This is a genomic window from Streptomyces sp. NPDC127119 (assembly GCF_042677425.1).
Classification (GTDB): Bacteria; Actinomycetota; Actinomycetes; order Streptomycetales; family Streptomycetaceae; genus Streptomyces.
Genome location: NZ_JBHXTO010000075.1, coordinates 1 through 45,392 on the forward strand (window position 1 = coordinate 1; position 45,392 = coordinate 45,392).

Genomic DNA, 45,392 nt, shown 5'->3' on the forward strand with positions numbered 1-45,392 from the left:
GGCTATCTGTCAGCCCGTCCGGCGTTTGAGGACGAGCGCGCAGCGCGATCAGGGGGCGAGGGGCGCAGCCCCATGCAGTGACGGGAAGGGTAAGGGCGGCGGGGGCGAAATCTGCGGGTCGGATCAGTCGTCGAGCCGCACGACCCGTACGGCCCCCGCCGGCACCGCGAGCCGCCCGGCAGCCCGCTCCCCGGTCAGCAACTCAGTCCCGTGCGCATCGAGCGGCACCTTCACCTCGCCCCCGGTGTGGTTGACCACGAAGAGGAACACCCCCGACTCCCCCACCCGCCGCACCACTTCGACGTCACGCGGCAGATCGGCCCGCGGAGCGATCCGCGCATCATCCGCGGCCCACCCGATCAGCGCGTCCAGCCCGGCGGCGCCGAGCCGCGTGGACACGTACCACGCGGACCCCGCGCCGAGCCGGTGCCGGGTGACCGCGGGATGCCCGGCGGCGAGCCCGTCGGCGTACGTCCACACGGTCTCGGCACCGCGCGGCACGACGAACTCGCTCCATACGTCTCCGGCGAGTTCGGAGCCGTCGGGACCGGTGAGGCGCACCCGGTCGCCCGCGAGGAGCGGCGAGAACTCCTCGACGGTCAGGCCGAGTACGTCCCGCAGCGGGCCGGGGTACGCGCCGTCGTGCACGGCGTCGTGCTCGTCGACGATGCCGGAGAAGTACGAGACGACGAGGGTGCCGCCGTTCTCGACGTACTCCTTGAGGTTGAGTCCGGCGGCCTCGGTCATCAGGTAGAGCGCCGGGACCACGACCAGCGGATAGGCCGAGAGGTCGGCCTCCGGGTGGGCGAAGTCGACGGTGAGGTGCCGGTCGTAGAGGGCTTCGTAGAAGGAGTCGGCGCGCTCGCGCGGGTCGTGGTCCTCGCTCGGCCGCCAGGCGAGGTTCTGCGCCCACCAGGAGTGCCAGTCCCACAGCACGGCCGCGTCGGCGACCGTGCGGCTGCCGCGTACGGTGCTCAACGAGTGGACGGCCGCGCCGAGTTCGACGACCTCGCGCCAGACGCGCGAGTCGGTGCCCGCGTGCGGCAGCATCGAGGAGTGGAACTTCTCCGCACCCCGTCGTGACTGCCGCCACTGGAAGAACATCGCGCCCTCAGAGCCCCGGGCGACATGGGCGAGCGAGTTGCGGGCCATCTGGCCGGGCGCCTTCGCGGGGTTGCGGGTCTGCCAGTTGACGCCCGACGTGGAGTGTTCGAGGAGCAGCCAGGGGGCGCCGCCCGCCACGGAACGGGTCAGGTCGGCGGCCATCGCGAGGTTCACGTGCGTACGGCGGCCGTCGGTGATCAGGTAGTGGTCGTTGCTGACGAGGTCGACCTCGCGGCCCCAGGCCCAGTAGTCGACGGAGTCGCACTGGCTGAGGGCGGTCATGAAGTTCGTGGTGACCGGGATGCCGGGCGCCAGGCGGTGCAGGATGTCCCGCTCGGCCACGAAGTTCTCGCGCATGGTGGCGTCGGCGAACCGCTTGTAGTCGAGCGCCTGGCCCGGGTTGCCCACGGTGGGGGCCAGCCGGGGCGGGTTGATCTGGTCGAGGTCGGCGTACCGCTGGCCCCAGAAGGCCGTGCCCCAGGCCTCGTTGACCGCGTCGATCGCGTTCACGGTGCCGCCGGAGCCGTACGCCTCGGTGAGCCAGCGGCGGAAGTGTGCCGCGCAGTTCTCGCAGTAACAGGCCGAGACCGGGACCCCGTACTCGTTGTGGACGTGCCACAGGGCGAGTGCGGGATGGGTGGCGTACCGCTCCGCCAGCCGCTCGGTGATGTTCGCGGCGGCGGCGCGGTAGTGCGGGTTGCTGTGGCAGATGGCGCCGCGCGAGCCGAACTCGTAACGGGTCCCGTCGGCGGCCACCGGCAGCGCCTCGGGGTGCTCCCGGTAGAACCAGGCGGGCGGCGCGACGGTCGGCGTACCGAGGTCGACGCGTATCCCGTTCTCGTGCAGCAGGTCCAGTACCCGGTCGAGCCAGCCGAAGTCGTAGGTGCCCGGCGAGGGTTCGAGCAGCGCCCAGGAGAAGATCCCGACGCTGACCATCGTGACGCCGGCCTCGCGCATCAGCCGGACGTCCTCCGGCCAGACGGACTCCGGCCACTGCTCGGGGTTGTAGTCCCCACCGAAGGCGAGCCGGTCAAGGCCCTTGGGGGTGGTCTCCGGCATGGAATGTCTCCCGGTCAATCGATCATTTGGGAACGTGCACACACTGTTCCAGCGGCGCGAGCCCAACATAACCGCACAGCAACAACCATTGACAAGTGTCCGGGATGTTTCTCTACTGTGAACGCTCACAGAAGCATGGCAGGCCTCCGCAGCAGGCGGAGACCACGGTCAGGGAGATACATCCATGCCACACACGAAGCTGCGCCGCCTCGTGACCATCTCGGTCGCCGTCTCTCTCGGCGCCACCGCACTCGCCGCCTGCGGGTCCTCGGACGACAACGACGGCGAGGCCGATTCGGGGCCCGTCTCGCTGACGTACTGGTCCTGGACGCCGGGCATGGACAAGGTCGCCGACCTGTGGAACGAGGGCCAGGGCAAGAAGGACCAGATCAAGGTCACGGTCAAGAAGCAGGCGTCCGGCGACACGCTGGTCACCAAGATCCTCACCGCGCACAAGGCCAAGAAGGCCCCGGACCTGGTCCAGGCCGAGTACCAGGCGCTGCCGACGCTGGTCAGCAACGACGCGCTCGCCGACATAGCCGGTGACGTGGACGGGGTGAAGGACAAGTTCGCCGAGGGCGTCTGGCAGCAGACCACCCTGGGCTCGGACGCGGTGTACGCGATCCCGCAGGACTCCGGGCCGATGATGTTCTACTACCGCGAGGACCTGTTCAAGAAGTACGGCCTCCAGGTCCCCAAGACCTGGGAGGAGTTCGCCGAGACCGCCCGCGCGCTGAAGAAGAAGGCGCCGGAGACGGACCTGACCACGTTCTCCGCCAACGACTCCGGGCTGTTCGCCGGTCTCGCGCAGCAGGCCGGCGCCAAGTGGTGGACCACCGAGGGCGACAAGTGGAAGGTCGGCATCGACGACGCGGCCTCGCAGAAGGTCGCCGACTTCTGGGGCGGTCTCGTCAAGGAGGGCGCGATCGACAACCAGCCGATGTACACGCCCGCCTGGAACAAGGCGCTGAACACCGGCAAGCAGATCGCCTGGGTCAGCGCGGTCTGGGCGCCGGGCACCCTCACCACCGCCGCGCCCGACACCAAGGGCAAGTGGGCGATGGCACCGCTGCCGCAGTGGTCCGCCGCCGAGAACGTCACGGGCAGCTGGGGCGGTTCGTCCACGGCCGTCACCACGGACTCCGCGCACAAGTCGGCCGCCGCGAAGTTCGCCACCTGGCTGAACACCGATCCCGAGGCGCTGACCGCGCTCGCGAAGGAGGGCGGCATCTACCCGGCCGCCACCACCGCGCAGACCAGCGGCGCCTTCACCGAGCCGCCGGCGTACTTCTCGAACCAGCCCGACTTCTACACCCAGGCCTCCGCCATCGCGAAGACCACCGCGCCCTCCGCCTGGGGCCCGAACGTGAACGTCGCGTACACCACGTTCAAGGACGCCTTCGGCGCGGCCGCCAAGAACAAGTCGGACTTCGGCGCGGCCCTGACGAAGATGCAGGACGACACCGTCGCCGACCTCGACAAGCAGGGCTTCGAGGTCGCGGAGTGACCAGCGCACGCCGGAAGTCGTACGGGGTCAAGGGGGCCCCGTACGCCCTCCCGTCTCCCACCACCACCCTCAAACGAGCGCGAAGCGCCCCCTATCTTTTCCTCCTCCCCGCGACGATCCTGTTCGCCCTGTTCTTCGCGCTGCCCATCGGGTACGCGGTCTGGCTCAGTCTGCACAAGGTCCAGGTCAAGGGCCTGGGTCTCGGTTCGGGGGCCCGGAAGGAAGTCTGGGCGGGCCTGGAGAACTACACCGACTCCCTCACCGACTCCGAACTGCTCGCCGGAGCGCTGCGCGTCCTCGGGTACGGCGCCATCGTCGTCCCGGTCATGCTCGGGCTCGCGCTGCTCTTCGCGCTGATGCTCGACGCCGACCGGGTCCGTCTCGCCCCGGTCACCCGCCTCGCGATCTTCCTGCCGTACGCCATTCCCGGCGTCGTCGCCGCGATGCTCTGGGGCTTCCTCTACCTGCCGGACGTCAGCCCCTTCTACTTCGTCCTCGACCGGCTGGGCCTGCCGCAGCCGGATCTGCTGGACGGCGGGCCGCTGTACATCGCGCTGTCCAACATCGCGGTGTGGGGCGGCACCGGCTTCAACATGATCGTCATCTACACCGCGCTCCAGGCCATCCCCACCGAGGTGTACGAGGCGGCCAAGCTGGACGGCGCCACCCCGCTGCAGACCGCGCTCCGGATCAAGATCCCGATGGTGGTGCCCTCGCTGGTGCTCACCTTCTTCTTCTCGATCATCGCGACGCTCCAGGTGTTCAGCGAGCCGACCACGCTCAAACCGCTCACCAACTCCGTGTCCACGACCTGGAGTCCGCTGATGAAGGTGTACCAGGACGCCTTCGGCAAGGGCGACATCTACTCCGCCGCGGCGACCGCGGTGATCATCGCGTTCGTCACGCTGGTCCTGTCCTTCGGCTTCCTGCGGGCCGCGAACTCCCGTAACAAGCAGGAGGCAGCACGATGAGTTCTCTTGCCGTCCGCAAGGCGGCCCCGGCCGCCGGGACGACGCCCGGTACCGCCCAGGGGCCGCCGCTGCGCCGCCGCATCGCCTTCGTCCCGACGGTGACCCTGCTGATCGGCGCGCTCTACTGCCTGCTGCCGGTGGCCTGGGTGGTGATCGCGGCGACCAAGTCGGGCAGCGAGCTGTTCTCGACGTTCACGTTCCTGCCGGGCACGGGCTTCACCCAGAACATCTCCGACCTCAACGCCTACCGCGACGGCGTGTACTGGAAGTGGATGGGCAACTCCGCCCTCTACGCGGGCCTCGGCGCCCTCCTGTCGACGGCCGTGTCGGCGTTCAGCGGCTACGCGCTGGCCATCTACCGCTTCCGCGGGCGCGAGACCGTCTTCAACATCCTGCTCGCCGGCGTGCTGATGCCACCGGTGATCCTCGCCATCCCGCAGTACCTCCTCATGGCCGAGGCCGACCTCACGGATTCCTACGCGTCCGTGCTGCTGCCGCTGATCCTGTCCCCGTACGGCGTCTATCTCGCGCGGATCTACTCCGCCGCGGCCGTGCCCGCCGACGTCGTCGAGGCGGGACGGATGGACGGGGCGAGCGAGCTGCGGATCTTCACCCGGATCGCGCTGCCGATGATGGTGCCCGGCCTGGTGACGGTCTTCCTGTTCCAGTTCGTGGCGGTGTGGAACAACTTCCTGCTGCCGTACATCATGCTCAGCGACGACGAGAAGTTCCCGATCACCCTCGGTCTGTTCACGCTCCTCGAACAGGGCTCCAACACCCCGGCCCTCTACACGCTGGTCATCACCGGCGCGCTGCTCGCGGTGATCCCGCTCGTCGCGCTCTTCCTGGTCATCCAGCGGTTCTGGAGTCTCGATCTGCTGTCGGGAGCCGTAAAGTCGTGACCATGAGCCAATCGGGGGGCCGGCGCCGACCGCCGACGATTCACGACGTCGCGCGCGAGGCCGGAGTGTCCCGGGGGACGGTGTCACGCGTCCTGAACGGCGGGCACTATGTCAGCCCCGCCGCGCAGGAAGCGGTCAACGCCGCCATCCGCAGGACGGGTTACGTCGTGAACCGGCACGCCCGCTCGCTGATCACCGGACGCTCGGACTCGATCGGCTTCCTGCTCACCGAACCGCAGGAGAGGTTCTTCGAGGACCCCAACTTCAATGTCCTGCTGCGCGGTTGTACGCAGGCACTGGCGGCGCACGACATCCCGTTGCTGCTGATGCTGGCGGGCACCGAGGACGAGCGGCGCCGCATCACGCGGTACATCACCGCGGGCCATGTCGACGGGGTGCTGCTGGTCTCCAGCCACTCCGGCGACCCGGTGGCCGAGCAGCTGCGCGACGCCGGTGTACCGCTCGTGATGTGCGGCAAACCCATCGGCGTCGGCTCCAAGATCAGTTACGTGGCCGCGGACGACCGGGACGGCGCCCGCGACATGGTGCGCCATCTGGTGTCGCTCGGCCGGCGCCGGGTGGGCATGGTGACCGGACCGCTGGACACCCCCGGCGGTGTCGAGCGCCTGGCGGGCTACCGCGAGGTGCTCACCGAGTCGGGCATCGACCTGGACGAACGCCTCGTCACGTCCGGCGACTACAGCCGGGCCAGCGGCGAGGCGGGCGCCGAACTCCTCCTGGAGCGGTCGCCGGACATGGACGCGGTCTTCGTGGCCTCGGACCTGATGGCGCAGGGTGTGCTGACCGCGCTGCACCGGGCGGGCCGGAGCGTCCCCGGCGATGTGGCGGTGGGCGGGTTCGACGACTCCTCCGCGGCCGTCGCGGCGAGCCCCGAACTCACCACGATCCGCCAGCCCTACGACCGGATCAGTTCCGAGATGGTCCGGGTGCTGCTCGCCCAGATCGGCGGAGAGGATCCGGCGGCGGTGATCCTGCCGACGGAACTGGTGAAACGCCGGTCGACCTGAGGCAGGGGCTCACCGCTGGTCGGCGGACAGCAGTGTCCGTACCGCCTCGGCCGTCAGCATCACGCTCTCCGGTGACCCTGCGTCGATGGTCAGGGAAGGGTTCCCCTCGGGCCAGTACGCCGGGAGCGCGCCGAGCGGGACGAGGCAGTAGTGGCGGACGCCCGGCAGGGAGCGGATCATGCGTGCTTCCGAGGTGAAGACCAGCACGGTCCGCTCCGTGACCGGCAGGAGCAGCCGTATCGGGTCCCCGCCGTCGTCGTCGCAGCTGTAGGACGGGATCAGTACGTCGCTGCCGGCGAGCGTCGCCCGCGCGCGCCGGTCCCCTCCGTCGTGGGCCAGCACGCTCAAGGCCCGGAGGATCACCTCGGCGGTGTCTTCATCGGTCGCGTCGATCATGGTCATGGTGCCGCGTTCCGTCCTCCCCGCGCGGCCCCGGCGACCTGATTGCCCGGAGATGATCCATCCGCACGGAATGCACCCCATATACCCACTCGCCCCGCCCTCATGCGACACGCAAACAGATGCCCTGTACACTGAGTGACTGCGAAGGGGAGTAGTCCTGCGAACCGGTCGTCGACACACTGGAACCCTCGGGTTCCCGGTGGCCGGGCCCATGTGACACACGGGCGGACGAGACCTTCGGCCAGGCATTGCCGTGCCCGCGATCCCGTGGGCACCCGACATGCCGGGCCGATCGGTTCTCCCGTCGCCCCGATCGAGGGCGCTTCGCGAAGATCCGGGGGCCCGGTCCCTACAGAAAGCCACCGGAATGCATCTCGACCCTCTGGCGATCCTCACCGCCTTCGGGCTGATCTTCCTCGCCGAGCTGCCGGACAAGACGATGTTCGCGTCGCTGGCCATGGGCACCCGTATGCGGCCCCTCTACGTGTGGTTCGGCACGTCCACCGCGTTCATCGTGCACGTCGCCATCGCGGTCGGCGCCGGAAGCCTCATCGGCCTGCTGCCCGACTGGACCGTCAAGTCCGTCTCGGCCGCCCTCTTCGCGTTCGGCGCCTTCATGCTGCTGCGCGGCGGCGACGACGAGGACGAGGAGGACGCCGGCGGCCGTACCGTCACCGGCTTCTGGCCCGTCTACACGACCGCCTTCATGGCCGTCTTCATCAGCGAGTGGGGCGATCTGACGCAGATCACGACCGCCAACCTCGCCGCCACGAACGGGGTCGCGTCCGTGGCCGTCGGTTCGGCGGCGGCCCTCATGTCGGTCTCCGCGCTGGCGCTGCTGGCCGGCCGCTTCATCGCCAAGCGGGTGCCGCTGAAGACCGTGCAGCGGGTCGGCGGGATCTGCATGCTCGGCCTCGCCGTCTGGTCGGTGGTGGAGATCTTCGCGGGCTGACGGGCCGGGGCCGCTCCACCCACGACCGGTCAGGATCGGAGAAGCGGCCCGGCACCACCCGGTCGTAGCGTGATGGCACCGGCGAGAAACCGCCGGGAGACCGGCGGACGAACGACCGCCGGTGCGATCACGACCACGGAGGAGCCCGTCATGTCCGAAGGCCTCAAGACCATCAACTACCCCGTCAAGGACCTCGCCCGGGCCAAGGCCCTGTTCGGCGCGCTCCTCGGAGTGGAGCCGTACGTGGACGAGGCGTACTACGTGGGCTTCCGGGTACCGGGGCAGCCCGAGGTCGGGCTCGACCCGCACGGGCACGCCAAGGGTCTGACCGGACCCGTCCCCTACTGGTACGTCGACGACATCAAGGCGGGCCTCGCCGGTCTCGTCGGCGCCGGTGCCGAGGTGGTCCAGGACGTCCAGGACGTCGGCGGCGGCATGCTGATCGCCTCCGTGAAGGACGCGGACGGCAACGCCGTCGGTCTGGTCCAGGAGGCGTCCTGATCCTGCGGCCGGACAGCCTGATCCCGAAGCCGGACAACTGCATGCAACTGCACTAGTTGCATGCTCAACAAGCGGCCTCTTCTCTGTTACCGTGCGGACATGGCAGCAGAGAAGGCCGCTTCCCGGCTGGAGGACCAGTGGCGGGACATCCTGTCGGTGCACGCGCGCACCATGTGCGAGATCGACCGCGAACTCCATCCGCACGGACTGGGCGCCAGTGACTTCGAGGTGCTCGACATCCTCGTGTCCGGCACCTCGACCCCCGACGCGCAGGCGAAGGCAGGCCGGGCCCCCGCCGAGCAGTGCCGTGTGCAGAACATCGCCGACCGGATCCATCTGAGCCAGAGCGCCCTCTCCCGGCTGATCGGACGCCTGGAGAAGGAGGGCCTGGTGGAACGGAGCATCTGCCAGGAGGACCGGCGCGGTGTCTGGGTGGCCCTCACCCAGAAGGGCCGTGACCTGCACGCCCAGGTCCTCCCCCTCCAACGCGCCGCCCTGGCGCGCATGTTGACCGACGCCTGAAGATCCATACACCGGGCGCGACGCATCCCGTACCGTCACATATGTCGCCGTGCGCAGAACGGCGCGGGCTGTGTCGGGGGGGATCACCGTGGTCGAGGACGAAGAACGGCAGGCCGGGGTCAGCAGCTACGAGACGCGCTGTGTGGAGGAGTCGCACGACGTCATCGCGGAGCACTACTACGACCTCCGCCTCGAAGTACCGGGCCGGGCCGAGGACTTCCTCACCCGGCTCAGCGTGGCCGAACTCGGCGCGCTGACCGTCGGCGACGTCAGCTTCGGCACGGAGGTGACGATCGACTTCGCACAGCCGCGGGTCTACCACGTGACCGTGCCACTCACCGGCCGCTTCCGCTGCAGACAGGGGTACGGGGCGCCGGCGTACACCGCTCCCGAGCGCGCGGTGTTCCTCCAGCCGGAACGCGGGATCCGGGTGGACGACTGGTCGCCGGACTGCCGTGCCCTCACCGTGAAGATCGACATGGCCGCCCTGCACGAGCGGCTGGAGGCCCTGCTCGGCGGGCCCCTACGGCGTCCGCCGGACTTCGAGACGTACATCGACGTCGACCGGGGGGCCGGGCGCAGCTGGGCGGACCTCGCGCTGTGGTGCCTGCTGGAGAAGAACACCTCGAACGGGCTGCTGGGCCGGCCCCTGATCCGGTCCCGGATCGAACAGACCCTGCTGGAGGGGCTGTTGCTCGCGTGCGGCCACTCCTACCGCGGCGTGCTGGACGCGCCCGTGCCGGCGGCGCGGCCCGCGACGGTCCGGCGGGTCATGGAGGCGATCGACGAGCGGCCGGACGAGCACTACGACGCGGCGCGGCTGGCCTCCCTGTCCCAGATCGGGGTGCGCGCCCTCCAGGAGGCCTTTCGCAAACATGTGGGGATGTCCCCCACCGCCTACGTCACCGAGGTCCGGCTGCGGCGGGCGCACGAGCAGCTGCTCGCGGCCGATCCCGCGACGATCACGGTCACGGAGGTGGCGTACAGGTGGGGGTTCGCGCATCTCGGGCGCTTCGCCCAGCGCTACCGGACCCGGTTCGGGACCTCGCCCGCGCAGACACTGCGCTCGGGCTGAGGGGCGCCACCGCGCATACCGGACAAGCGCCGCGCTATGCGGAGCGATTCCGGCACGGGTGTCGGCCTACCGTTGATCACGGCGCCCGTGCGTCAGGGATGAACGGTGTCGGCGCCGTTCATCCCTCACGGTTTCGGACCAGGGGCGCGGGAGCGGGAGCACGCCCGCGCCCCAGGGCCCGGCCGCTCCCCTCCGACATGTGGCCGGGCCCGATCCCCCGTCCCGCACCGCCCTGCTCAGGCGCGGGGCGCCAGCAGGGTGCGTACGCCCTGGGAGTCGAGGGTCAGGCCGTGCGGCGTGCTGGCGTCGATGCTCAGCGAGAGGTCGTTGGAGGGCCACTGCGCGGCGAGCGTCCCCAGGGGGACGAGGCGGTAGCGCGACACGGACGGCAGCAGCTCGGCCATCGTCACCTCCGAGGTGAACACCGGGACCAGCGGGTCGGAACCCGGCTGTTCCAGGACGGGCAGGGCCACGACCGTGGGGTCGGCCACCGTCTCGTCCTGGGCGTCGTCGGGCACCGGGACCAGCACGTCACTACCGGCCAGTGTGTCCAGCGCCGCGCCGTCCCCGGCGTTCTCGGCCAGGACGCTCAGCGCGCGCTGGGCCTCAACCGTGGCGCTGTCGTTCGAGGAAATCTCCATGGCACATCCAGACGTAGTGGCGAAAACAGGCCGCCCGTGTCGTTGCCGACTCGGGCGCGGCTGATCGCGTACCCGTCCTGCGGGGTGCCATGCCCACTCCACACACCCGTCACGCAACGGTCACGGGATGAGCGGAATGTCGTGCGAGGGCAGTCCCAGCCGGTCGCAGCCGACGCGCCGGGCCAGTGGCTCGGCCATGCTCGCCCCGATGTGCGACCAGTACGTGGCGGCGTCGCGGAAGTAGCGCTGCATCCGCGTCCCGTCCCGCGCGTGGCGGGAGCCGGCCGTGCGGAAGAGGATGTTCTGCAGGGCGTCCCAGGCCGTGCGGCCGGCGTCGAGGAAGACGAACGCGAGCCGGTTGTCGTCGGCGACGGTGAAGGGTGCCTCGCCCGAGACGTTGCGGCGGCAGGCCTCCATGTAGTCCTCGGCGTTGTGCTGGAGGGCGGCCTGCGCGGTGTGGATCATGCCGAGCGCCTCGCCGAGGTGGCGCTGGTAGTCGTGGAGTTCCGCGCGGGTACGGTCCGGTTCCAGGGTCAGCGGCCTCTCGGCGAGGATCCGGGCGTACTCGTCGGCGGCGGCGTATCCGATACCGGTCATGATGGCCGCCAGCTCCCCGTGGTAGACGCTGGGCGCGCGTCCCGCGTACAGGGCGTTGCCGTGCAGCTTCGAGCCGGGGGTGCCGCCCGCCACGGGCAGGTCGAGCAGGCTCACCTCGCGGGTGAGGTGTTCGGGGATGGTGGCCCGGTCCATGCGGACGCTGTTGGAGCCGCTGCCGCGCAGGCCGAGGACGCCGTGCCAGTCGTCGACGAGGGTCCAGACCGGGCGCGGGGCGACGAACAGGACCATCGGTCCGGGCGGGTCGCCGGGCTTCTCGGGGGCGCGCAGGGTCTGGCCGAGGTAGTGGGTGGAGTACGGGGAGCCCGAGGAGTAGGGCCAGGTGCCGTCCAGGACGATCCCGCCGTCGCCGTCCGGCCGGGCGACGCCGACGGGGGCGACGGTGGACGCGGCACGGAACTCGCCGTCGGTGCCGAAGACCTCGTCCTGGGCCCGCTCGTCGAACTGCGCGGCGAACTGCAGGACATGGGCGGCGGTCAGGGACAGCGCCCAGCCGGTGGAGGGGCAGCCGCGGGTGATCTCGGTGACCACGCGGAGGAAGGTCGGCAGCCCGAACTCGTAGCCTCCGTAGCGGCGCGGCTGGAGGGTCCGGTAGAAGCCGGCCCGCAGGAAGTCCTCGTGCGTCTCCTGCGGGTAGCGCGTCAACTCCTCCGTCCGCGCCTGCCGTTCGAGCAGTACGGGCCGCAGCGCGGTGGCCCGGTCGATGAGTTCGCGTTCGGTCAGTCCGGGTTCGGGAGGGGCGATCACGGTGCCTCCTGACAGGTGGGGCGGTCCGTACGTCACGCGTCACCCGTGATTGAACACGCGACCGGTGCCTGCTGTACCCATCGGATACCGCCAAGTGGACCGCCCCACCGACTCGTTCGTCCGTGCGCCTACTTCAGGTACGGGCCGTCGGCGCCGATCTTCCCGGGGCCGTTCAGCACGTACACGCGGAGGTTGCCCTTGCCGGGTGCGCCGACGCTCAGCGTGCCGTTGGAGACGGTCTTCACGTCCCCGGTGACGGCGTCCTTGTAGGTGCCGTTCGGGATGCCCGTGTAGGTGGCGCCGCCCGTGACTGTGACCAGGGCGAAGCTGTCCGTCGAGCCGCTGGTGTACCGGCGCTTGAAGGCCATCGAGCCGCTGATGCCCTCGGTGGAGTACTGCCCCGTCTGGAGGGCGGGGACGGCCCGGCGGATCTGGTTGAGCCGCTGGAGGTGCTTGACCAGGGGCTGCGCGAGGGTGTTCGCGACCTCCCCGCTCGCGGAGCCGACCGTGCCGAAGTCGGAGGCCGTGACGCTGCCCGCGAGATGGTCGCCGTAGTACGCGCGACCGGTCGTCGCCAGCGGGCAGCTCGGACCGCAGTCGATCTTCTTGCCCTTCTGGAACTCGATCTCCGAGCCGTAGTACAGGGTCGGGATGCCGCGGAAGGTCCACATCAGGGCCATGTTCTCGGCCCACGCGTCGGTGCCGCCGGCGTAGCGCTCACTGCTCTTGTTGGGCCCGTAGTCGTGGCTGTCGACATAGACGACGTTGTACGTGGCGTCGTTGACGCTGTCGTCGGAGTCCTTGCCGTTGCCGTAGGCGTTCTGCGCGTCACCGAAGTTCATGTGCATCCGCATGTCGATGATGTTCATGCCGGAGAACCGACTGCGGTCGGGGGTGTGGTAACTGTTCCCGTTCAGGAAGGCGTTGGTGGAGGTCGGCTGGTTCGCCGTGCCCTGGTCGTTCTCGTAGGTGAACTGTTCCAGGGCCGCCGCCTCGTCGTCCGCGCTGTACTCCTTGCGCTCCTTCCAGGTGTAGAACTGCGCGGAGTGGTTGACCGAGCCGCGGTTCCACTTGTCGTTGACGAAGGCCGCGACCTCGCCGAAGACGAAGAAGTTCTTCGCGGCCTCGGCGCCGAACTTCTGGGTGACGCGCTCCTGGACGGCGGGCAGGAAACGACGGTTCCAGGTCACGCGCGGGATGTGTACGGCCGTGTCCACGCGGAACCCGTCGACGCCCATGTCGATGTACTTGTCGTACGCGCCGATCAGGTAGTTCTGGACCTGCGTGTTCTCGGTGTCGAAGTCGGCCAGGTCCTCGTGCAGCCAGCAGGAGCGGGCGTCCTCGCCCTCCCAGTTGCCGATCCAGCACTGGTGGTAGAGCGTCTTGGGGAACATGCCCGACGTGGGGCTGGGCCACTGGCAGTTGTAGAGGGTGTAGCCCTCGGCGCTCTTGCCTCCGGTGGGCTTGCCCCAGTTGAGGCAGGTGTTGCCGGACGGCTCGGCGGTCGACCACAGGTCGCCGTTGTAGTACGCCTTGCCGGACTTGGGCTCGACGGTGAGGCCGTCGTACTCGAAGCCCTCGTTCTTCTCGTCGTAGTACCAGCTCCACTGGGAGTCGCGGACGCCGTACACGGTCGGGGTGAACAGGCCCTTGGCGCCCCAGCGGGAGCTGTGGTTGTAGACGACGTCCTGGTAGATCTTCATGCCCTTGGCGTGCGCCGCGTTGATCAGGTCCTGGTAGGAGGCGCCGGCCGACTCCAGACGCGGGTCCACCTTGTAGAAGTCGTAGCCGTGATAGCCGTGGTAGTCGTAGTCCGAGCGGTTGAGGACCACCGGGGTGACCCAGACGGCCGAGAAGCCGAGCGCCTTGATGTAGTCGAGCTTTTCGACCAGTCCCTTGAAGTCGCCCCGGAACATGGGGTCGTTGTTGGCCGCGTTGCCCGACTTGGTGTGCTGGCTGCCGCCGCGGTTGTTGGAGCTGTCGCCGTCGTGGAAGCGGGCGGTGAGGACGAAGTAGATGGGGTCCTTGCGGGGGTCGGTGCCCAGTGGGGTACCGGAGGCCGGGTCGGGGGCCTTCTCGCCGGTCGTCGCGGTGGCCGCGGCGGAGGCGGGCGAGGTGTTCCCGGCCGCGTCGACCGCCCTCACGGTGTAGGTGTAGCTCGTCCTCGCCTCAAGTCCCGTGTCGGAGAAGACCGTTGAGCCGACGTCGGTGACGACCGTGCCCTTGGTGCCGCCGGTGCGGGTCACCTGGTACTTGGTCACTCCGATGTTGTCGGTCGCCGCGTCCCAGCTCAGGACGACGGAGGTGTTCGTGGCGCTGGCGGCGACCTCGGTGGGCGCGGTCGGCGCCTGGGTGTCCGGCTCGACGGCGGCGCACGGATCCGCCGCGTCCTTGGTGACCGTGCGGTCCTTGACGGTCGAGGTGCCGGTGGTGAGGGCGTAGTCGGCGCTGTAGTTGTTGTCCCAGACGCCGTTGCCGTTGTTGAAGGCCGCCTTCAGCGAGGTCGCCGTGCCGATGTCGAGGGTCTTCTTCCACCAGCCCGTGCAGGCGGCCTCCATGCCGACGCCGGGCGAGGTCGTCCAGGTGCCGCCGGTCGGCGCGTAGTGGATGTTGGCCGTCGTCCAGCCGGTGGTGGCGGTCGAGTAGTAGACCGTGGCCTTGTTGCCCTCGGCCGGTTCGGTACCGGCACACGGGTCGCTGTGGGCGATCACCCCGTCCTTGACGGTGATGTTCCCGGTGCCGAGCGCGTAGTTGGCGCCGCCGTTGTTGTCCCAGGTTCCGGCTCCGTTGTTGAAGGTGGCCGCGAGCCCGGCCGCCGAGCCGAGGTCGACGGTCTTCTTCACCCAGTCCGTGCAGGCCGCCTCCATCTTCGTGCCCGGCGCGGTGGTCCAGGTGCCGCCGTCCGGCGCGTAGTGCAGATAGGTGGACGACCAGTTCTTGGTCTTCGTGTAGGAGAAGACGGTCGCCGTGTTCGCGTCGGCTGCGACGGTCTCCATCGGGGCGGGGCCCGTCTCCGGTGGCCCCGCGAGCGCGCCGAGCAGTCCGGTCGCCACCAGCGCCGCGAGGAGCGGGCGCCGCGACCGGCCGAGGGGTGTACGTCCCATGAGCGTCTCCAATGCGGGCCGTGGGGCGCCGAGTTGCTCTGCAAGAAGAACCGGCAAGTTCCAGAAAGTCCTTGCAGCGCGGAAGCTACAGGTACATGACAGCCACGTAAAGGGATCGCGCAGCGCGTGGGCCGCGAGGTGAAAACGGACCAGTAGTGGTGACCGGCGCCCACGCGCAGGCGACGGCGCGCGCCTAGCGTGGACGCATGCCGATGCAACCCTGGTTTCCCGCTGCCAAGCTGGGCATCTTCATCCACTACGGCGTCTACGCCGTCGGTGGCGCCGCCGAGTCCTGGTCCTTCTACACGGGCGAGATGACGCACGAGCAGTACATGAAACAGCTCGACGGCTTCAGCGCGTCGCACTACGACCCCGACGCCTGGGCCGAGTTGTTCGCCCGCGTCGGCGCCCGGTACGCGGTCCTCACCACCCGGCACCACGACGGCGTCGCCCTCTGGGACACCGGCCACCGCAATCTCGACGTGGTCCGGGACACCCCGGCGGGCCGCGACCTCGTCGCCGGGTTCGTCGAGGCACTGCGCGCCCGGGATCTCAAGGTCGGCCTCTACTACTCGCACTCCGACTGGAACCACCCGGACTACGCGACCGAGCGGCACCCGGGCCCGTACGTCGTGCCGCTCAACGCGTACTCGCAGGCCGAACCCGGTCAGGAGGACCCGGCGGCCTGGGCCCGCTATCTCGCGTACCGCGACGGACAGGTCCGCGAACTCGTCGAACGCTTCCGGCCCGACATCCTCTGGTTCGACGGCGAATGGGAGCGCACCGAGGAGCAGTGGCGGATGGACGAACTCGCCGACCAGATCCTCGCGGGCAACCCGGACACCGTCCTCAACGGCCGGATGCTCGGCCACGGCGACTACGCCACCCCTGAACAGGGCGCGCCCCTCCAGGCCCCGGACGGCCCGTGGGAGTTGTGTCTCACCATCAACGGCTCATGGAGCCACCGGCCGCAGGACCGCGACTTCAAGTCGGTGCGCCAGCTGGTGCGGTACTTCACCGAGACCATCGGCATGGGCGGCAACCTGCTGCTGGCCGCGGCACCGCGCGAGGACGGCACGATCCCCGAGGAACAGATCGAACGCATGGAGGGCCTCGGCGCGTGGATCGGGCGGCACACGGACGCCGTGTACGGCACGGTCGCGGGGCTGCCCGCCGGGCACCACTACGGCCCCAGCACCCTGTCCGCGGACCGGCGCACGCTCTATCTGGTGTGCTTCGACGCCCCGCGCGACTCCGTGTCGGTCCGGGGGCTGCGGAACCGGGTCCGGCGTGTCACGGTCCTCGGCACGGGCACCGAACTGGGCCATCACGTCACCGGCGGACTCGACACCGTACCGGGGGTGACGTGGATCGACGCGCCCGCGGCGGCCGATCTGGACGAGGAGGCGACCGTGCTGGCCGTGGAGCTGGAGGGGGAACTGGACCTGTACACGGGGGTGGGCCGGCTCTGACCGGCCTGCGGCTGTGGCGTGGGCCCGTGCCGATGCCGGGGGCTCAGTGCCCGGTGGTGAGTACCTCGGCCACGGTGACGACCCGGATCAGCGGCCGGTACAGGTCCATGATCTGCAGGGCCTTGGCGTGCGAGGCGTCGTCCGCGCCCGCGCAGGCGTCGGCCACCACCCGCACCTCGACGCCCGCGTCGGCCGCCGCGAGCGCGGTGGACAGCACGCAGCAGTCCGTGCTGACTCCGGCGAGCACGAGCCGGCGCTCCGGGCCCACCCGCTCGGCCAGCTCCGGGGTCCACTTGCCGAAGGTGTGGGCGTCCACGAAGTGCCGTGCGTGCGGGGCGAGTTCGTCGACCAGCTCCCACAGCCGGTCGTGCGGGGGCCGCAGCGCGAAGGGCCACTGCTCGTAGTACGCGCGCCAGGCACCGGCCGGTTCGGCGGGTGCGAGGAAGCGTGTGAAGGTGGCCCGCTCGGCGAAGGCGGGCAGCAGACGGCGTACCCCCTCGGCGGCCTCGCCGAAGCGGGGCGTGGCCCACGGACTGTCCGGCTCGGCGAAGACGCGCTGCATGTCGACGACGGCGAGGTGGGCGGCCCCGTCACCCCTCGCACTCCCACTTCGGCGCCCGTTCCCGCTCATGCGTTCAGCGTCTTCCCGTCCACCGGTCCGCTCGGGGCCTGTGCCTCCTGCGTACGCACCCTTCCCCGGCCGAGTGCGAGGGTGCCGAGGAAGCCGAGGGCGAGCGCGGCGAGTACGCCCAGGTTCGCGTACGCCCAGGTGCCGTCCTTGCCGCCGAGGCCGAGGGGGCCCAGCAGATAGCCCTGCCACTCCAGCCAGTCGGCGGCCGAGTTGGTGACCAGACCCCAGCCGAGCGCGGTGGCGGCGAGGGTGAGCAGCAGCGGGAGCGGTTCGACGTCTCCGTAGCGGCCCTTCACACGGAACAGGTCGGCCTCGTCGTAGTCGCGGCGGCGCAGCGCCAGGTCGGCGAGCATCACTCCGCACCAGGCCGCGACCGGCACACCGAGTGTGGTGAGGAAGCCGATGAACTGGCCCAGGAAGTCGTCGGCGACGAAGACGATGTAGACGGAGCCCGCGATCATCAGGACGCCGTCCAGCAGGGCCGCCAGATAGCGCGGTACGCGCAGGCCCGCGGCGAGCAGGGCCAGGCCGGACGAGTAGATGTCGAGGACCGCGCCGCCGACCAGGCCCAGTACGGCCACCACGGCGAAGGGGATCAGGAACCAGGTGGGCAGGATCGTGGTGAGCGCGCCGATCGGGTCGCCCGCGATGGCCGTGCTGAGTGTCGTGGACGATCCGGCCAGCAGCAGGCCGAAGACCAGCAGGAGCAGCGGTGCCACCGAAGCGCCGAAGGTCGTCCAGCCGGCCACGCCCCGGCCGGAGGAGTTTCGCGGCAGATAGCGCGAGTAGTCGGCGGCGGCGTTGACCCAGCCGAGGCCGAAGCCGGTCATCATGAAGACCAGGGCGCCGATGAACTCCTGGGCGGAACCGGCCGGTACGGCGCTGACGGCCGACCAGTGGATGTGGTCGGCGACGAGCCCGATGTAGACGACCGTCAGGACCCCGGTGACGACGGTGATGACCGTCTGGAGCCGCATGATCAGGTCGAAGCCCATCACTCCGCCGACCACGACGAGCGCGCCGACGACGATCAGGGCGACCACCTCGGTCCCGGTGCCGCCGCCCCGGCCGAGGCGGTCGAGCACGGTCGAGGTGGCCATCGTCGCCAGTGCCGTGAGGACGGTCTCCCAGCCGACGGTGAGCATCCAGGACACCACGGCGGGGAGCCGGTTGCCGCGCACGCCGTAGGCGGCCCGGCTGAGCACCATCGTCGGCGCCGAACCGCGCTTGCCCGCGACCGCGACGAGTCCGCAGAGCAGGAAGGAGAAGACGATCCCGATCACTCCGGCGGCCAGGGCCTGCCAGAACGAGATCCCGAACCCGAGCACGAAGGATCCGTAGCTCAGCCCGAGAATGGAGACATTCGCCCCGAACCAGGGCCAGAAGAGCGTACGGGGCGTGCCTTTCCGCTCGCCGTCCCCGATCACATCGAGCCCGTGTGCTTCGACCTGCAACGCCATCACCGACCTGCCCATCAGGAGTCCGGATACAGCAAACCCCACGCCCCCGAAAGGGGCGCGGGGAACTGCGCGACCAGCCACGACGCACCCGCAGGTGACGAACGAGCCACCCGCGGGGACGCTACGGCTGAGGCTCAGGCCAGCGTCGCCAGCACAGCGTTCAGCGTCGCGGACGGCCGCATGACGGCCTCGGCCTTGACCGGGTCGGGCTGGTAGTACCCACCGATCTCGGCAGGCGAACCCTGCACCGCGTTCAGCTCGGAGACGATCGTCTCCTCCTGCGCGGTGAGCGTCTCGGCGAGCGGAGCGATCACCTTGGCGAGCTCGGCGTCGTCGGTCTGCCCGGCCAGCTCCTGCGCCCAGTACAGCGCGAGGAAGAAGTGACTGCCGCGGTTGTCGATGCCACCGAGGCGACGGCTCGGCGACTTGTCGTTCTCCAGGAACGTGGCCGTCGCGCGGTCGAGCGTGTCGGCGAGGACCTGGGCGCGCGCGTTGTCCGTGGTCTGCGCGAGGTGCTCGAAGCTGGAGGCCAGCGCGAGGAACTCGCCCAGGCTGTCCCAGCGCAGGTAGTCCTCCTTGACCAGCTGCTGCACGTGCTTGGGCGCGGAGCCGCCGGCGCCCGTCTCGAAGAGGCCGCCGCCGTTCATCAGCGGGACGATCGAGAGCATCTTGGCGCTGGTGCCCAGCTCCAGGATCGGGAACAGGTCGGTCAGGTAGTCGCGCAGGACGTTGCCGGTGACCGAGATGGTGTTCTCGCCGCGGCGGATGCGCTCCACGGAGAGCTTGGTCGCCTCGACGGGCGACAGGACACGGATGTCCAGGCCCTCGGTGTCGTGCTCCGGCAGGTAGGCGTTGACCTTCTCGATGAGCTTCGCGTCGTGCGCGCGGCTCTCGTCCAGCCAGAACACGGTCGGGTCGCCGGTGGCGCGGGCGCGGGTGACGGCGAGCTTGACCCAGTCCCGGATCGGGGCGTCCTTGGTCTGGCAGGCGCGGAAGATGTCGCCGGCGGAGACAGTCTGCTGCAGGACGACGTTTCCGGCCTGGTCGACGAGGCGGACCGTGCCGGTGGTCGCGATCTCGAAGGTCTTGTCGTGGCTGCCGTACTCCTCGGCCTTCTGCGCCATCAGACCGACGTTCGGGACGGTGCCCATGGTCGACGGGTCGAAGGCGCCGTTGGCGCGGCAGTCGTCGAGGACGACCTGGTAGACACCGGCGTAGCTGGAGTCCGGGAGGACCGCCAGGGTGTCGGCCTCGCCGCCGTCCGGGCCCCACATGTGGCCGGAGGTGCGGATCATCGCCGGCATGGAGGCGTCGACGATGACGTCGGAGGGCACGTGCAGGTTGCTGATGCCCTTGTCGGAGTCGACCATGGCCAGCTCGGGGCCCTCGGCGAGCTCGGCGTCGAAGGACGCCTTGATCTCGGCGCCCTCGGGCAGGGACTCAAGGCCCTTGTAGATGCCGCCGAGACCGTCGTTGGGGGTCAGACCCGCGGTGGCGAGCGCCTTGCCGTACTGCGCGAACGTCTTCGGGAAGAAGGCGCGCACCACGTGGCCGAAGATGATCGGGTCGGAGACCTTCATCATGGTGGCCTTGAGGTGCACGGAGAACAGCACGCCGTCGGCCTTGGCCTTGGCGATCTGCGCGGTGAGGAACTCGCGCAGCGCGGCGACGTGCAGGACGGAGGCGTCGACGACCTCGCCCGCGAGGACGGGTACGGACTCACGCAGGACGGTGGTGGAGCCGTCGTCGCCGGTCAGCTCGATGCGCAGGGAGCCGGCCTCGGAGATCACCACGGACTTCTCGGTGGACCGGAAGTCGTCGACGCCCATGGTCGCGACGTTGGTCTTCGAGTCGGCGGTCCAGGCGCCCATGCGGTGCGGGTGGGCCTTGGCGTAGTTCTTGACCGACGCGGGGGCGCGGCGGTCGGAGTTGCCCTCGCGCAGCACCGGGTTCACGGCGCTGCCCTTGACCTTGTCGTAGCGGGCGCGGATGTCGCGCTCCTCGTCGGTCTTCGGGTCGTCCGGGTAGTTCGGCAGCGCGTAGCCCTGCGACTGCAGCTCGGCGACCGCGGCCTTCAGCTGCGGGATCGAGGCCGAGATGTTCGGCAGCTTGATGATGTTGGCACCGGGCGTCTTGGCCAGCTCGCCCAGCTCGGCGAGGGCGTCGGCGATGCGCTGCCCCTCCTCCAGGAACTCGGGGAAGAGGGCGATGATCCGCCCGGCCAGCGAGATGTCACGGGTTTCCACAGTGACACCGGCCTGCGACGCGTACGCCTGGACCACCGGCAAGAACGAATACGTCGCCAGGGCCGGGGCCTCGTCAGTGTGCGTATAGATGATGGTCGAGTCAGTCACCGGGTGCTCCGCTCCACGTCTGCAAAGTCTGCAACATTGCTCGACATCAAGATATCTCGTGATGGCGCCGGACCGGACAGGAGGCTGCACAAGTCCGCCACGGCCCGGCCGGGAGCGGCTTCGCCCCGGTCGGAGGTGGGCAGTCCGCGCCTTCGATGCCCTTCGATGCCCGGCATGGTGGGAGCACGCACTTCATCGGCCAGAACTATGTTGTCCCACCACATGTGCGCCTGACCTGCGCCTTCCTACGGTGTGCCGATACGTACCCGTCCCCACCGAACACCCGGAAGTGGTGCACATGGCCTCCGCAGCAACCGCTCCCCCACCACCAGCCTCGACACCACCCAGCAGCCTCAAGCGCATCGTCGCCGCGAGCCTGATCGGCACCACCATCGAGTGGTACGACTTCTTCCTCTACGGATCGGCCGCCGCGCTCGTCTTCAACAAGCTGTTCTTCCCGGGCTCCGACCCGCTCGTCGGGACCCTGCTGTCGTTCCTGACGTACGCGGTGGGGTTCGCCGCCCGGCCGCTCGGGGCGCTGGTCTTCGGGCACTACGGCGACCGGCTCGGCCGTAAGAAACTCCTGGTCCTGAGTCTGCTGCTGATGGGCGGAGCGACCTTCGCGATCGGGCTGCTGCCCACGCACGCGACCATCGGTACGGCGGCCCCGGTGCTGCTGACCGTGCTGCGCCTGGTGCAGGGCTTCGCGCTGGGCGGGGAGTGGGGCGGCGCCGTACTGCTGGTGTCGGAGCACGGGGACGCGCGGCGGCGCGGTTTCTGGGCCTCGTGGCCGCAGACCGGGGCGCCCGCCGGGCAGTTGCTGGCGACGGGGGTGCTGTCGTTGCTGACCGCCGTACTCTCGGACGCCCAGTTCACGGCCTGGGGCTGGCGCATCCCCTTCCTGCTGTCGGGCGTACTCGTCATGGTCGGTCTGTGGATACGTCTGTCCGTCGACGAATCGCCCGTCTTCAAGGCGGCTCTGGCTCAAGCCGAGGCCCGCAAGTCCGTTCAGGACGGGGCCGCGGAGAAGCTGCCGCTGGTCTCCGTGCTGCGGTACCACTGGCGGGACGTCCTCATCGCGATGGGCGCGCGCATGGCGGAGAACATCAGCTACTACGTGATCACCGCGTTCATCCTCGTGTACGCCACCACGTCGACCGGGCTGTCCAAGCAGACCGCGCTGAACGCGGTGCTCATCGCGTCCGCCGTGCACTTCGCGGCGATCCCGGCGTGGGGCGCCCTGTCCGACCGGGTCGGCCGCCGGCCGGTGTATCTGCTGGGCGCGGCCGGTATCGGGCTGTGGATGTTCCCGTTCTTCGCGCTCATCGACACGGGGAGCTTCGGGAACCTGATCCTCGCCGTGACCGTGGGTCTGGTCCTGCACGGCGCCATGTACGCCCCGCAGGCCGCGTTCTTCTCGGAGATGTTCGCGACCCGCATGCGGTACTCCGGGGCCTCGATCGGCGCGCAGTTCTCGTCGGTCGCCGCGGGCGCGCCCGCACCGCTCATCGCGACCGCGCTGCTGGCGGACCACGACAGCTCGACCCCGATCGCCCTGTACGTGATCGGGGCCGCCGTGCTGACCCTGATCGCCGTGGGTGTGGCGAAGGAGACCCGCCACCGCGACCTCGCGGACGTCGACGGGGATGCGACGGCGGTGGCCGCGGGAGGAACCGGTCCGTCCGGGACCGTCGAGCCGGGCGCGGAGGGCGCGGAAGCCGCGAAGGAGTCCCACCCCGCGGACGCCCGTACCGTCTGAGCGGCGGTTGAGCAGCGGTCTAGCACCAGCCTGGCAGCGGCCGGCATCGTCCGGGCCGTCGTGCGGCGGCCGGCCCCCGCGCGTCCGTGCGTGCGGGGGTCAGTGCTGTCCGGGAGGCGCCGAGGACGACAGCCGGTGCAGCCGCAGGGCGAGCTGGATCTCCAGCGCGCGGGCCGGACTCTGCCACTCGGCTCCGAGCAGCCGGCCCACCCGCTCCAGGCGCTGCGCGACCGTGTTGACGTGGACGTGCAGCTCGTCCTTCGTACGTGCCGGGCTCATCCCGCAGGCGAAGTACGCGTCGAGGGTGCGCAGAAGATCCGTGCCACGCTTCTCGTCGTACGTGACGACCTGGCCGATGGTGCGCTCGACGAAGCCGGGAATGTCCCTGCTCCCGGCCAGCAGCAGCCCCAGGAACCCGAAGTCCTCGGCGGCGGCGCCGTCCCCCGGGCGGCCGAGGAGCCGCAGCGCGTCGAGGCACCGCTGTCCCTCGGCGTAGGCCTCGGCCACGGTCTCCGGGCGCACGGCGAGATCCCGGACGGGCGCGGAGGCCCCGACGGTGACCGCCTCGTGAACGGCCGTGCCCAGGTCTCTCGCCGTGCGGCGGGCCAGCTCGGTCGCCGTGTCGCCGGGGCCGAGGGGCAGCAGCAGGACGGTGCCTCCGTCGCGGGCCGCGGCGAGTCCGAGCCGGGTGGCGGCGAGGTGGGACGCCGCGGACCACAGTCTGCGCCGGGCCGCCGCCTCCTGGTCGGCGTCCGCCACCGGGCTGTCCAGCCGGGCGGCGAGCACCACGTGGACGGAGTCGAGGTCGGCGTCGAACCGGGCCGCGCGCTCGCGCAGCAGCCGGGGGTCGCGGTCGCGGGCGTCGAGCAGGTCGTCCAGCAGCTCGCCGCGGACGCGCTGTTCGGCCTCGGCGGCCGAGCGCCGGGCGAGCAGCAGGAGCGAGGTGACCATGGCGGCGCGCTCCAGGGTGCGCTGGTCGACGGGGTCGAGTCCCGGCTGGCCGTCCAGCACGAGTGCGCCGAGCAGTTCTCCGCCTGCGGCGACGGCCGCGACCCAGTCGTCCCCGTGGCGGACGGCGTGGCCTTCGGCCCGTGACACCTCGACCGCGTCGCCGGGTGCCGCTCCCGCGTCGGCGAAGCGCACGGTGCCGTCGAGGACCTGGGAGACCGCGGCGGACACGTCGTGGACCCCGCCGCCCCGCAGAACGAGCTCGGCGAGCCGGTCGTGGACGTCCGAGGCCCGCTCGATGACCCCGCTGCGGTCCCCGATGATCTCGTTGGCCCGCTCCAGGTCCGCCAGCGTCTGACGGGTCTCGGTGAGCAGGTTCGCGGCGTCGATGGCTGCCGCCGCCAGGGCCGCGAAGGAGCCGAGCAGCGCGATCTCCTGCCGCTCGAAGACCCGCGCGCGGCGGTCGGCGGCGAAGAGCACACCGATGACGTGCGGGCCGAGCGCGAGGGGCACGCCGAGGATCGCCACCAGCCCCTCGTCCCGTACTCCCGCGTCGATCGTCAGGGTGTGCCGGAAGCGGTCGTCCCGGAAGTAGTCGTCCGTGACATAGGGCCGGGCCGTCTGGGCGACGAGCCCGCCCAGCCCCTCCCCCATGCCCAGACGCAGCTGCTGGAAGCGCGCCGCGACCGAGCCCTCGGTGACCCGCATGTACGTGTCGCCCCGCGCCGGGTCGTTCAGGCTGAGGTACGCGACGTCCGTGCTCAGCAGGGAGCGGGCGCGCTGCACGATCGCCTGGAGCACGGCGTCGAGGTCGCGCAGTCCCGCCAGGTCGTGGGCCGTCTCGAAGAGCGCGGACAGCTCGGCCTCGCGTCTGCGGCGCCCCTCCATCTCCGCGCGCACGCGCAGGGCGAGCACCTTGGCGTCCTCAAGGGCGGCGATCCGGTCGGCGGCCATGCCGTCCGCACGGGCGAGCAGCACCGGCTGCTCGTACGCGTCGGCGGACGCGCCCCTGGCCAGGAGTTTCAGGTACGGCGTCTCCGCGCTCGCCTCGGAGCGCCCGGCCGACTTCGATTGATCACGGAACATGTCCACCAGGATTACCCGTCGCACCGACAGCCTGACCAGCCCTGTGGATAACTCGCGCTCAGTGCGCGGTCCAGCCGCCGTCGAGCACCAGCGAGGTGCCGGTGACGAAGGACGCGGCCGGGCCGCACAGGTACGCCACGGCCTCGGCGACCTCCTCGGGTTCGATGAGGCGTTTGACGGCGCTGTCCTTCAGCAGGATCTCCGTCAGCACCCGCTCCCGCGGTATCCCGTGGACGGCCGCCTGATCGGTGAGCTGTTTCTCGACCAGGGGTGTGCGCACATAGGCGGGGTTCACACAGTTCGAGGTGACTCCGTGGGGGGCGCCTTCGAGCGCCGCCGTCTTGGAGAGGCCCTCCAACCCATGTTTTGCCGCCACATAGGCCGACTTGAAGGCGGAGGCGCGGAGCCCATGGACGGAGGACACATTGACGATGCGGCCCCACCCCTGCCCGTACATGTGCGGCAGCGCCCCGCGGATGAGCCGGAACGGTGCCTCCAGCATCACGGTCAGCACGGTGTGGAAGGTGTCGGGCGGGAAGTCCTCGATGGGGCGCACCAGTTGAAGTCCGGCGTTGTTGACGAGGATGTCGGTGCCCGCCGCGGCGGCTTCCGCCGCGTCCAGGTCGGTGAGGTCGAGGAGGTGCGGCTCGACGGTTCCCGCGAGGCCCCGGGCCTGTTCGGCGAGTGTCTCCAGGCCCTCGGACTGCCGGTCGACCGCCCGCACCTTCGCACCGGCCGCGGCGAGCCGCAGCGCGCACGCCCGGCCGATCCCGCCTGCGGCGCCGGTGACGAGGGCGGTACGGCCGCCCAGGTCGGAGGAGGGGGCCTGGGGGCCTGCGAGGACGCTGCGCGCGGTCGTCATGCTCCGACCCTAGGGAGCCCCTCCGGCTCGCCCCATGTGGTCACAACCCACACTTCAGCCTCAGGTCGTGGGGTCGAACCACGTGGGCTCGTCGGACAGCGCCTGCTTGATCCGGACCAGCCCGTGCTCGTTCAGCTCCGGCAGCGCGTCCACGGCGAACCAGGCGACCTCCAGCGACTCGTCGTCGTTGACACGGGCCTCGCCTCCGACGGCCCGGCACCGGATGGTGATGTCCATGAACTGGCAGATGTCGCCGTTCGGGTACGTGATCGGCTTCAGCGCCTGGACGAGAACGACGCGCTCGGCCACGCACCGGACGCCCGTCTCCTCGTGGACCTCGCGGACGGCACAGGCGGCGGGCTGCTCCCCCGGCTCCGACATTCCGGCGATGACGGCCCACTTGCCGGTGTCGACCCGGCGCCCGAGCAGGACTCTGTCCTCGTCGTCGAAGACGACGGCGGTGACTCCGGGAAGCCACAGCAACTGCTGTCCGGCACTGGCCCGGATCGTACGGATGAAGTCAGGAGTAGCCATGGACCGACCCTAACGGGCCGGTCGCGTCACCCTGCCGCGTTCCGTCGTCCACGCGCGGCCGACGTGACCGCCCAGCCGAGTCCGCCCGCGGCGATCAGGACCAGCAGCATCTCGGGTGCGATGCCGAAGCGGGTGGCGGGGGTCTCGGAGGACCGCAGCGGCACCTTCTGCACGAGGGAGTCGGCCACGAACATGCCGGTGCGCTGGGTGATCCTCCCGTCCGGCATGATCATGGCGCTGACGCCGCTGGTCACCGGGACGGTGACGGTCCGGCTGTGCTCGACGGCCCGGACGCGGGACATGGCGAGCTGCTGGTACGTCATCTCGCTGCGGTCGAACGTGGCGTTGTTGCTCGGTACGGAGATGATCTGGGCGCCGTGGGTGACGGTGTCGCGCACGGCCCAGTCGAAGGCGGCCTCGTAACAGGTCGCGAGGCCGACCTGGGTGCCCGCCATGGTGAACACGCCCGGCTTGTCGCCCCGGCTGAAGTCCTGGCGGACCATCGACGTCCAGTTCTCGTTGATGGCGCCGAGGAGCGAGCGCATCGGGAGGTACTCGCCGAACGGCTGGACCTGTCGCTTGTCGTAGGTGGCGCCGGGGCCCTTCACCGGGTCCCACAGGATCTGCTCGTTGTAGAGCTTGCCGCTCTTCTCCACGACACCGCCGACCGAGATGGGCGCGCCGATGGCCCTGGCCGCCTTGTCGATCACGGCGTAGGCGTCGGGGTTGCGGAAGGGGTCGATGTCGGAGGAGTTCTCCGGCCACAGCACGAAGTCGGGCTGGGCCACCTTGCCCGCCTTGACCCGCGCGGCCAGCCGCTCGGTCTCGCGTGCGTGGTGGTCGAGGACGGCGCGGCGCTGGGAGTTGAAGTCGAGTCCCGCGCGCGGGACGTTGCCCTGGATGACGGCGACGGTCGCGGTGCCGTCCTCGGCGCTGTCACTGACCAGGGAGCGTGCGGCGAAGGCGCCCGCCACGGGAACGACGAGAGCGAGCAGGGCCACCGCGGCGGCCCCCCGGCGTACGACACGCGTGCGCCGCGCTTCGAGGCCCAGGCGGACGGTCTCGTACAGGCCGAAGCCGCACAGGACGACCGCGAACCCGAGCACGGGGGTGCCGCCCACGGCCGCGAGCGGCAGGAAGACGCCGTCGGCCTGACCGAAGGCGATCTTGCCCCAGGGGAAGCCGCCGAACGGCACACGCGCGCGTGCCGCCTCACCGGCGATCCACAGGGCAGCCGCCCACAAGGGCCGGCCGGGCAGCTTCGACACGGCCGCGATGCCGGCGCCGACGAGCGCGACGTACACCGCCTCGATGACGACGAGCGCCAGCCACGGTCCGGGGCCGACCTCGACGCCGGTCCAGACGAGCAGCGGCAGCAGGAAGCCGAGGCCGAAGAGGTAGCCGAGGCCGAGGGCCGCCTTCCAGGTGCGGCCGTGCAGGCACCAGGCGAGGATCGCGAAGGCCGGCAGGGCCAGCCACCACAGGGTGCGCGGCGGGAAACTGACGTACAGCAGCACTCCGGAGAGTGCCGCGGCGGCGGCCGGAAGCAGCCGTCGCGCCAGGCGAGCCATGCGCGAAACGGGCCGGTCCTGCGGGTCGAGCTGTTCCGGCTCGTCTACGGGGGTCGCTGTGGCGGTCACGCGGGGAGTCTACGGCGCGTGACCACGGCGCCGACAGCGCGGCCCCCGGCTCCCGGCCGGGCGCCCGCCGGGTACGCACGGGGTACGCACGAGGCACTGACCGGGCGTTTACCCCTCACTTGCCGCATCGTTTCTGCGCAACTCGTCCACAAACCGGCGCATCACCCGTTACGGTGTGCCGGAGCCTTCGACGTACGGGCCGTTTCCGGCCGGGCGCTCGGGGCCCGTCACAGGTCGGGGGGCGTCGGGGTGGGGTCCACGGGGATGACTTCGGCGACCGGTCCGGCGTCGGCGCACGACAGACGCAGCGCTTCGGACGCGACGGGTGTCGTCGTGCTCGGAGCGTGCGCCGCCTGGTCCCTGATCACCGCCGCGGTGCACGGCGGGCGGCCCGAGGGGGTCCTGCTCGCGGTGCTCGCCGTGGCCGCCGGCTACGCGGTGGGGCGGATCTGCGGCGAGCTGCTGCCGGTCGCCGTGCCCGGCGCGGGCGCGTTCGCCGGACTCGGGCTCGCCGTGGCCGCCCCGCACATCAATCCGGGCAGCCAGGCGACCTCACCGCTCGGCCAGACCGGCGCGACCGCCGCGCTGCTCACCCTCTCCGCGGGGGCCGCGTGCTGTGCGGCCTGGGCGGCCCGCCCGCCGGGGCTGCGGCTCGCCCTGCGGCTGCTGGCCGCCGGTATCGCGGTCACCGCGGCCGTCCTGGGGTCGACGTCGGGCTTCGTCACCTGTCTGGGAGTGCTGCTCTGCTCGCTCGCCGCCGACCGTATGCGCCGCCGTGCCGTGGGGCTCGGGGGTCTCGCGCTCGCCGTGGCCCTGGTGACCGGCGCGACCTGGGCGGCGGCCGAAGACGTACTGCCGGACGGTCTGACCTCGTCCCTGGAGGGGCAGCTCACCCAGCACCGCGTCCTGCTGTGGCACGACGCGCTCGACCTGGCGGCCGGGGAACCCGGACTGGGCATCGGTCCCGGACGCTTCGCGGAGCTGAGTCCGACCGTCACGGAGTCGCTGCCGCCCGACGGCAAACCCCACTCGGCGCCGTTCCAGCAGGCCGCCGAACAGGGGGTTCTGGGCGTGGTGCTGCTCGCCGCGGTGTTCGGCTGGGTCCTGTACGCCCTGTGGAGGTCACCGCGCGCCACCCCGGTCGTCCTCACCGCGGGCGCCGCCCTGGCGGCGCTGGCCGTGATCGCCGCGGTGGGCAACGCCCTGAGCTTCACGACGGTCACGGCGGGCGCGGGCCTGCTCGCGGGCCTGGCCACGGCGCGCCCCGCGCCGACCGTCCCTGCGGAGTAGCCGGCGCAGCCGCGCGAAAGAGCGCTTCCGGAGGGGACCGTTACGACGGCGTCAGTGGTACGGCGGTGTCAGTGGGTGCGGCCCATGGCGGCGATCCGCAGTCGGTCGCGGATGACCCGTACGGCCGCCTCCGCGTTGTCCACCGTGATGGTGAACGTGTGCCCGTCGCCCAGGAGGAGCACCAGCCCCTCACCCCGTCGGACGACCACGGCGGTGCCCTGGTCGGGCCGCCAGCGGTAGCCCCAGCCGCCCCACTGGCGCGGGGTGACCCGGGGCGCGAAGTCGGCGCCGGTGATGTGCGACAGCGGGATGCGGCGGCGCGGGACACCCATGTGGCCGCAGCGCACTTCGAGGCACTCCTTGTCGACCTTCACCGCCACATGCACGAACGCCAGCGTCCCGAAGAGGACGAGAAGCCCTGCCGCGATACAGCCGACCACGGACATGGCGAGGGCGGCGATGCCCGACGTCCATGTCGAATCGACGGCCAGCTGGATGCCCAGTGCCAGGCAGGCGGCGCCGATGCTCGCGAGCAGCCACTGCATTCGGTTGGACGCGCGACCGTGCCAGACCTCGGTATGCGGGGCGTCGGCAGCGCCCTGTTCGCCGTGGGGGTGGTCCGTCATGCCAATGAGCGTACTCACGTTCCGCAGAGAGGGCACCTGATCGCGGACGGTGACTGTCGCGCGTGGAGGCGAAGCCTCCGCCGGGCGGGCGCCGCCGCGCGCCCGGGCCGCCGCGCGGGTCGATGGCGGGCCCGGTGGCGGGTCAGCGCGCGGGGCTGACCGCCTGGAGCAGCCGGCCCTCGTCGTACGTCAGCGCGGTGGCGGGCAGTACGCCCTCCCGGCCGCCGAGCAGCACCGTGAGCGTGCCCTGGTCGGGTGCCTGCGGGGCCGCCGCCTCGCCGGTGCGGCGCAGTGCCTGGGCGGCCACGGCGCCGGCCGAGCCGTGCAGGACGAGCGGTGCCGTGCCGGGCCGCTGCACGGCCGCGCGGATCCGCTCGGCGACCAGTTCGTAATGGGTGCAGCCCAGGACGACGGTCGTCACATCGTCGGGCGTACGCGCCGCGGCCGCCGCGATCGCGGCGTCGATGGCCGGCTGGTCGGCGCGCTCGACGGCGTCCGCGAGGCCGGGGCAGGGCACCTCGGTGACGCTCGCCCCGTCGGCGAACTCGCGGATGAGACCGCGCTGGTAGGGGCTGCCGGTGGTGGCGGGCGTGGCCCAGATGGCGAAGGGTCCGCCGCCCGCGGCGGCCGGCTTGATCGCGGGGACCGTGCCGATGACGGGAATCCCCGGCTCCAGGCGGGCCCGCAGGGCGGGCAGGGCGTGCACGGACGCGGTGTTGCAGGCGACGATCAGGGCGTCGGGCCGGTGCGCGGCGGCGGCCTCCGCGACGGCGAGGGCGCGCGCGGTCACGTCCTCGGGCGTCCGGGGCCCCCATGGCATGCTGCCGGGGTCCGAGGAGAGAACGAGCTCCGCGTCGGGGCGCAGTCGACGTACCGCGGCGGCCGCCGCGAGCAGTCCGATTCCGGAGTCCATGAGCGCGATCTTCACCCGGTCACCATAGTCGATACGGCTCAACGGGCCTCAGTGGTGGGGCAGACTGCGGCGGGTGAGCGCCCTCATGTGGACCGCTGTCGGATCGCTGGCCGCCTGGCTGTGGCTGCTGCTCGGCCAGGGCTTCTTCTGGCGTACGGACCTGCGGCTGCCGCCGCGCGGGGAGCCGGACGACTGGCCGTCCGTGTGTGTCGTCGTACCGGCGCGCGACGAGGCCGCCGTCCTGTCCGAGAGTCTGCCCTCGCTCCTCGCGCAGGAGTATCCGGGGCGGGCCGAGATCTTCCTCGTCGACGACGGCAGTTCGGACGGCACCGGGGACCTTGCCCGTGAGCTGGGGCGGCGGCACGGCGGGCTGCCGCTGACCGTCGGCTCGCCCGGGGAGCCGCCCGCCGGCTGGACCGGCAAGCTCTGGGCCGTACGGCACGGCATGGGCCTGGCACGCGCGCGTGGGCCCGAATATCTGCTGCTCACGGACGCGGACATCGCCCATGCGCCGGCCAGTCTGCGGGAGTTGGTGGCCTCGGCCGTGACCGGGGACTTCGATCTCGTCTCCCAGATGGCCCGGCTGCGCGTGGAGAGCGTCTGGGAGCGGCTCGTGGTGCCCGCGTTCGTGTACTTCTTCGCGCAGCTGTATCCGTTCCGGTGGATCGCGCAAAAGGGCTCGCGGACCGCTGCCGCCGCGGGCGGCTGTGTCCTGCTGCGGGCCGGCGCCGCCGAGCGGGCCCGCATCCCGGACGCCGTCCGGCAGGCCGTCATCGACGACGTGGCGATGGCGAGGGCCGTGAAGGGCTCCGGAGGGCACATCTGGCTCGGGCTCGCGGAGCGCGTGGACAGCGTGCGTCCCTATCCGCGGCTGCACGATCTGTGGCGGATGGTCTCACGCAGCGCGTACGCCCAGCTGCGGCACAGCCCGCTGCTGCTCGCCGGCACCGTGGCGGGTCTCGCCGTGGTGTATCTGGTGCCGCCGGTGGCGCTCGTCGTGGGTCTCGTGACCGGCGCCCACCCCGTGGCGGCGGCGGGCGGGCTGGCGTGGCTGCTGATGACGGCGACGTATCTGCCGATGCTGCGGTACTACCGGCAGCCTCTCGCGCTCGCCCCTCTGCTGCCGTTCACGGCCCTGATGTACCTCTTCATGACGGTGGATTCCGCGGTGCAGCACTACAGGGGGCGCGGCGCGGCCTGGAAGGGCCGCACCTACGCCCGTCCCGACGCGGCACCAGACGCGGCACCCGAGCAGCAGTGAAAGCCTTTGCGGGACAGGGGCGCGGCCGGTCGGTTCACTTCCTGCCCGGGGTCCAGTTCATGCCCCAGCCGTAGGCGTAGTCCACGGTGCGCTGCGGGCTGACGCCCCGGTCGGGGACGAGGAAGCGCGCCTCGCGCTGGACCACGAGGTCGGTGCCGGTGTTCGTGATGAGGGCGAGCGCGCACACCGTGGAGGGCACGGTGCACTCGCCGAGCGAGAAGTCGACGGGTGCGCCGTGCAGCGGCTGGAGGGTCACCGAGGCGTCCAGGTCGGCGAAGGAACGCGCCCCTTCGTAGATGGTCACGAAGATGAGGATGCGGCGGAAGTCCCGGATGTGGTCGAGGTTGACGCTGATGTTCTCGCCGCTCGACGACGCGCCGGTCCGGTCGTCGCCGTCGAGGTGGATGAACGGGGGCTGGTGCAGCGCTCCGAACGCGTTGCCCAGCGCCTGGACGACGCCCTTGCTCCCGTCGGAGAGTTCGTAGAGGGCGCACAGGTCGAGGTCGAGGTCCGCGTGCATGGCGATCGCCCGGCCCAGCTTGGCCTGCCATCCCGAGAACTGCTTGCGCACCGTCCAGTTGAGGTTCACGCGCATCACACCCGAGGTGCCGCCCTGCTTGGTCAGCGAGACGGACGGGGCGTCCTTGGTGAGCGTGACCTTGGTCAGGCGGACGGGGGCCGCGGGCGGGGCGGGGGGTGCCAGAGGGGCGGGCGGCGGGGTCGTCGGCCGGGGGGCCGTGACGGGCGGGGCGACGGGGGCCTGGGGCGGAGTGGCCCTGACCGGCGGGGCGACGGGAGCGGGCGGCGCCGGCTGCTGCGGCTCGTCGACGGTGATCCCGAAGTCGGTGGCCAGCCCCATGAGTCCGCTGTCGTAGCCCTGTCCGACGGCACGGAACTTCCAGGCGCCCTGTCTGCGGTAGAACTCGCCGAGCACGAAGGCGGTCTCGACACTCGCGCCCTCGCTGTCGAAGCGCGCGACCTCGGTGCCCTGCTGCGCGTCGAGGACCCGGATGTAGAGCCCGGGGACCTGGCCGAACGTGCCGCCGTCGGAGGAGGCGGCGAGGACCACCGCCTCGATTCCGGGCTCCACGCGCGTGAGGTCGACGAACAGCGTGTCGTTCACCTGGCCGCCGGCGTTGCGCTTGCCCTCGTGGCGCACCGCGCCGGAGGAGTGCGCCGGCTGGTTGTAGAACACGAAGTCCTGGTCGGAGCGGACCTTCCCGGACGCCAGCAGGAGGGCCGAGGCGTCCGCGTCGGGCACTCCGGGACCCGTCCGCCAGCCCAGCTCGACGCGCAGCCCCGTCGTCGGCACCGGAACGTTCGATCCTTTAGGCATTGACATGTCCGCCCCCATCGGGTGTCTCCGCGACGACCGCGACTCGGTACGTTCGCCCGTTCTGCGCCAACCTAATCCCCCGAGCCGCGAACGCCCATGACCGGGCCCGGAAGATCGGCGGCCGACCCGTCGGTAACCCCTCCGGAACTCGGCCTTTACACGATCCTGGCAGTCTCCGCTGCCCTTTTTCGCCAAGTTCGCTCACATTGGGGGTCCCGCGTCACTGCCGACACGGAAAACAACCCTCTTATCGGTCTCCCCAACCGGCAGATCGTGGGCTTAACTTATGTCCCATGACCTCCCCCCGCTCCACCTATGGCGGCGGTTACTACTCCGCCTCCTTCCCGGACACCCCGATCTACGACTCCCTCGTGGCCGAGCGGGGTACCCCGCAGATCGCCCCGATCCGGGTTCCCGCGGCGTACGACACGGGCAACAACCTGCCCGCGCTCCCGTCGGCGCTGCCCGCTCTGCCCGCCGCGCCTTCCCCACAGGCGCCCCAGTACGGCTACCCCCAGGCCCAGCAACCGGCTCCGCTGCAGCAGGCCGCGGCTCCCTACATCCCGCAGCAGGGCGGCGCGCCGCGCGGCTACCCGGGCCCCCAGGCGCCGCAGCAGCCGCAGCGCCCGATGAACGGCGGCGGCACGGGCTACGAGGCGATGCGTCCGGCAGCGCCGCGTCCCGCTCCCGCGGCCCCGCGCCCCGCCCCGGCGCCGTACCAGGACCCGTACAACAACCAGCAGTACCGCGGCTACTGAGGGTGATGCGGCGGAGGTTGTCCGAGCCCTCCGGCAGGATGACCTCATGTCGAAGCCGGTACTGCACTCGATCCACGTCCACCCGCTGAAGGCGGCTGCGGGGTACGCCCCGCACGAGGTCGTCGTGGAGCCATGGGGTCCGGCGGGGGACCGGCGCTGGGTGCTGACCGACGACAGGAACAGGGTCATCACCCAACGCGCGTGGCCGCGGATGGCGTTGGTCCGTGTCGAAGCGCTGGCCGGCGGCGCGATCCTGGTGTCCGCGCCCGGCCATGAGCCACTGACCGTCCCCGTGCCCGGACCGGGCGGCACCACGACGGTGGAGATCTGGAACGACAAGGTGGAGGGGGTCCCCGCCGGGGTCGCGGCGGACGCCTGGTTCAGCGGCTTCCTCGGTATCGGTGTGCGGCTCGTGCATCTCGACGACCCGGCCACCCGCAGACCCGTCGACCCGCGGTTCGCGCGGCCGGGCGAGACGGTCAGTTTCGCGGACGGCTACCCCCTGCTCGTCACCACGCTGGCCTCGCTCGACGCCCTGAACACCCTGATCGCGCAGGGCGACCGGCCCGAAGAGGGTCCGCTCCCCATGAACCGCTTCCGGCCGAACATCGTGGTCGGGGGCACCGCTGCCTGGGCCGAGGACGGCTGGTCCCGGATCGCCGTCGGCGAGGTCGTCCTCCGCGTCGCCAAGATGTGCGGACGCTGTGTCGTGACCACCACCGACCAGACGACGGCCGAGCGCGGCAGGGAGCCGCTGCGCACCCTCGCCAGGCACCGCCGTTTCGGCGACAAGCTGGTCTTCGGGCAGAATCTCGTACCGGAGTCGCCCGGTTCGGTCCGGGTGGGCGATCCGGTGCGGATCCTCGAATAGGCCTTCGTCCGGGGAACACCCGCGCCGGGCACAGCCGTTGAGTCCGTGTGAGAAGTTCATGAGAGGCCGGCAGGAGAGGTGGTGTGCCTCTCTCTTGTCCGGCCGCGCGCGTGAACGGCTCCGAGGGGGGTTATCACGGACGCGGAGGGGGGTGCGGAGCGGTGCGGGCAATCCGGGGAATCTGGCGCTGGCGGCACAACCCGCTTCGGCGTACGACAGATCTGTTCGAGGCGTGGCTGGCGTTGGGGGCACTTGTGCTGATCCTCGTCGCCGCGCCCCTGGTCGGTGTGCTGGTCGGCGGGATCGCCGGGGACGCCCTCCAGCGAGCCGTGCGGGAGCAGCGGGAGAACCACCATCCGGTGGTCGCGACCGTGATCAGGAGCTCAGACCGCACTCCGCTGGATCCCGACCCCGAGACGGCCTCGGGACGTGACTCCCACAGCCGGGTGCTGGCCCGCTGGACCGCGCCGGACGGCACCGCGCGCCGGGGCACGGCCATGGCGGACCTCAAGACCCCCGAGCGCGGCGACCACTTCACGGTGTGGACGGACGGACAGGGCCGAATAGTGGGCCGGCCACTGGACACCGCGACCGCCGCGACTCACGCCGTCCTCGCCGGTTTCGGCACGGCCGCCGCCAGCGCGGGCCTCGTCGAGGGCACCCGGCGTCTGCTGGTCTGGCGCATGGTGCGGCGCAGGTACGACCGCTGGGACCAGGCGTGGTCCCAGGCGGGGCCGGACTGGGGCAGGACGGGCACGGGCAGCTGACCACCTCCGCACTTCCGGTCAACCGCGCGGCCCCGCGCACGCTACGGTGGACCGGCCGAGGTGTTCGGCACCGTCATGAGAGGCTGTTTCCCGTTCCCCGTGAGCCGAGTTGACGGCCAGGCGCTGGGAACACGGCTTCTCAGGACCCGCGTACGACAAGGTGGGGGCACAGCAGCGCCATGGCACAGGGCACGGTCCAGGTGACGCACACCGGCACGTCGCGGTGGCGGCGCCGCACAGGTGAGTACGCATCGCTCGCCGCCGCCCTGGAGGCCGCGGCCGACGGTGACGTGCTCACCGTCGCCGCCGGGACCTACCGGGAGAACCTCGTCATAGAGCGGGCGGTGACGCTGCGCGGCCCCGAGGGCTCGGCCGGTTCCGTGCGCATCGCGCCCGTCGACGGCGTGCCTCTGACCGTGCGTGCCTCCGCCGTGGTCCAGGACCTGCTCGTGGAGGGCCAGGACTCGGCCGCGCCCGCGCTGCTCGTCGAGGAGGGCACGCCGGAGCTCATGGACATCCGGATCGTCACCCGGTCCGCGGCCGGTATCGAGGTGCGCGGCGGCGCGCGCCCGACGGTGCGGCGCTGCACGGTGGACAATCCGGCGGGCGTCGGCATCTCCGTGCTCGACGGCGGGGGCGGGGTCTTCGAGGAGTGCGAGGTCGTGGCCGCCGGCCAGTCGGGCGTCTCGGTGCGCGGCGGGGCCCATCCGCGGCTGGAGCGCTGCCGGGTGCACCACACGGCGGGCGCGGGCCTGTCGGTGACCGGCGAGCAGTCCGCCCTCGAAGCGGTGGGCTGCGAGGTCTACGAGGTCAGGGGCAGCGGCGTACAGATCTCCGCGCGGGCCACGGCGCATCTCACGGACTGCGATGTGCACCGCACGACCTCGGACGGTGTCACGCTCGACACGGACGCCGTGCTGACGCTCGCCGACTGCCGTATCCACGACATCCCGGAGAACGCGGTCGACCTGCGCTCCCGCTCGGTCCTGACCATGACGCGGTCCACCGTGCGCCAGTTCGGGCGCAACGGCCTGTCGGTCTGGGATCCGGGCACGCGCGTGGACGCCAACCAGTGCGAGATCCACGACAGTACGGGCGACTACCCCGCGGTGTGGGTCAGCGACGGCGCGACCGTCGTCCTCGAATCGTGCCGGGTGCACGACGTGCCGGACGCCCTGTTCGTGCTCGACCGCGGCTCGCGCGCGGACGTCGTCGACAGTGACATCACCCAGGTCCGCAACACGGCCGTGTCGGTGAGCGACGGCGCCACCGCGCAGCTCGACGACTGCCGCATCCGGGACGCGGCGACGGGTGCCTGGTTCCGTGACCACGGCAGCGGCGGGACGCTCTCCGCCTGCACGATCGACGGCACGCAGACGGGCGTGATCGTCACCAAGGGCGCCGATCCCACGATCGAGCGGTGCACGGTCACCTCGCCCGCGGAGGCGGGTTTCTACGTGTCGGCCGGCGGTCGCGGCAGCTTCCACGGCTGCCGGGTGACGGGCAGCGGCGGGTACGGCTTCCACGTGATAGACGGCTGCCGCGCCACCCTCAAGAAGTGCCGTACGGAGCGCTGCGCGCGCGGTGGTTACGAGTTCGCGGACGCCGGGGGCGACCAGGCGGCCGGCACCGGGCCGCTGGTCGAGGACTGCACGAGCGATGAGAGCGCCCACGCGCGGACCCCGGCCCCGGAACCCGCCGTACAGACCGCGGGGCAGTCCTCGGGCCTGCTGGGGGTCATCCCGGGCCAGCGTGTCACCGAGCAGGAGCCGCTGATCGCCGCCACGGAGCCCGAGCAGCCCGCGCGCACCTCGGAGGCCGTGCTCGGCGAACTGGACCTGCTGGTGGGCCTCGACAGCGTCAAGCGCGAGGTGCGAGCGCTCACCGACATGATCGAAGTGGGCCGCCGGCGCCAGCAGGCGGGCCTCAAGGCCGCCTCAGCCCGGCGCCACCTCGTCTTCACCGGCTCCCCCGGCACCGGCAAGACGACGGTCGCCCGCCTGTACGGCGAGATCCTGGCCTCCCTCGGTGTCCTGGAGAAGGGGCATCTCGTCGAGGTGTCCCGCGTCGACCTGGTCGGCGAGCACATCGGTTCCACGGCGATCCGTACGCAGGAGGCGTTCGACAAGGCGCGCGGCGGTGTCCTGTTCATCGACGAGGCGTACGCGCTGTCGCCGGAGGACTCGGGACGCGACTTCGGCCGCGAGGCGATCGACACCCTGGTGAAGCTCATGGAGGACCACCGGGAGGCCGTGGTGGTGATCGTCGCGGGCTACACGGCCGAGATGGAGCGCTTCCTTTCGGTCAACCCCGGTGTGGCGTCCCGTTTCTCACGGACCATCACCTTCAACGACTACGGCTCCGAGGAACTGCTGCGGATCGTGGAGCAGCAGGCGGACGAGCACGAGTACCGGCTGGCGCCGGGCGCCGACCAGGCGCTGCTCACGTACTTCTCGGCGATCCCGAAGGGGCCCGCGTTCGGCAACGGCCGTACCGCGCGGCAGACCTTCGAGGCGATGGTGGAGCGGCACGCGGGGCGGGTCGCCCAGCTCGCCGAGACGAGCACGGACGACCTCACCCTGCTGTACGCGGAGGACCTGCCGGAACTCCCCTGAGCCCCGGCCGGGAGTCCCCCTGGCCCCGACCGCCGGCCCTTAGACCGGCGTCGGTTCCGCCCGGGGGCCGCCCTGCGGTTCCTCGGGCTCCGTGCCCGGTCGCGGGGCCGGGACGTCCGGCCTGAGGCGGGCCAGGAGTTTCTCCCGCTCCTCGGCGAAGACGGGGTCCGCCTGGTAGTCCGAGTGTCCGAGGATCGGCGCGGGCAGCGGGTGCTTCTCCGACCGGCAGTACGCGAGCGGGTCCTCCAGTGCTTCACGGTCGACCTCGGGACCGCAGTCGCCGGGCAGCCGCATGGGGCCGCCGATGGGGTCGGTGACCCGGTACAGATTGCGCCAGCAGTCGACGTCCCGGTGCAGTCCGCTGAGCGCCTCGGGCCCGAAGTGCGCCGGGAACCAGCGCCCGTAGAGCCGCTCCAGCGGTGAGCCGTAGGTCAGCAGCGCGACCCGATTGCGCACCGACGGTTCGAGCTGCCAGGCCGCGGCGGCCGCGAGGACACTGCCCTGGGAGTGGCCGGAGAGGACGAGACGGCCGCCGGTGGCGCGGGTCCAGCCGGCGATGCGCCAGGTCAGGTCGGGGACGGCACGCTCGGCGTAGCAAGGGGGCGCGAAGGGGTGTGCCGCGCGCGGCCAGAACGTGCCGACGTCCCACAGGATGCCGATGGTCCGGCGGGCGGTCTGGTCCTTGTAGGCGCGGCGGCCCCAGGTGACGAACAGTATGAAGCCGACACCGATCAGCCAGGAGCCCAGTGCCTGCGCGGTCTCGGCCGCGCCCTGCACGACGGGGTAGGTGCCGCTCGCCGCCTCGCCCGGGGCGTCTTCGGTGATCAGGGCGCCCGCGACGGCCAGGCCGCCCAGGACCAGCGTCACGACGGAGGTGATGCCGATGATGCGGGGGGCCCGGTCGGTGAGGGAGGCCATCGCCCGGATGCTCGCGATGCGGCGGGTGGTGGCCTCGTCCTTGGGCTCGTCCTCGTAGGCGAGTTCGACCGCGGCCGTCTCGGTGCGGCGCAGCACCACCGTGCGCCGCGCCAGCCAGCCGACTAGGACCAGCAGGACCAGCAGCAGGGGCGGGATGACGGACGCCTGCCAGGTCAGCAGCACGGGCGGTCCCGCGATCGTGTGGCCGGTGCCGTCCAGCCAGTCGGCGACGCGCTGGGAGACTCCGCCGGACATCACCCCGCCCAGTGCGCAGGCCAGCATCGCGACGGCGGGCCCCGCCAGGCCCCGCATCGCGGTGCGGGGATCGGGCCGGCCCCGGTGGAGGACGTGGGCCACGACCCCGAGGACGATCACGAGCAGACACTCGACCAGCGCGATGGTGCCGAAGGCGGCGCCGCCCCCGGACAGCCGGTGGTCCGAACTCCACCCGGGGCGCGACCAGCCCGCGTAGACGAACGTGAGGACGAGCAGGGCGAGCGAGCCGAGGGGCAGCCGGCGCACCAGGGCCGCGTCGAGCCGCCGGTCGAGCCGGTGCTCGCTGCGGCCCCGGCTGCAGACGACCCACAGCACGAAGACCGCCCCCAGCACGAACGCCCCGTTCAGCAGCCACCCCAGTACGTCCAGGGCGGCAGGACCGCCGGCCTCGCGGTCGTGGCGGGCCGCGGCGACGCCGACCGCCGCGGCGATCGTCAGCAGCCCCGCGGCGGTGTGCGCGACCCGCAGCCGGGCGACCAGCCGGCGTCCGTACCAGAAGCCGGGGCGGCCGAGCCCTGCCCTGCTGCCCTCCTCCTCCGGCTCGCTCTCGCGCGGCCTCGGCTGCTGGGACTCGTACGCGCTCCAGGTGCGGTGCGAGAGGTACCAGAGGAGACCCGTGAGAGCGGCGGGCACCAGGGAGGCGAGGACGAGACGGCGGCCGGGCTGGCTCCACCAGCCGCCGTCGGAGACCGCCGGGGACAGGAAGCCGAGCCAGGAGTGTTCCCGGGCGCAGTCGGGCGTCCCCGCGCACTGCCAGGCGGCCAGGTCGAGGGCGACCTCGCAGGCCGCGGCGACCAGCAGCACCGTGAGGGTCAGACCGGCCAGGCGCACCAGCAGGCCGTAGAGGCGGACCGCGGGCGTGCGGTTGTCGCTCACCGTGGGCCGCATCCAGTGGGCGAGGTTGACCACCATGAACGGCAGGAGCAGCAGCCACAGCGCCCGGGAGCCGTTGCCCGAGGTGAGGTTGCACCAGACGTACGCCTCGGGAATCGGTTTGCCCTGGTGCTCCGCGGGCCGGCGTGTCGCGTTCGTCTCGGCCTCGACGTCGTCGGCGCGGCGGAAGACCGCGGCCGTGTCGTCGCCGGTGATCCGGACCGTGCGCGGATCGTTCAGCATTTCCTGGGGCGTCGTGCCGCCGACGCCGTGGACCAGGAGTTCGAGCGCGGTGTCGGACGCCTGCTGCGGCCCGGAACCGTTCGCCTCGTTCGTCGGGGCGTACCCCTGTAGACGCTCCACTGTTGTGTCCCCCGTGATGCCCGTACGACATGTGTCATGTCCAGATACAAGGATCTCCTCCGCTGACGCTCCGCGCACCACTCGTCACGGAATCTCCCCGATCCGTGTGACAGCGCCGGACAGGAGGTGGCAGCGTGACGTGTGCGTGCCGCCACAGGCAGTGGCGCGACCTGCGGCGGCCCGTGCGAGGATGGGGCGTCCCGCGGGTCCACAGGTGAGGGGAACGTCCTTGTCGCAGGGGGTACGGGGCCATGTCGAGCGGGTCGAGGCGAAGGGAACCGGAGCGGACGTGAGCGAGAATCAGAACCTGCTCGCGGAGCAGCGGCGCGCTCTGATCCTGGACGAGGTCCGGCGGCGCGGTGGCGTCCGCGTGAACGAACTGACCAGGAAACTCGGCGTGTCCGACATGACGGTCCGTCGCGACCTGGACGCACTCGCCCGGCAGGGCGTGGTGGAGAAGGTGCACGGCGGCGCCGTCCCGGTGGTCGAGGCGAGCACGCACGAGCCGGGCTTCGAGGCCAAGTCGGGGCTGGAGCTGACGGCCAAGGAGGACATCGCGCGGGCGGCGGCCTCGCTGGTGGCCCCGGGCACGGCGATCGCGCTGTCCGGCGGCACGACGACGTACGCGCTCGCCCATCAGCTTCTCGACGTGCCGGACCTGACGGTGGTGACCAACTCGGTGCGGGTGGCCGACGTCTTCCACTCGGCGCAGCGCACGTCGGGGCAGCGGCAGGGCGCGGCGACGGTCGTCCTGACCGGCGGGGTGCGCACGCCGTCGGACTCGCTGGTGGGTCCCGTCGCGGACCAGGCGATCGAGGCCCTCCACTTCGACGTGCTCTTCCTCGGGGTGCACGGCATATCAGTGGAGGCGGGGCTGTCCACGCCGAACCTCGCGGAGGCCGAGACGAACCGGCGCCTCGTGCAGTCGGCGCGGCGTGTCGTCGTGGTCGCTGACCACACCAAGTGGGGCACGGTGGGGCTGAGTTCGTTCGCCGCGCTGGAACAGATCGACACACTGGTGACGGACGACGGGCTGCCCGCCGAGGCGCGCACGGAGATCTCCGAGCATCTGCGGCGCCTGGTGGTGGCGGGCGAACCGGAGGCCGAGGACGAGGACGCGCCGGACGCCTGAGTGTCCGCCGGGGCGTCCAGACACGTCCCGGGGTGTCCATGGGCGCCCATGAGCGGTACAGACATCCGACGTGCCGACGGTTATGGTGACCCTCCCCCGTCAACTGCCGTGGTGCGGGGCCGCGTTCAGGACTCGCTCCCGACTCGTTCCCGCGAGGAGGTCGTACGCATGGTTCGTCGACTGCGCCCCGTGGAGCGCGACTTCACCGAGACCGCTCCCGTGCGACTGGTGTTCGCGCGAGCGGTGACCTCGTCCCCCGAGGCGGTCTACCGCGCGCTGGCCGAGGACGTCGAAGGCTGGCCGGAGTGGTTCTCCGCCGTCTCGTCGGCACACCCGTCCGACGACGGCTCCGGACGGCGCATCCGCCTCAGGGGCGGCACGCGCTTCGAGGAGACGATCCTCGCGGCCGAGCCGCACGAGGTGTACGCGTACCGCGTCGACGTGACGAACGCGCCCGGCGTGCGCGCCCTCGTCGAGGAGTGGCGGCTCACGCCGGACGGCCCTTCCGGTACGCGGGTTCAGTGGACCGTGGCCGCCGACGGCACGGCGGCGTTCCGCCTGATGACGAAGGTGAGCCGGGCCGGTCTCGGCCGGACGTTCCGCGACGCGGTGCGCAAGCTGGACCGGCGGATCGGCTCACCGCACGCGCGCTGACGGCCACCGCCCCGGAGCCGTACCACCCCCCAGAGCCGTACCACCCGGGAGCCGCGCCACCCGGGAACGGGTCGCTCAGGCGGGCCAGATCCCCGTGGCCAGCAGTGCGTCGATCGTGGCCGCGTAGGGCGCGATGTCCAGGCCCTGACCGGCCAGCCAGTCGTCCGAGTAGTACTTGTCCAGATAGCGGTCCCCGGGGTCGCACAGCAGCGTGACCACGCTCCCGGTCCGGCCCGCCGCCGCCATCTCCGCCACGATCTTCAGCGAACTCCACAGACCCGTGCCGGTCGAACCGCCCGCCTTGCGCCCGATGGCCTGTTCCAGCGCCCGCACGGCCGCCACGCTCGCCGCGTCCGGCACCTTCATCATCCGGTCGACGGCCCCGGGTACGAAGCTCGGTTCCATCCGCGGCCGGCCGATGCCCTCGATCCGCGAACCGCAGTCGGTGGTGACCTCCGCGTCACCCGTGGTCCAGCCCTCGAAGAAACAGGAGTTCTCCGGATCGGCCACACAGATACGGGTGTTGAACTGCATGTAGTGCACATAGCGCGCGATGGTCGCCGAGGTGCCGCCGGTCCCCGCGGTGGCCACGATCCACGCGGGCTCGGGGTAGCGCTCCAACTCCAGCTGGCGGTAGATCGATTCGGCGATGTTGTTGTTGCCGCGCCAGTCCGTGGCCCGTTCCGCGTACGTGAACTGGTCCATGAAGTGCCCGCCGGTCTGCGCCGCGAGGGCCGCCGACTCCGCGTACATCGTGCGCGGGTCGTCGACGAAGTGGCACCGGCCGCCGTGGAACTCGATCAGACGGCACTTCTCCGGGCTCGTGGTGCGGGGCATCACGGCGATGAACGGCACCCCGATCAGCTTGGCGAAGTACGCCTCCGAGACGGCCGTGGAGCCGCTCGACGCCTCGATGACGGGGCGGCCGTGCCGGATCCAGCCGTTGCACAGCCCGTACAGGAAGAGCGAGCGGGCCAGTCGGTGCTTGAGACTGCCGGTGGGGTGGGTGGACTCGTCCTTGAGATACAGGTCGATGCCCCAGCGCTCCGGCAGCGGGAAGCGCAGCAGATGGGTGTCGGCCGATCTGTTCGCGTCGGCCTGGACCTTCCGTACGGCTTCTTTGAGCCAGTTCCGGTACTCCGCGTCGCTGTGATCGACATCGAGCGTGGCCGTGGGCTCATGGGGGCGGGCCTGCTGCGGGGTGGTCACGGCGGGGCTCCTTCGGGTGGCTGCCGACGTCGGATCGCACGGTCGGACGCCTCGATCATAGGCACCTTGCGCACGCTTCTCACCTGCATAAACACTCCTTTGAGAACCCCAAAGGGACTCCTGTGGCGAGCGGCCGTCAAGGGGGTGGGGGGCGCATTCACGCGAGTGCGCCACAGGGCATGTGCCACGCCGTGATGCGCACTGGTGCTCGACGCCCCGCGCGGGCAGACTGCACGCACAGGACGCCGGTCCCGGCGGGACGCACAATGGAACGGGACCCGCGCCGTAGGCACGACGAGTTCGCCCCGTCCGCACGACGGGCGCGACCTGTACGCACGACGGGCGCACCCCGGACGTACGACGGGCGCGACCCGCGGTTCGCGACGGGGCACGACCCGTACGGCACGACATGCACGACATGCAGGCACGACGGGGCACGACGGGGCACGACCGAAGCGCACAAGGGGGTGGGGCACATGGCGGAGCCGGAGTTCACAGCCACAGGCGTGCGGATCGGGAAGCGGCTGCGTTCGCTCACCCGGGCCGGGCAGGTCCGGATCAGCGACGGCAGGCTGGAGTTGCTCACCAGCTACGGCAGTGAGATCGACAGCGCGCCCGTGCAGGCGGTCCGTGCGTCCAAGCCCTGGTTCGCCCAGGCGGACCGGGCGCTGGCGGACGTCAACGGCACCCGCTATCTGCTCACCCTCGGCGACCACGATCCGGCCCCCGGAGAGCCCGGTCCGCCGGCGGCCCGCCGGTTCATCGAGGCCGTGCGCAATGCGGCGGGGCGCGTGCGCTGAGCGCCGCGCAGGGGGCCGTTCGTCCGGCCGCCGAGATCACCGCGAGTTGCGGGAGCGCGCCTCCTGAGCCACTCTGTTGTCACGTCACTCTGGGTTTACCGGCGATAACGCTGCGAACCAGCCCGCCGGCCACCGACAGCAGGCGGTCGGCGCGCGCAGGCAGCCCGCTGGATCCGCACTCGTCTTCTTCCGGACCTCAATTCGGGGAGTCGCAGCCGTGATCAGCCAGCCAAGCAAACATTGCACGGTCGAGCTCAACGCTCTGCCGTCGCGGATCGGCCAGGTCCGCAGAATCGTATCTGCGCAGTTGCGCTACTGGCGTCTGGATCCCTTGATAGACCGGGCCGCGCTCGGCGTGACCGAGCTGCTGACCAATGTCCATCTGCACGCCCGGCCCGACAAGTTGTGCACCGTCGAGATCGAGCTGCTGCTCGACCGGCTCACCGTCTCCGTGCACGACCGCGACCCGCGCCTTCCCGAGGTGCGGGACGCCACCTCCCTCGCGACCTGCGGACGTGGCCTTTCGATGGTCGCCGCGGTGAGTGAGAGCTGGGGTGTGCGGCCGGACGGTGAGTCGGGGAAGGTCGTGTGGTTCACCCTCACGGCTCCGTCCCCTTCGGCCACGCTGCCCGTGCGACCGCCGTACTCCGCTGTCGCGGGGGCGGGTGGGGTCGAGGTCGGGGTCGGGTTCGTGGAGGTGGAGCATGCCGGGGAGGGGCTGGCGCCGGTTTCCGGGGGTGGACACGCTCCCGCCCGGTCGGCCGTTGCCGGCTGACCGGGCGGTGACAGTTGCTTCGCGGTGGGGGTGGGGGGGGTGGTTTCGGTGTGGTTTTCGCCCCCGCCGCCCCTACCCG

The 45,392-nt window shown here is 71.3% G+C and carries 37 protein-coding genes; 20 read left to right on the forward strand and 17 right to left on the reverse strand.

Annotation, left to right across the window (positions count from 1 at the left end; genetic code table 11):
• Window positions 1–123 precede the first annotated feature (123 nt).
• A complete protein-coding gene (locus ACFVH5_RS27120) occupies window positions 124–2,163 on the reverse strand; it encodes a beta-galactosidase (RefSeq protein ID WP_385836359.1) in 2,040 nt (679 codons plus the stop codon).
• A 184-nt stretch (window positions 2,164–2,347) separates the two neighbouring features.
• Between ACFVH5_RS27120 and ACFVH5_RS27125 the strand changes: the two genes are divergently transcribed.
• Genes ACFVH5_RS27125 through ACFVH5_RS27140 form a run of 4 tightly spaced genes read left to right on the forward strand, consistent with a single transcriptional unit; the run spans window position 2,348 to window position 6,571 of the window.
• Window positions 2,348–3,670 carry an extracellular solute-binding protein gene (locus ACFVH5_RS27125; protein WP_385836360.1) on the forward strand — a complete coding sequence of 441 codons (1,323 nt, stop codon included), beginning with the start codon at window positions 2,348–2,350 and terminating at the stop codon, window positions 3,668–3,670.
• Window positions 3,667–4,641 carry a carbohydrate ABC transporter permease gene (locus ACFVH5_RS27130; protein ID WP_385836361.1) on the forward strand — a complete coding sequence of 325 codons (975 nt, stop codon included), beginning with the start codon at window positions 3,667–3,669 and terminating at the stop codon, window positions 4,639–4,641. The genes ACFVH5_RS27125 and ACFVH5_RS27130 overlap by 4 nt, the downstream gene beginning before the upstream one ends.
• On the forward strand, window positions 4,638–5,543 hold the full coding sequence (locus tag ACFVH5_RS27135) for a carbohydrate ABC transporter permease (RefSeq protein WP_385836362.1): 906 nt from the start codon (window positions 4,638–4,640) through the stop codon (window positions 5,541–5,543). Before ACFVH5_RS27130 ends, ACFVH5_RS27135 begins: the two co-directional genes overlap by 4 nt.
• Complete coding sequence (locus ACFVH5_RS27140; protein WP_385836363.1) at window positions 5,540–6,571, forward strand: LacI family DNA-binding transcriptional regulator; 1,032 nt, start codon at window positions 5,540–5,542, stop codon at window positions 6,569–6,571. The genes ACFVH5_RS27135 and ACFVH5_RS27140 overlap by 4 nt, the downstream gene beginning before the upstream one ends.
• Window positions 6,572–6,580: 9 nt before the next feature.
• Here ACFVH5_RS27140 and ACFVH5_RS27145 read toward each other — a convergent pair whose 3' ends face one another.
• Entirely contained in the window at window positions 6,581–6,973 is a 393-nt protein-coding gene (locus tag ACFVH5_RS27145) for an SseB family protein (protein WP_385836364.1), read from the reverse strand.
• 367 nt (window positions 6,974–7,340) lie between these two features.
• On the opposite strand from ACFVH5_RS27145, the gene ACFVH5_RS27150 reads away from it, so the two are divergent.
• The 4 genes from ACFVH5_RS27150 to ACFVH5_RS27165 all read left to right on the forward strand — a co-directional run bounded on the left by ACFVH5_RS27150 (window position 7,341) and on the right by ACFVH5_RS27165 (window position 10,023).
• Complete coding sequence (locus ACFVH5_RS27150; RefSeq protein WP_384798856.1) at window positions 7,341–7,925, forward strand: TMEM165/GDT1 family protein; 585 nt, start codon at window positions 7,341–7,343, stop codon at window positions 7,923–7,925.
• A gap of 150 nt (window positions 7,926–8,075) precedes the next feature.
• Window positions 8,076–8,426, forward strand: a complete 351-nt coding sequence (locus ACFVH5_RS27155) for a VOC family protein (RefSeq protein ID WP_385836365.1) — start codon at window positions 8,076–8,078, stop codon at window positions 8,424–8,426.
• 99 nt (window positions 8,427–8,525) lie between these two features.
• Window positions 8,526–8,948 (forward strand): MarR family winged helix-turn-helix transcriptional regulator, encoded by a 423-nt coding sequence (locus ACFVH5_RS27160; RefSeq protein ID WP_385836366.1) that lies wholly within the window; start codon window positions 8,526–8,528, stop codon window positions 8,946–8,948.
• Between the two features lie 88 nt (window positions 8,949–9,036).
• On the forward strand, window positions 9,037–10,023 hold the full coding sequence (locus ACFVH5_RS27165; protein WP_385836367.1) for an AraC family transcriptional regulator: 987 nt from the start codon (window positions 9,037–9,039) through the stop codon (window positions 10,021–10,023).
• 236 nt (window positions 10,024–10,259) lie between these two features.
• On the opposite strand, the gene ACFVH5_RS27170 is transcribed toward ACFVH5_RS27165, so the two are convergent.
• The 3 genes from ACFVH5_RS27170 to ACFVH5_RS27180 all read right to left on the reverse strand — a co-directional run bounded on the left by ACFVH5_RS27170 (window position 10,260) and on the right by ACFVH5_RS27180 (window position 15,130).
• On the reverse strand, window positions 10,260–10,664 hold the full coding sequence (locus tag ACFVH5_RS27170; protein WP_385836368.1) for an SseB family protein: 405 nt from the start codon (window positions 10,662–10,664) through the stop codon (window positions 10,260–10,262).
• 120 nt (window positions 10,665–10,784) lie between these two features.
• Window positions 10,785–12,026, reverse strand: coding sequence for an acyl-CoA dehydrogenase family protein (locus ACFVH5_RS27175; protein ID WP_385836369.1), 1,242 nt, complete (start codon window positions 12,024–12,026; stop codon window positions 10,785–10,787).
• A 128-nt stretch (window positions 12,027–12,154) separates the two neighbouring features.
• Window positions 12,155–15,130, reverse strand: a complete 2,976-nt coding sequence (locus ACFVH5_RS27180) for a carbohydrate binding domain-containing protein (protein WP_385836370.1) — start codon at window positions 15,128–15,130, stop codon at window positions 12,155–12,157.
• Between the two features lie 206 nt (window positions 15,131–15,336).
• Here ACFVH5_RS27180 and ACFVH5_RS27185 point away from each other — a divergent pair, with 206 nt between their 5' ends.
• Entirely contained in the window at window positions 15,337–16,602 is a 1,266-nt protein-coding gene (locus ACFVH5_RS27185) for an alpha-L-fucosidase (RefSeq protein WP_385836371.1), read from the forward strand.
• A gap of 43 nt (window positions 16,603–16,645) precedes the next feature.
• Here ACFVH5_RS27185 and ACFVH5_RS27190 read toward each other — a convergent pair whose 3' ends face one another.
• The 3 genes from ACFVH5_RS27190 to ACFVH5_RS27200 all read right to left on the reverse strand — a co-directional run bounded on the left by ACFVH5_RS27190 (window position 16,646) and on the right by ACFVH5_RS27200 (window position 21,047).
• Window positions 16,646–17,233, reverse strand: a complete 588-nt coding sequence (locus ACFVH5_RS27190) for a cysteine hydrolase family protein (protein WP_385836372.1) — start codon at window positions 17,231–17,233, stop codon at window positions 16,646–16,648.
• Window positions 17,230–18,708, reverse strand: a complete 1,479-nt coding sequence (locus ACFVH5_RS27195; protein WP_385836373.1) for a purine-cytosine permease family protein — start codon at window positions 18,706–18,708, stop codon at window positions 17,230–17,232. Before ACFVH5_RS27195 ends, ACFVH5_RS27190 begins: the two co-directional genes overlap by 4 nt.
• A gap of 119 nt (window positions 18,709–18,827) precedes the next feature.
• Window positions 18,828–21,047 (reverse strand): NADP-dependent isocitrate dehydrogenase, encoded by a 2,220-nt coding sequence (locus tag ACFVH5_RS27200; RefSeq protein WP_385836374.1) that lies wholly within the window; start codon window positions 21,045–21,047, stop codon window positions 18,828–18,830.
• A 298-nt stretch (window positions 21,048–21,345) separates the two neighbouring features.
• Between ACFVH5_RS27200 and ACFVH5_RS27205 the strand changes: the two genes are divergently transcribed.
• A complete protein-coding gene (locus ACFVH5_RS27205; protein WP_385836375.1) occupies window positions 21,346–22,806 on the forward strand; it encodes an MFS transporter in 1,461 nt (486 codons plus the stop codon).
• 99 nt (window positions 22,807–22,905) lie between these two features.
• Here ACFVH5_RS27205 and ACFVH5_RS27210 read toward each other — a convergent pair whose 3' ends face one another.
• Genes ACFVH5_RS27210 through lnt form a run of 4 tightly spaced genes read right to left on the reverse strand, consistent with a single transcriptional unit; the run spans window position 22,906 to window position 27,876 of the window.
• Window positions 22,906–24,840 (reverse strand): helix-turn-helix domain-containing protein, encoded by a 1,935-nt coding sequence (locus ACFVH5_RS27210; RefSeq protein ID WP_385836376.1) that lies wholly within the window; start codon window positions 24,838–24,840, stop codon window positions 22,906–22,908.
• A gap of 58 nt (window positions 24,841–24,898) precedes the next feature.
• Window positions 24,899–25,702, reverse strand: a complete 804-nt coding sequence (locus ACFVH5_RS27215) for a 3-hydroxybutyrate dehydrogenase (RefSeq protein WP_385836377.1) — start codon at window positions 25,700–25,702, stop codon at window positions 24,899–24,901.
• Window positions 25,703–25,762: 60 nt separating this feature from the next.
• On the reverse strand, window positions 25,763–26,236 hold the full coding sequence (locus ACFVH5_RS27220) for an NUDIX domain-containing protein (RefSeq protein ID WP_385836378.1): 474 nt from the start codon (window positions 26,234–26,236) through the stop codon (window positions 25,763–25,765).
• Window positions 26,237–26,262: 26 nt separating this feature from the next.
• Complete coding sequence (lnt, locus tag ACFVH5_RS27225; protein ID WP_385836379.1) at window positions 26,263–27,876, reverse strand: apolipoprotein N-acyltransferase; 1,614 nt, start codon at window positions 27,874–27,876, stop codon at window positions 26,263–26,265.
• A gap of 264 nt (window positions 27,877–28,140) precedes the next feature.
• On the opposite strand from lnt, the gene ACFVH5_RS27230 reads away from it, so the two are divergent.
• A complete protein-coding gene (locus ACFVH5_RS27230; RefSeq protein WP_385836380.1) occupies window positions 28,141–29,166 on the forward strand; it encodes an O-antigen ligase family protein in 1,026 nt (341 codons plus the stop codon).
• A gap of 68 nt (window positions 29,167–29,234) precedes the next feature.
• Here ACFVH5_RS27230 and ACFVH5_RS27235 read toward each other — a convergent pair whose 3' ends face one another.
• Window positions 29,235–29,792, reverse strand: a complete 558-nt coding sequence (locus ACFVH5_RS27235; protein WP_384798906.1) for a hypothetical protein — start codon at window positions 29,790–29,792, stop codon at window positions 29,235–29,237.
• A gap of 142 nt (window positions 29,793–29,934) precedes the next feature.
• Window positions 29,935–30,720, reverse strand: coding sequence for a glutamate racemase (locus ACFVH5_RS27240; RefSeq protein ID WP_385836381.1), 786 nt, complete (start codon window positions 30,718–30,720; stop codon window positions 29,935–29,937).
• Window positions 30,721–30,790: 70 nt separating this feature from the next.
• On the opposite strand from ACFVH5_RS27240, the gene ACFVH5_RS27245 reads away from it, so the two are divergent.
• Window positions 30,791–31,966, forward strand: coding sequence for a glycosyltransferase (locus ACFVH5_RS27245; protein ID WP_385836391.1), 1,176 nt, complete (start codon window positions 30,791–30,793; stop codon window positions 31,964–31,966).
• Between the two features lie 34 nt (window positions 31,967–32,000).
• On the opposite strand, the gene ACFVH5_RS27250 is transcribed toward ACFVH5_RS27245, so the two are convergent.
• Complete coding sequence (locus ACFVH5_RS27250; protein WP_385836382.1) at window positions 32,001–33,302, reverse strand: TerD family protein; 1,302 nt, start codon at window positions 33,300–33,302, stop codon at window positions 32,001–32,003.
• A 293-nt stretch (window positions 33,303–33,595) separates the two neighbouring features.
• On the opposite strand from ACFVH5_RS27250, the gene ACFVH5_RS27255 reads away from it, so the two are divergent.
• From ACFVH5_RS27255 to ACFVH5_RS27270, 4 genes are all read left to right on the forward strand, one after another.
• Window positions 33,596–34,060 (forward strand): DUF6643 family protein, encoded by a 465-nt coding sequence (locus ACFVH5_RS27255; protein WP_385836383.1) that lies wholly within the window; start codon window positions 33,596–33,598, stop codon window positions 34,058–34,060.
• A gap of 46 nt (window positions 34,061–34,106) precedes the next feature.
• A complete protein-coding gene (locus ACFVH5_RS27260) occupies window positions 34,107–34,931 on the forward strand; it encodes an MOSC domain-containing protein (protein ID WP_385836384.1) in 825 nt (274 codons plus the stop codon).
• A gap of 161 nt (window positions 34,932–35,092) precedes the next feature.
• The gene (locus ACFVH5_RS27265) at window positions 35,093–35,698 is read left to right on the forward strand and encodes a hypothetical protein (RefSeq protein WP_385836385.1); all 606 of its coding nucleotides are present in this window, start codon (window positions 35,093–35,095) and stop codon (window positions 35,696–35,698) included.
• A 179-nt stretch (window positions 35,699–35,877) separates the two neighbouring features.
• Window positions 35,878–38,313: a right-handed parallel beta-helix repeat-containing protein gene (locus ACFVH5_RS27270; protein WP_385836386.1), complete on the forward strand. Its 2,436-nt coding sequence runs from the start codon at window positions 35,878–35,880 to the stop codon at window positions 38,311–38,313.
• Between the two features lie 39 nt (window positions 38,314–38,352).
• Here the strand turns inward: ACFVH5_RS27270 and ACFVH5_RS27275 are convergent, their stop codons facing one another.
• On the reverse strand, window positions 38,353–40,743 hold the full coding sequence (locus ACFVH5_RS27275; protein ID WP_385836387.1) for a hypothetical protein: 2,391 nt from the start codon (window positions 40,741–40,743) through the stop codon (window positions 38,353–38,355).
• 289 nt (window positions 40,744–41,032) lie between these two features.
• Here ACFVH5_RS27275 and ACFVH5_RS27280 point away from each other — a divergent pair, with 289 nt between their 5' ends.
• Window positions 41,033–41,875: a DeoR/GlpR family DNA-binding transcription regulator gene (locus ACFVH5_RS27280; RefSeq protein WP_384798929.1), complete on the forward strand. Its 843-nt coding sequence runs from the start codon at window positions 41,033–41,035 to the stop codon at window positions 41,873–41,875.
• A 168-nt stretch (window positions 41,876–42,043) separates the two neighbouring features.
• Window positions 42,044–42,529: an SRPBCC family protein gene (locus tag ACFVH5_RS27285; protein ID WP_385836388.1), complete on the forward strand. Its 486-nt coding sequence runs from the start codon at window positions 42,044–42,046 to the stop codon at window positions 42,527–42,529.
• A 75-nt stretch (window positions 42,530–42,604) separates the two neighbouring features.
• On the opposite strand, the gene ACFVH5_RS27290 is transcribed toward ACFVH5_RS27285, so the two are convergent.
• On the reverse strand, window positions 42,605–43,738 hold the full coding sequence (locus ACFVH5_RS27290; RefSeq protein ID WP_385836389.1) for a PLP-dependent cysteine synthase family protein: 1,134 nt from the start codon (window positions 43,736–43,738) through the stop codon (window positions 42,605–42,607).
• A 476-nt stretch (window positions 43,739–44,214) separates the two neighbouring features.
• On the opposite strand from ACFVH5_RS27290, the gene ACFVH5_RS27295 reads away from it, so the two are divergent.
• Together ACFVH5_RS27295 and ACFVH5_RS27300 are read left to right on the forward strand one after the other, a co-directional pair.
• The gene (locus ACFVH5_RS27295; protein ID WP_107019186.1) at window positions 44,215–44,538 is read left to right on the forward strand and encodes a hypothetical protein; all 324 of its coding nucleotides are present in this window, start codon (window positions 44,215–44,217) and stop codon (window positions 44,536–44,538) included.
• 217 nt (window positions 44,539–44,755) lie between these two features.
• The gene (locus tag ACFVH5_RS27300; protein ID WP_385836390.1) at window positions 44,756–45,313 is read left to right on the forward strand and encodes an ATP-binding protein; all 558 of its coding nucleotides are present in this window, start codon (window positions 44,756–44,758) and stop codon (window positions 45,311–45,313) included.
• Window positions 45,314–45,392 lie beyond the last annotated feature (79 nt).

Coding starts and splice junctions, on each gene's coding strand:
- ACFVH5_RS27120 (WP_385836359.1), bottom strand. CDS start 2,163: ATGCCGGAGACCACCCCCAAGGGCCTTGACCGGCTCGCCTTCGGTGGG.
- ACFVH5_RS27125 (WP_385836360.1), top strand. CDS start 2,348: ATGCCACACACGAAGCTGCGCCGCCTCGTGACCATCTCGGTCGCCGTC.
- ACFVH5_RS27135 (WP_385836362.1), top strand. CDS start 4,638: ATGAGTTCTCTTGCCGTCCGCAAGGCGGCCCCGGCCGCCGGGACGACG.
- ACFVH5_RS27145 (WP_385836364.1), bottom strand. CDS start 6,973: ATGACCATGATCGACGCGACCGATGAAGACACCGCCGAGGTGATCCTC.
- ACFVH5_RS27150 (WP_384798856.1), top strand. CDS start 7,341: ATGCATCTCGACCCTCTGGCGATCCTCACCGCCTTCGGGCTGATCTTC.
- ACFVH5_RS27155 (WP_385836365.1), top strand. CDS start 8,076: ATGTCCGAAGGCCTCAAGACCATCAACTACCCCGTCAAGGACCTCGCC.
- ACFVH5_RS27160 (WP_385836366.1), top strand. CDS start 8,526: ATGGCAGCAGAGAAGGCCGCTTCCCGGCTGGAGGACCAGTGGCGGGAC.
- ACFVH5_RS27170 (WP_385836368.1), bottom strand. CDS start 10,664: ATGGAGATTTCCTCGAACGACAGCGCCACGGTTGAGGCCCAGCGCGCG.
- ACFVH5_RS27180 (WP_385836370.1), bottom strand. CDS start 15,130: ATGGGACGTACACCCCTCGGCCGGTCGCGGCGCCCGCTCCTCGCGGCG.
- ACFVH5_RS27185 (WP_385836371.1), top strand. CDS start 15,337: ATGCCGATGCAACCCTGGTTTCCCGCTGCCAAGCTGGGCATCTTCATC.
- ACFVH5_RS27190 (WP_385836372.1), bottom strand. CDS start 17,233: ATGAGCGGGAACGGGCGCCGAAGTGGGAGTGCGAGGGGTGACGGGGCC.
- ACFVH5_RS27195 (WP_385836373.1), bottom strand. CDS start 18,708: ATGGGCAGGTCGGTGATGGCGTTGCAGGTCGAAGCACACGGGCTCGAT.
- ACFVH5_RS27205 (WP_385836375.1), top strand. CDS start 21,346: ATGGCCTCCGCAGCAACCGCTCCCCCACCACCAGCCTCGACACCACCC.
- ACFVH5_RS27210 (WP_385836376.1), bottom strand. CDS start 24,840: ATGTTCCGTGATCAATCGAAGTCGGCCGGGCGCTCCGAGGCGAGCGCG.
- ACFVH5_RS27215 (WP_385836377.1), bottom strand. CDS start 25,702: ATGACGACCGCGCGCAGCGTCCTCGCAGGCCCCCAGGCCCCCTCCTCC.
- ACFVH5_RS27220 (WP_385836378.1), bottom strand. CDS start 26,236: ATGGCTACTCCTGACTTCATCCGTACGATCCGGGCCAGTGCCGGACAG.
- ACFVH5_RS27230 (WP_385836380.1), top strand. CDS start 28,141: ATGACTTCGGCGACCGGTCCGGCGTCGGCGCACGACAGACGCAGCGCT.
- ACFVH5_RS27235 (WP_384798906.1), bottom strand. CDS start 29,792: ATGACGGACCACCCCCACGGCGAACAGGGCGCTGCCGACGCCCCGCAT.
- ACFVH5_RS27245 (WP_385836391.1), top strand. CDS start 30,791: ATGTGGACCGCTGTCGGATCGCTGGCCGCCTGGCTGTGGCTGCTGCTC.
- ACFVH5_RS27250 (WP_385836382.1), bottom strand. CDS start 33,302: ATGCCTAAAGGATCGAACGTTCCGGTGCCGACGACGGGGCTGCGCGTC.
- ACFVH5_RS27255 (WP_385836383.1), top strand. CDS start 33,596: ATGACCTCCCCCCGCTCCACCTATGGCGGCGGTTACTACTCCGCCTCC.
- ACFVH5_RS27260 (WP_385836384.1), top strand. CDS start 34,107: ATGTCGAAGCCGGTACTGCACTCGATCCACGTCCACCCGCTGAAGGCG.
- ACFVH5_RS27270 (WP_385836386.1), top strand. CDS start 35,878: ATGGCACAGGGCACGGTCCAGGTGACGCACACCGGCACGTCGCGGTGG.
- ACFVH5_RS27285 (WP_385836388.1), top strand. CDS start 42,044: ATGGTTCGTCGACTGCGCCCCGTGGAGCGCGACTTCACCGAGACCGCT.
- ACFVH5_RS27295 (WP_107019186.1), top strand. CDS start 44,215: ATGGCGGAGCCGGAGTTCACAGCCACAGGCGTGCGGATCGGGAAGCGG.